This is a genomic window from Collinsella aerofaciens (assembly GCF_964283865.1).
GTDB lineage: Bacteria > Actinomycetota > Coriobacteriia > Coriobacteriales > Coriobacteriaceae > Collinsella.
In genome coordinates this window covers 1-52,425 of sequence record NZ_CAXYLS010000015.1, presented here as the reverse complement: position 1 = coordinate 52,425, position 52,425 = coordinate 1, and the positions used below count along the sequence as shown (strand labels likewise).

Annotated in this window: 43 protein-coding genes and 1 tRNA gene; 31 read left to right on the top strand and 13 right to left on the bottom strand. The window is 63.3% G+C overall.

What is annotated here, in order from left to right:
• Positions 1–473 precede the first annotated feature (473 nt).
• From ACRX4W_RS07940 to ACRX4W_RS07905, 8 genes are all read left to right on the top strand, one after another.
• Positions 474–737 carry an HPr family phosphocarrier protein gene (locus tag ACRX4W_RS07940; RefSeq protein WP_022094575.1) on the top strand — a complete coding sequence of 88 codons (264 nt, stop codon included), beginning with the start codon at positions 474–476 and terminating at the stop codon, positions 735–737.
• Positions 738–870: 133 nt separating this feature from the next.
• Positions 871–2,574, top strand: coding sequence for a phosphoenolpyruvate--protein phosphotransferase (gene ptsP, locus ACRX4W_RS07935; protein ID WP_035138206.1), 1,704 nt, complete (start codon positions 871–873; stop codon positions 2,572–2,574).
• Positions 2,575–2,648: 74 nt separating this feature from the next.
• Positions 2,649–3,581, top strand: coding sequence for a 1-phosphofructokinase family hexose kinase (locus ACRX4W_RS07930; protein ID WP_006233969.1), 933 nt, complete (start codon positions 2,649–2,651; stop codon positions 3,579–3,581).
• A gap of 189 nt (positions 3,582–3,770) precedes the next feature.
• Complete coding sequence (locus ACRX4W_RS07925; RefSeq protein ID WP_022094572.1) at positions 3,771–4,703, top strand: 1-phosphofructokinase family hexose kinase; 933 nt, start codon at positions 3,771–3,773, stop codon at positions 4,701–4,703.
• Between the two features lie 195 nt (positions 4,704–4,898).
• Positions 4,899–6,293 (top strand): CCA tRNA nucleotidyltransferase, encoded by a 1,395-nt coding sequence (locus ACRX4W_RS07920; RefSeq protein ID WP_432299962.1) that lies wholly within the window; start codon positions 4,899–4,901, stop codon positions 6,291–6,293.
• A gap of 127 nt (positions 6,294–6,420) precedes the next feature.
• Positions 6,421–6,497: transfer RNA gene (locus ACRX4W_RS07915), tRNA-Glu, on the top strand.
• Between the two features lie 150 nt (positions 6,498–6,647).
• A complete protein-coding gene (locus ACRX4W_RS07910) occupies positions 6,648–7,955 on the top strand; it encodes a lysylphosphatidylglycerol synthase transmembrane domain-containing protein (protein WP_432299960.1) in 1,308 nt (435 codons plus the stop codon).
• A gap of 116 nt (positions 7,956–8,071) precedes the next feature.
• Positions 8,072–8,683 carry a TetR/AcrR family transcriptional regulator gene (locus ACRX4W_RS07905; RefSeq protein WP_157757975.1) on the top strand — a complete coding sequence of 204 codons (612 nt, stop codon included), beginning with the start codon at positions 8,072–8,074 and terminating at the stop codon, positions 8,681–8,683.
• A 112-nt stretch (positions 8,684–8,795) separates the two neighbouring features.
• Here the strand turns inward: ACRX4W_RS07905 and ACRX4W_RS07900 are convergent, their stop codons facing one another.
• The 5 genes from ACRX4W_RS07900 to ACRX4W_RS07880 form a co-directional block, all read right to left on the bottom strand.
• Positions 8,796–10,061: an ABC transporter ATP-binding protein gene (locus tag ACRX4W_RS07900; protein ID WP_368138529.1), complete on the bottom strand. Its 1,266-nt coding sequence runs from the start codon at positions 10,059–10,061 to the stop codon at positions 8,796–8,798.
• A gap of 51 nt (positions 10,062–10,112) precedes the next feature.
• A complete protein-coding gene (locus tag ACRX4W_RS07895; RefSeq protein ID WP_432299958.1) occupies positions 10,113–11,153 on the bottom strand; it encodes a FecCD family ABC transporter permease in 1,041 nt (346 codons plus the stop codon).
• 4 nt (positions 11,154–11,157) lie between these two features.
• Entirely contained in the window at positions 11,158–12,729 is a 1,572-nt protein-coding gene (locus ACRX4W_RS07890) for an ABC transporter substrate-binding protein (protein WP_432299956.1), read from the bottom strand.
• A gap of 4 nt (positions 12,730–12,733) precedes the next feature.
• Positions 12,734–13,267: a hypothetical protein gene (locus ACRX4W_RS07885; RefSeq protein ID WP_432299955.1), complete on the bottom strand. Its 534-nt coding sequence runs from the start codon at positions 13,265–13,267 to the stop codon at positions 12,734–12,736.
• A gap of 144 nt (positions 13,268–13,411) precedes the next feature.
• The gene (locus ACRX4W_RS07880) at positions 13,412–14,338 is read right to left on the bottom strand and encodes a sirohydrochlorin cobaltochelatase (protein ID WP_271742600.1); all 927 of its coding nucleotides are present in this window, start codon (positions 14,336–14,338) and stop codon (positions 13,412–13,414) included.
• Positions 14,339–14,796: 458 nt separating this feature from the next.
• On the opposite strand from ACRX4W_RS07880, the gene cobM reads away from it, so the two are divergent.
• From cobM to cobK, 17 genes are read left to right on the top strand one after another with little or no spacing between them, the layout of a single operon-like run.
• Positions 14,797–15,588, top strand: coding sequence for a precorrin-4 C(11)-methyltransferase (gene cobM, locus ACRX4W_RS07875; protein ID WP_152068042.1), 792 nt, complete (start codon positions 14,797–14,799; stop codon positions 15,586–15,588).
• 1 nt (position 15,589) lies between these two features.
• Positions 15,590–16,774: a cobalt-precorrin-5B (C(1))-methyltransferase CbiD gene (gene cbiD, locus ACRX4W_RS07870; protein ID WP_271742760.1), complete on the top strand. Its 1,185-nt coding sequence runs from the start codon at positions 15,590–15,592 to the stop codon at positions 16,772–16,774.
• A complete protein-coding gene (cobI, locus tag ACRX4W_RS07865) occupies positions 16,767–17,456 on the top strand; it encodes a precorrin-2 C(20)-methyltransferase (protein ID WP_195404809.1) in 690 nt (229 codons plus the stop codon). The genes cbiD and cobI overlap by 8 nt, the downstream gene beginning before the upstream one ends.
• Positions 17,457–18,590, top strand: a complete 1,134-nt coding sequence (locus ACRX4W_RS07860; protein ID WP_432299952.1) for a cobalt-precorrin 5A hydrolase — start codon at positions 17,457–17,459, stop codon at positions 18,588–18,590.
• The gene (gene cobJ, locus ACRX4W_RS07855; protein ID WP_195404807.1) at positions 18,590–19,333 is read left to right on the top strand and encodes a precorrin-3B C(17)-methyltransferase; all 744 of its coding nucleotides are present in this window, start codon (positions 18,590–18,592) and stop codon (positions 19,331–19,333) included. The genes ACRX4W_RS07860 and cobJ overlap by 1 nt, the downstream gene beginning before the upstream one ends.
• On the top strand, positions 19,321–20,691 hold the full coding sequence (cbiE, locus tag ACRX4W_RS07850) for a precorrin-6y C5,15-methyltransferase (decarboxylating) subunit CbiE (RefSeq protein WP_432299950.1): 1,371 nt from the start codon (positions 19,321–19,323) through the stop codon (positions 20,689–20,691). Before cobJ ends, cbiE begins: the two co-directional genes overlap by 13 nt.
• The gene (locus ACRX4W_RS07845) at positions 20,688–22,070 is read left to right on the top strand and encodes a cobyrinic acid a,c-diamide synthase CobB (protein ID WP_338400708.1); all 1,383 of its coding nucleotides are present in this window, start codon (positions 20,688–20,690) and stop codon (positions 22,068–22,070) included. Before cbiE ends, ACRX4W_RS07845 begins: the two co-directional genes overlap by 4 nt.
• The gene (locus ACRX4W_RS07840; protein WP_432299948.1) at positions 22,063–23,205 is read left to right on the top strand and encodes a nicotinate-nucleotide--dimethylbenzimidazole phosphoribosyltransferase; all 1,143 of its coding nucleotides are present in this window, start codon (positions 22,063–22,065) and stop codon (positions 23,203–23,205) included. Before ACRX4W_RS07845 ends, ACRX4W_RS07840 begins: the two co-directional genes overlap by 8 nt.
• Complete coding sequence (locus tag ACRX4W_RS07835; protein WP_117758119.1) at positions 23,202–23,750, top strand: bifunctional adenosylcobinamide kinase/adenosylcobinamide-phosphate guanylyltransferase; 549 nt, start codon at positions 23,202–23,204, stop codon at positions 23,748–23,750. Before ACRX4W_RS07840 ends, ACRX4W_RS07835 begins: the two co-directional genes overlap by 4 nt.
• The gene (cobS, locus tag ACRX4W_RS07830; RefSeq protein ID WP_117820233.1) at positions 23,747–24,514 is read left to right on the top strand and encodes an adenosylcobinamide-GDP ribazoletransferase; all 768 of its coding nucleotides are present in this window, start codon (positions 23,747–23,749) and stop codon (positions 24,512–24,514) included. The genes ACRX4W_RS07835 and cobS overlap by 4 nt, the downstream gene beginning before the upstream one ends.
• A 41-nt stretch (positions 24,515–24,555) precedes the next feature.
• On the top strand, positions 24,556–25,512 hold the full coding sequence (locus ACRX4W_RS07825) for a histidine phosphatase family protein (protein WP_432299945.1): 957 nt from the start codon (positions 24,556–24,558) through the stop codon (positions 25,510–25,512).
• A complete protein-coding gene (gene cbiB, locus ACRX4W_RS07820) occupies positions 25,512–26,486 on the top strand; it encodes an adenosylcobinamide-phosphate synthase CbiB (RefSeq protein ID WP_161194217.1) in 975 nt (324 codons plus the stop codon). The genes ACRX4W_RS07825 and cbiB overlap by 1 nt, the downstream gene beginning before the upstream one ends.
• Positions 26,483–27,706: a pyridoxal phosphate-dependent aminotransferase gene (locus tag ACRX4W_RS07815; protein WP_432299943.1), complete on the top strand. Its 1,224-nt coding sequence runs from the start codon at positions 26,483–26,485 to the stop codon at positions 27,704–27,706. Before cbiB ends, ACRX4W_RS07815 begins: the two co-directional genes overlap by 4 nt.
• Entirely contained in the window at positions 27,699–29,198 is a 1,500-nt protein-coding gene (locus ACRX4W_RS07810; protein ID WP_432299942.1) for a cobyric acid synthase, read from the top strand. Before ACRX4W_RS07815 ends, ACRX4W_RS07810 begins: the two co-directional genes overlap by 8 nt.
• Positions 29,195–29,710, top strand: coding sequence for a cob(I)yrinic acid a,c-diamide adenosyltransferase (locus ACRX4W_RS07805; RefSeq protein WP_148331370.1), 516 nt, complete (start codon positions 29,195–29,197; stop codon positions 29,708–29,710). Before ACRX4W_RS07810 ends, ACRX4W_RS07805 begins: the two co-directional genes overlap by 4 nt.
• Complete coding sequence (locus ACRX4W_RS07800; RefSeq protein WP_432299940.1) at positions 29,711–30,352, top strand: precorrin-8X methylmutase; 642 nt, start codon at positions 29,711–29,713, stop codon at positions 30,350–30,352.
• Entirely contained in the window at positions 30,349–31,122 is a 774-nt protein-coding gene (gene cobK / locus ACRX4W_RS07795) for a precorrin-6A reductase (protein ID WP_117861863.1), read from the top strand. Before ACRX4W_RS07800 ends, cobK begins: the two co-directional genes overlap by 4 nt.
• Before the next feature lie 232 nt (positions 31,123–31,354).
• Here the strand turns inward: cobK and ACRX4W_RS07790 are convergent, their stop codons facing one another.
• The 6 genes from ACRX4W_RS07790 to metK form a co-directional block, all read right to left on the bottom strand.
• Positions 31,355–32,569 carry an ABC transporter permease gene (locus tag ACRX4W_RS07790; RefSeq protein ID WP_432299937.1) on the bottom strand — a complete coding sequence of 405 codons (1,215 nt, stop codon included), beginning with the start codon at positions 32,567–32,569 and terminating at the stop codon, positions 31,355–31,357.
• On the bottom strand, positions 32,566–33,339 hold the full coding sequence (locus ACRX4W_RS07785; RefSeq protein ID WP_118270299.1) for an ABC transporter ATP-binding protein: 774 nt from the start codon (positions 33,337–33,339) through the stop codon (positions 32,566–32,568). The genes ACRX4W_RS07790 and ACRX4W_RS07785 overlap by 4 nt, the downstream gene beginning before the upstream one ends.
• Positions 33,339–34,760 (bottom strand): efflux RND transporter periplasmic adaptor subunit, encoded by a 1,422-nt coding sequence (locus tag ACRX4W_RS07780; protein WP_432299934.1) that lies wholly within the window; start codon positions 34,758–34,760, stop codon positions 33,339–33,341. The genes ACRX4W_RS07785 and ACRX4W_RS07780 overlap by 1 nt, the downstream gene beginning before the upstream one ends.
• 132 nt (positions 34,761–34,892) lie before the next feature.
• Positions 34,893–36,608 (bottom strand): L,D-transpeptidase, encoded by a 1,716-nt coding sequence (locus ACRX4W_RS07775; RefSeq protein ID WP_432299932.1) that lies wholly within the window; start codon positions 36,606–36,608, stop codon positions 34,893–34,895.
• Between the two features lie 149 nt (positions 36,609–36,757).
• A complete protein-coding gene (gene sdaAA / locus ACRX4W_RS07770) occupies positions 36,758–38,365 on the bottom strand; it encodes an L-serine ammonia-lyase, iron-sulfur-dependent, subunit alpha (RefSeq protein WP_432299930.1) in 1,608 nt (535 codons plus the stop codon).
• A 313-nt stretch (positions 38,366–38,678) separates the two neighbouring features.
• Positions 38,679–39,959, bottom strand: coding sequence for a methionine adenosyltransferase (gene metK / locus ACRX4W_RS07765; RefSeq protein WP_432299928.1), 1,281 nt, complete (start codon positions 39,957–39,959; stop codon positions 38,679–38,681).
• 284 nt (positions 39,960–40,243) lie between these two features.
• On the opposite strand from metK, the gene gltX reads away from it, so the two are divergent.
• The 5 genes from gltX to ACRX4W_RS07740 all read left to right on the top strand — a co-directional run bounded on the left by gltX (position 40,244) and on the right by ACRX4W_RS07740 (position 47,578).
• On the top strand, positions 40,244–41,719 hold the full coding sequence (gene gltX, locus ACRX4W_RS07760) for a glutamate--tRNA ligase (protein WP_432299927.1): 1,476 nt from the start codon (positions 40,244–40,246) through the stop codon (positions 41,717–41,719).
• A 210-nt stretch (positions 41,720–41,929) separates the two neighbouring features.
• The gene (priA, locus tag ACRX4W_RS07755) at positions 41,930–44,383 is read left to right on the top strand and encodes a replication restart helicase PriA (RefSeq protein ID WP_432299925.1); all 2,454 of its coding nucleotides are present in this window, start codon (positions 41,930–41,932) and stop codon (positions 44,381–44,383) included.
• 18 nt (positions 44,384–44,401) lie between these two features.
• Positions 44,402–44,938 (top strand): peptide deformylase, encoded by a 537-nt coding sequence (gene def, locus ACRX4W_RS07750; protein ID WP_432299924.1) that lies wholly within the window; start codon positions 44,402–44,404, stop codon positions 44,936–44,938.
• Positions 44,939–45,260: 322 nt separating this feature from the next.
• Complete coding sequence (gene fmt / locus ACRX4W_RS07745) at positions 45,261–46,181, top strand: methionyl-tRNA formyltransferase (RefSeq protein WP_432299922.1); 921 nt, start codon at positions 45,261–45,263, stop codon at positions 46,179–46,181.
• Positions 46,178–47,578 (top strand): RsmB/NOP family class I SAM-dependent RNA methyltransferase, encoded by a 1,401-nt coding sequence (locus tag ACRX4W_RS07740; RefSeq protein WP_432299920.1) that lies wholly within the window; start codon positions 46,178–46,180, stop codon positions 47,576–47,578. Before fmt ends, ACRX4W_RS07740 begins: the two co-directional genes overlap by 4 nt.
• A gap of 161 nt (positions 47,579–47,739) precedes the next feature.
• On the opposite strand, the gene ACRX4W_RS07735 is transcribed toward ACRX4W_RS07740, so the two are convergent.
• Both ACRX4W_RS07735 and ACRX4W_RS07730 read right to left on the bottom strand, forming a co-directional pair.
• Entirely contained in the window at positions 47,740–47,976 is a 237-nt protein-coding gene (locus ACRX4W_RS07735) for an FmdB family zinc ribbon protein (RefSeq protein WP_117564081.1), read from the bottom strand.
• An 88-nt stretch (positions 47,977–48,064) separates the two neighbouring features.
• Positions 48,065–51,361 (bottom strand): 4-alpha-glucanotransferase, encoded by a 3,297-nt coding sequence (locus ACRX4W_RS07730; RefSeq protein ID WP_432299918.1) that lies wholly within the window; start codon positions 51,359–51,361, stop codon positions 48,065–48,067.
• Between the two features lie 268 nt (positions 51,362–51,629).
• On the opposite strand from ACRX4W_RS07730, the gene ACRX4W_RS07725 reads away from it, so the two are divergent.
• Positions 51,630–52,425, top strand: a 796-nt coding sequence (locus ACRX4W_RS07725) for a helix-turn-helix domain-containing protein (RefSeq protein ID WP_432299916.1), incomplete at its 3' end; no start/stop codon positions are given.

The following is a 52,425-nucleotide window of genomic DNA, read 5'->3' as shown; positions in this document are numbered from 1 at the left end:
CTCGACCTTCTCCCTGCTGTACATGCGAACCTCCAGTCCGGACCGCCCCGCGGTCCAACTTTCTGTCCGCACCCCCAAATCAGTCCCTATTTCACCGCAACTTCCAGAAGGGCATAGAGGGAACGCCCATTGAGTCTTTGTCGCGAACAGATCCTCAGCCAGAATTCCGTTCACACGATATTGCTCTGAGCCGACCGAGTTTCCGCAGCTTGCCTGCCGGGCGGGGCGGTTAAGTTTGTCGCGAGTTCCGCACGCAAAGGAAAGCACTTAATGTGCTTTTCGTCTTGCGCAGGACTGTAGAGCAGCAAACTTAACCGCCCCGCCCGGCAGGCAAGCGTACAGGAACGACATCTGTCCAACAATTCGTGCGAAACATAATGAAAAACCGTTTGATGTGAGTTAATATAAACAACGTCGTGAATCTGACTCCTGCCACATGCATGACAGGGGTTAAACACAAAAAGGAGTCAACTATGGTTTCTGAGAAGGCTACCCTCGTTAATCCTCAGGGTCTGCACATGCGTCCGGCTGGTCTGTTCGCCTCCACCATGGGCAAGTACGCCTGTGACGTGACGGTCGTCACCCCCGAGAAGGAGGTCAACGGCAAGTCCCCGATGGCCCTCATGGCTGCTGGTATCCCCTGCGGTACTGAGGTCGAGGTCAAGTGCGACGGCGCCGACGAGGCCGAGGCTCTGGCTGCTGCCATCGAGCTCATCAAGAGCGGTCTTGGCGAGTAGAACTCAAACGGGTCGCATGTTGAACAACTAAGTTCATATTTGGGGGCGCAGTGACCTGTTGTAAGGTAGCTGCGCTCTTTTGTCATGGATATGGCAAAACGCTTTATCACATGACACGGAGAGAGGAATGGGAATGTATCAGGGAGTCAACGCTTCCGAGGGCATCGGTATCGGCACCGTCATGGTCGCCGTCGATCCCGACTTGACGTTTGAGCCGCACGAGGTTGCTGATTCGGCAGCAGAGAAGGAGCGCTATCAGTCCGCTCTTTCGGTCTTCTGCGAGAAGACCCAGGCTCAGGCCGACCATATGAAGGAGACGGTGGGCGAGGCCGAGGCCGAGATCATGAGCGGACACATTGTCCTGGCTCAGGACCCGGGCATGACTGACGCCATCAACGCCGCCATTGACGGCGGTACCTGCGCCGAGCAGGCGCTCATGGACACCTCGACCATGTTTGAGAACATGTTCCTGTCCATGGACGACGAGATGTTCCGTCTGCGCGCGGCCGACATCGCCGACATCCGCACCGGTATTCTGGCCGAGCTGCTGGGCAAGGAGGTCGTCGACCTTTCCGTCCTGCCCGAGAACACCGTCGTTGTCGTGCACGACCTCACGCCGTCCATGACCGCCACGATCGATAAGGCCCACGTTGCCGGCATCGTCACCGAGACCGGTGGCCGCACGTCGCACTCCGCGATCATCGCGCGCGCCCTCGAGATCCCGGCTGTCCTTTCGGTTTCCAACAGCTGCACCGCGCTGCGCAACGGTATGACCGTTGTCGTCGACGGTGGCAAGGGTATCGTCGAGGCCGATCCCGACGAGGAGACGCTCGCTGCCTATACCGCCAAGGCCGAGGCCTTCGCTGCCGAGAAGGCGGCCCTCGAGGCCTTCCGTGGCAAGCCGTCCGTGACTGCCGATGGCATCAAGAAGATCATCGCCTGCAACATCGGTAACCCCGATGACGTGCCCAACGCGCTCGATCACGACGCCGAGGCCATCGGTCTGTTCCGCTCCGAGTTCCTGTTCATGGACTCTGCTGAGCTTCCTTCCGAGGAGGAGCAGTTCAACGCCTACCGTAAGGTCGCCAGCGCGCTCAAGGGTGCTCCGGTCATCATCCGCACGCTCGATGTGGGTGGCGACAAGGAGATTCCGTATCTGCATATGGTCAAGGAAGACAACCCCTTCATGGGCTTCCGCGCCGTGCGTTACTGCCTGGCCAATCCCGACCAGTACAAGGTCCAGCTCCGCGCTCTGCTGCGCGCTAGCGCCTTCGGTGACGTCAAGATCATGATCCCACTCGTCACCTGCGTCGAGGAGGTCTTGGCTGTCAAGGAGCTCGTCGAGCAGTGCAAGGCCGAGCTGACCGAAGAGGGTCGCAAGTTCAACGAGAACATCGAGGTCGGCATCATGGTCGAGACGCCCGCCGCTTCGCTGCTCGCAGACCGTCTTGCCGAGGTCGCCGACTTCTTCTCCATCGGCACCAACGACCTGATCGGCTACACCATGTGCGCCGACCGTGGTAACGACACCATCTCCAACCTGTACCAGGTTTACTATCCCGCCGTGCTCCGCTCGCTCAAGAACATCATCGAGAGCGGCGTGAAGGCCGGCATCATGGTCGGTATGTGCGGCGAGGCCGCTGCCGATCCGCTGCTCGAGCCGCTGCTGATCAGCTGGGGCCTGGAGGAGTTCTCGATGAGCGCTCCGTCGATCCTGCGCGCCCGCAAGACCATCAGCCAGTGGACCAAGGCCGAGTGCGACGAGCTCGCCGAGAAGGCACTCGCCTGCAACACCGCCGCCGAGGTCAAGGCACTGCTCGAGTCCGCAGCTCGCTAATTTGGTATCAGAGGTAACCGCGTGGTTGGAATGGGCCGGCCACGCGGCCCTCACATATACAGGGGGTACTGTAAATGTTCTACACGCTAACCGCTAACCCGGCTGTCGACATGACGGTTTCGAGCTCTCCGCTCGAGCCCGACGAGAACGTCCGCACCGGCTCGGCCAGCTACACGGCTAACGGCAAGGGCCTCGACGTGTCCTTCGCCTTTAAGAAGATGGGCGTCGACACCGTCGCGCTCGGCTTCTTCGCTGGCTTCACGGGCAAGTTCATCGTCGAGGAGGTCATGAACCTGGGTTGCCTCTGCCGCCCGGTCTGGACCGACGGTATCACGCGCATTAACACCTACGTCAACGATGGCCAGCACGAGTACGGCATCCTGAACCCTGGTGCTCCTATTACGCCGCAGCACCAGGAGGAGCTCTACAACATCCTGGACACCGCGGGCGATCTCGAGTGCCTGATCGTTTCCGGCTCCGTGCCTCCCAAAGCTACGCCCGACTTCCTGGCTCAGGTCATGGAGCACGCTCAGGCTCGTGGCGCCGACGTCGTCCTGGACCTGTCCTCCGACAAGCTCAAGGAGCTCGCTCACAAGAAGCCGCTGCTCATCAAGCCGAACCATCACGAGATGAAGGCCATCTTCGGCGTGCCGGTCGACACCGACGACGAGGTCCGCGTTGCCATGAAGATGGCTCACGACGCTGGCGTTCAGAACGTGCTGCTCACCCGTGGTAGCCGCGGCGACGCTTACTTCTCCAACGGCGAGGATATTTGGTACGCCAAGCGTGAGTTCAACATCAAGCTGGTTTCTTCTGTCTGCGCCGGCGACTGCACCCTCGCTGCGTTCCTGCACAAGTGGTACAGGGATCGCGACAACGTCGAGGAGGCCATGAAGCTCGCTATGGCCACCGGCGCCAACGTTGCCGAGTCCGTCGGCATCGGCGACTTCGGTCACGTCGACGAGTACAGCAAGCGCGTTGCTGTCCGCAAGCTCGATCGTCAGTAATCGAAACGCGACATATTCGTGCGCATGCGGCGCCCCGGTTTCGGCTGGGGCGCCTTTTTTGTTCCGTTATTGGAGAGAGATGCTCTGCCGTACTTCATCGCTTCCACACCGTTCACCGAGTTGTCCTAGCCTTTTACCGTTGGGTGGAATATACTTTCATTAACACGTTACTTCGTGAAAGGAACATTCATGATTTACACGCTCACTGCAAATCCCGCCATTGACTACAACATCGCCTGCGACGGCCTTGCTGCCAACACCGTCACGCGTACCCGTAACGCCGTCTACACGCCCAACGGCAAGGGTCTCAACGTCTCGTTCACCCTCGATCACTACGGTGTCGACACCACGATCCTGGGCTTTTTCGCCGGCTTCTCGGGCGAGTTTATCGTTAAGGGCGCCGAGGCCCTGGGCGTGCCCGTCAAGCCCGTTTGGACCGACGGCATCACGCGCGTCAACGTGTTCCTCAATGCCGGACCCGACACCGAGTACAACATGGTCAACGCCGGTGCCGCCATCAACGAGGCCAACGAGCAGGAGATGTTTGAGCTCATCGATTCGCTCGATGACATGACCTGCCTGGTCATCAGCGGCTCGCTGCCTCCCAACACTTCCGAGGGCTTCTTGGCCGAGGTCCTGCGCCGCGTCAAGGCCAAGGGGGCCGAGTTCGTCCTCGACATCTCGAGCCATCAGCTGGCAGACCTCATTGCCATGGAGCCGCTGCTGATCAAGCCCAATGACGACGAGCTGCTCGACATCTTTGGCATTAAGGTGAGCGGTGGCGACGATGAGTCCGTCAAGGGCGCTATGGCCGAGCTGCACGCTAAGGGCGCCAAGAACGTGCTGCTGACCCTCGGTGGCGCCGGTGCGTACTTCTCCAACGGCGAGCACATCTGGTTTGCCAATCGCACCTTCGACGTCAAGCTGCTGTCGACGGTGTGCGCCGGCGATTCCTCGCTCGCTGCCTTCCTGTCCGTATGGCACGACGCTCCCGAGCGCGTCGAGGATGCCCTCCGTCTGTCGATGGCCACCGGCGCCAACGTGGTCGAGTGCCCGGGCCTGGGCGACTTTGCCAAGGTGGACGAATATAAGAAGCACATCGAGGTTCGTCAGGTCTGCTAGCCGCATCGAAAAATCGCTGCCGAACACCCGCTTTGGATCTCCGAGGCGGGTGTTTTTTGCTCGCTGAACGCATATGGCGTCTGCTGTCTCGTTTTATGGAATTGACGACGCGATTGCGTGTGCGCGCTTTCTCGTTTCTTGTTAGACTTCTTGAGAACCATCGATTAACGCTCACAAGTGCAGGAGGCCATAGGCATGTGCAATGTTTCGCTCAACGGTAATCAACCGTCCGATGCGTCCCTGTGCGTCCTACGCGCGCTTGAGGCGGCTGGTCTTGAGGCTTGGTACGTGGGCGGTTGGGCGCGCGACGCCCTGATGGGGTGCCCCAGCCACGATGTTGATATGTGCTGTAGCGGCCTGTGGCAGGAGTCCAAGGCGGCGCTCGAGGCCGCCGGCATCGCGGTTGTGGAGTCTGGCATTAAATTTGGCGGAATCACGGCTATTTCCGATGGCGAGCGTATCGAGGTCACCACGTACCGTTTGGATGGCTTTTACACCGATGGTCGCCATCCCCAGAGTGTGGAGCGTGCCGCCTCGCTCGAGGACGATCTGGCGCGCCGCGACTTTACCGTCAACGCCATGGCCTGGCATCCCGAGCGCGGGCTTGTCGACCGCTACGACGGCCAGGGTGACTTGGAGCGCAAGCTGATTCGCGCTGTCGGCGATCCCAAGCGTCGCTTTAACGAGGACGCCCTGCGCATGTTGCGTGCGGTGCGCTTTGCCTGCCGCCTGGACTTTATGATTGAGCCCGAGACTAAGCGAGCGCTTGCCGAGTGCGCGCCGCTGCTCGACGCCGTGGCGCGCGAGCGTGTGGGTATTGAGCTCGAGGGCATTCTTTCGACCGGTCATGGGGGAGACGCGATGCTGCGCTACCCCGAGCTCATCTGCGCCGCCGTGCCCGAGTTGGCAGCGGGTCGCGGGTTTGATCAGCGCAGTGTCTATCATGCGTTTAACGTCTACGAGCATATCGCCCGTGTGCTTACGGTGGCGGGGGAGCTCGCGCTGTGTGACGGCGTCGCGCCCTCGTCGAGCCTTATGTGGGCGGCGTTTTTGCACGATGTGTCCAAGCCCGAGTGTTTCACGGTCGATCACGCCGGCAGCGGACACTTCTACGGTCATCCCGAGCTCGGCGCCAAGAAAGCGCGCGTCATTATGGATCGCCTGGCGCTCTCGCACGACCTGGTGCGCGACGTGTGCCTGCTCATCAAATATCACGACAAGCCGCTGCGCCCCGAGCGCTCCTGCCTGCTCAATATGATGCGCGCGCTTTCGGGCGAGGGCGTCGACACGCCGCGTTTGATGGACGAGCTCATGGATCTTAAGCGTGCCGACACGCTCGGCAAGGCCCCGTCGTGCTTCTATTACGTTGAGACGATTGAGGAGATGCGCGCGATGGCGCACGAGCTGCTGAAGGCGGGGGAGCCCTATACGCTCAAGATGCTCGCCATCAACGGCGGCGACCTGATCCGTGCCGGAGTCAAGCCCGGGCCGGAACTGGGGCAGCTACTCAACTCCGCCCTCGACGCCGTGATCGAAGACAACATCCCCAACGAGCGCGAAGCTCTTTTGGTCCATCTCAACTTGAATTAGCTACCCAGTTTACCTGTGTGTTCCATAACCTGCCGACAATTTTTCGGCAATTTGGAATTTCTTCTTGCGCTGACGTTTTTTGTCCCGTAATATATTTCCTCGCAGCACGGCAGTGCAGATGTCATGTGGCCCGTTCGTCTAGCGGTTTAGGACGCCGCCCTCTCAAGGCGGAGATCACCAGTTCGAATCTGGTACGGGCTACCACGCATCTGATACCCGGACTTCCCATGGAAGGCCGGGTTTTTTATTTTCAAACAACCGTCTGCAATTCCCGTTTGAACCAGAGCTTTGCGTTCTGCTTATGGCCCTTACGGGTACAATATCCAAGATATTTTGACTGTTAGAAGGAGTCTCATGACGGAGTCCTCTCAGCATACTTCTAAGCCCCAGGTCGAGGTTGAGGCCTCGGGCGGAGATGACAATAAGAGCGCACGCCGCGGCGCCATCTTTATCGGCGTCGTGCTGGTGGGTTATATCGTCTATCTGGTGGTAACCGGGCAGATGGGGCAGTTCTGGGCCGCAATGTCGAGCGTCCAGGCGCCTTGGCTCGCTGCTGCATGCTTTTGCATGTTCCTGTACCTGTTCTTTGGCATTGTGGCCTATGCGATCGCTGTCTGGCTCGACCCCAATTCACCCGTCGGCATTCGCGACCTCATTTCGGTCGAGGCGAGCGGCATCTTCTTTGGCAACCTCACACCTATGATGATGGGCTCGACTCCTGCTCAGATCTACCGCCTGACCAAGGCGGGCCAAAATGTCGGCGAGGCCGGAGCCACGCAATTCACGCGCTTTATCGTGTATCAGTTTGGCCTCGTTGCCTGGGGCGCTATCCTACTGCTTGCTCGCATGCCGTTTTTTGCCGAGCGCTATGGCGACATGACGCTGCTGTGCGTCTTTAGCTTTGGTGGGCACTGCTGCATCTTGCTTGGCATCTTCGCCGTCGCGCTCATGCCTAAGACCGTCACGCGCGTCGCCCACTGCATCATCAATTGGCTTGAGCGCATTGGTGTCTCGGCCACTAAGATCGAGGGATGGCGCACGTTTGTCGATGGCGAGATCTACTCCTTCTCCGAGAAGTTCAAGCTTTCAGCCGGACATTTTTCTTCCATGCTGCTCACCGTGTTTATCACCATGCTGCAGCTCGCGTTTTTCTATCTGGTTCCGTATTTCCTAATGCTTGCCTTTGGCCACCACGAGGTCGACTTTTTCTCGGTCATGGCCGCGAGCGCCTTTGTCCAGTTGCTGAGCTCTGCGGTCCCCTTGCCCGGTGGAACTGGTGGCGCTGAGGGCGGCTTTGCATTGTTCTTGGGTCATTTCTTTGGGTCGGCTTCGACCGCCGGCTATCTGCTGTGGCGTCTCATTACGTTTATTGCGCCGACCATTTTGGCTGCGCCCCTGCTGGGCCTTAAGAGCGCCCACAACGAGAGCATCCATGCGCGCTGGGATCGCGTGATGCGCAAACTCGGCCGCACGTCTCAGACGCCCTCTGCGCCCACTAAGCCGCACCCCGCGAATGCTGTTACCGTTGACCCCAAGAAGCACGCTCAGAAGGCTTCTGGGGCCGCTAAGCCGGCTCATAAAACCTATGTGCGCCAGACAGGCGACGGTATTCGCGTATCTCCGTCGGCGCTCAATAAGAAGAAGCACCCTAAGTCGCAGTAGGGCAGTCGTGCGTTCTTCATGATGCGGGGCATATTTGTGCTGCATGGGGGATAATCCTCTTACGTAGATTATCTCTCATCTGTTGATGAGTGCTCGCATATCGAAGGGACACGCCCATGGCAACCAGCAAACCGCGTCTTGACCGCCGCATCGTTCGCAGCCGCAATGCCATCCTTTCTGCTTTCGAGCGCCTGCTCATGGAAAAGCCGTTGGCAGACATTACGGTGAGTGCCATCGCGCGCGAGGCCAATGTCGACCGCAAGACCTTTTACGTTCACTTTGGTACGGTTGACGGCCTGCTCGATGCCATTGCCGTCGATGTTGTGGAGATGATTGTCGACTCGGTCGAGAAAACACTTGCTTCCATGGACGGCGACACCAACGAGCGCGCCCTTGGCGCGGCGGCGACCTTCTTTAAAACCGTTAACGAGGCGCTGTGCAACAACCTCGTGCTCAATCGTCAGCTGATCGAGAATATTCCGCTCGATGATTTTATGGCTCGTCTTCGTGCGCCGCTCGAGCACGAGATTGCCGAGCGCGATCTGTTGCCCCAAGGTCTCAAGGACGAGATGTTCGATTACTATCTGGCGTTTTTGCTGTCGGGCATTATCGGTATCTATCGCACGTGGGCACTGTCTGACGGCTCGGTTCCTATTGAGCGTGTCTCTGAGGTCGCCAACGATCTGACTCTCAATGGTCTGTCGAGTCTGGAATCTCGCTTGGATTAGGCCTAGTTGGGCTCGTCGGCGTGGAAATTCCTGTTCACGAGGTTCTCCGGCGCCTTGTAGACCTCGCCGGCGCAGGAGCTGTAGCCTGAGGATCCTTAAAAGAAAGTTCAGTTTATCCTTCCCGCTCCAAATGGGAATCCTCCGATGCGCCTTCGCACGCTTGCATGACCTCGATACCATGCGAGCGTGCGAAGGCGACGAGCTCTGCGTTGCGGGCGTTTATGGTGCCGAAGGCGGCGGGGCACACAATAAGGCGCGCACAGTGGACGAGGAGCTCTTTGGCGCGGGCTATGGTTTTATCCCCGATCGGCTCGAAGGCGCGCTCGGCCACGCATTCCGTCGCCAGGTCGCGCGCGAGCTCGCAGTCGATGTCCCCTTCGTGCAGAACGCCCGCGTAGAACGCCTTGCCCTGCCGGATGAGCTGGCGAAACACAGCCGACCCCGTACCTGCGCCGGCGATGACGAACGTGTGCGCATCACCGTGTGGGCGCCCAATTTCCACGCTGCCGAAGCGCTCGTTGAAGGTGCCATGCTGAAGGCCGTAGAGCTCGCCAATTGTCTCGCGCGTGAATATGTTCTCGGGTGCGCCGGCGCGGAAGACCCGGCCGTCCTTCACGCAAATCACCTTGTCGGCGCTTTTCTGCGCGAGCTCGAGTTCGTGGATGGACATGATGACAGCCACATTCCGCGATTTCGCAAGGTGGCGAAGTATTCGCAGCAGGTCGATCTGGTAGCGGATATCGAGATACGACGTGGGCTCGTCGAGCACGAGCACACGCGGATCCTGCGCGATGGCGCGTGCGAGCATGACGCGCTGGCGTTGCCCATCGCTTATCTGCATGAAGTCGCGCTCGGCGAGCTCTTCCACATGTGCGGTTTTCATTGCCTCGTCGACCCGACTATGGTCGTCGGGCGAGAGTGTGCCCATTCGCCCGGTGTAGGGATGTCTTCCCGCCTCTACGATATCGCGGCAGGTGAGGAGCTCGGTCCGGGGGCGATCTGTCAGCATAACGGCAAGGTTCCTTGCGAACTCCGCCGTCTTCCATCGGGAAATCTCCCGTCCGTCGAGCTCGACCGCGCCGGCAAGCGGTGCAAGATGGCGTGTGATGGTTTTCAAGATGGTCGACTTGCCCGAGCCGTTCGGCCCGATGAGCGCCACGACGTCGCCCGCGCGAACCTCCAGATCGACACCTTCGACTACGACCTTCTTGTCGTAGCCCGCCGACAGGTCGCTTATGCGGAAAAGCGGCGCTCCGTCAGCCTGCGTTTCGACCGGGGTTTCGAGGTTCGACTGCGCTCGGAGGAGGCGTTCCGCGCGCAGTTCCGCACGAGCCGAAAGTGCCTTCTGGCGCTTTCGTGCGAGCTCAGGACTGGCCAAGCATGGAATGTTCCCTCCGAGCGTTTTGGTCCGCGGCACGAATTCCCCCATCTACCTCACCCGCTTCTTCAACATGAGTGCAATAACCACCGGCGCGCCGAAGATGGCGGTGACGGCGCTGATGGAAAGCTCGACGGGGGAGAACAGCGTGCGCGCGATCAAATCGCAGCCCGCGCAGAAGATGGCGCCTCCCAAGAAGCACGCAGGAATCACGCGGATGGGCTTCGACGACTTCAACGCCGACTTCACGAGATGCGGAACCGCGATGCCTACGAACGACACCGGACCAGCGAACGCGGTCACGCAGGCAGAGAGCATGCTCGCTAGAAGGACGAGCACCACGCGGAAGCGTGCGACGTTCACGCCGACGCTTTTCGCGTAGGCTTCTCCCAGCTGGAAGGCGGAAAGGGGCTTCGATATCGCGAATACGCATGCGCTCACGGTGATCACCACGACCGCGATGACCGCGATGTCGTTCCAGCTCGAACCCGAGAAGCTACCCAAAGACCAGTTGTGCAGGTTCACGATGGACTGGTCGTCGGCGAAGGCGATGAGGAAGTTCGTCGCCGCCGAGCAGATGTATCCCACCATGACGCCCGCCACGATGAGCATGGCCATGGAACTTATGCGCCGTGCGATGAGGAGCACGAAGCCGATGGTGATAAGCGAGCCCAGAAACGCTGCGGCCACCATGGCCGGCGAGGACATGGCCTGGTTCGCGTCCAGAAGTGCGATCATCGTAAGCGCGACGACGAACTTTGCGCCCGAGGAGACGCCCAAGATGAACGGGTCGGCGATGGGGTTGTTGAAAAACGTCTGCAGTAGGAACCCGGAGAGCGAAAGTGCCCCGCCGAGAAGCACGGCTGAAAGCACGCGCGGCAGGCGAATCTCCCAGATGACCTGGCGTTCCATGGAATTGGCCGCGCCGCCCGAAAGGATGCCGGGGATGTGGTCTGCTGGCACGAGCACGCTCCCGATGCACAGGTTGGCCCCGACGAGCACGATGAGGGCAACAGCGAGCAGCGCCGTCACGACGCGACACCGCGCGGCGCGCCCCGATTCGTCGTATGTCATGGAAAGTCGGCTTTTCATGGTGCTAGCCGAGCTTCCTCAGATAATGGAAGTCGCTCGCGTCATCGCCGGTGAACGCCCCGTGCAGCTCGTCGATAATGTCGGCGGTAGAAGTCATCTGCTGGTACATGTCGGCGCTTGTGACCCAGACGTTGCCGTTCTTCACGGCTTTGAACTGCGACAATAGCGCGTTTTTGCCTACGAAGTCGTTCAAGGTGGCAACCGATTCGTCGATGGTGCCGTTGTAGACGATGATGTCGGCATCCTTCGCCGTCGCGTAGAAGCGCTCCATTTCGAGCGTTACTGACGAACCTGACGTCGACGCCGTCTGCGCGTCATCGAGCGCGTAGCTGCCGCCTGCAAGCTCGATCATCTGCGCCACGTAGTCGCCCGCCCGCCTCGTGACGGCGGCCCCGTTCGAGTTAATGTAGAAATACGCCACGGTTTTACCTGACGACGCGAGCCCCGACGTTTGCTCGACGCGGGCCTTCTGCTCGTTGAACAGGTGCGCGGCCTCGTCTTCCTTGTCGAACAGGACGCCGAAAAGCTTAATCCACTCGACGCGCCCGAGTGCTTCGGGCTCGCTCGACGACTGTTCGGTGAGCACGACGAGCCCGAGCTTCTGCAGCTTTTCCTTCACATCGGGCGTGTGGTTGATCATGGTGTTCTCGATGGCGAGCGTGCAGCCCGAGGCCGATATTCGCTCGTAGTCGGGCGCGCTGTACTTGCCGCCGTAGGCGATCGCCCCACTTTCGAGCGCGCTTTTGAAGCGCGCGACCGAGCAATCGTCGGCCTTCGTGCCCGACATTAAGATATTGTCGTTCGCATCGAGCGCGTCGACCAGGCACATCGTTGCCGACGACACGAGGTACACCTTGTCGGCGGGGCGCCTTATGACCGCGATGTCGGAGCTCAACCCATCAGGTACCTTCGCATCTTGCGGCACCACGAGGAAGCGCTCCCCGTTCGAAACGCAGATAAGCCGCAGGCCGCCTTCGTACTCGTCGACAGTGAAGTGCTTGGCGTATTCAAGCTGAAGCGCCCCCGTCGGCTCCCAGCCGCAGCCCAAATCGGCGTTGTGGAAGTCGGCCGCGGCGCTTGAAGCCGTTACCGCAGGGGAACCGCCGCTTGCATCGTCGCCCGATTTCTCCTTCATGGTGGATGAGTCGAAGTAGAGCGTGTAGTCGATGGTGTGCGGCGTCGACATGGCGACGGTCTCGGCCGACACGGCGATGTCCTCGTCGAGCGTGACGGGTATCTCGAATGTGGAGTTGCCGCCGTCGTTTACAGGCGCGTAGTCCACGCCGTCGACGGTCATTTTGTCGTAGTTCGAACTCGACCAGGTGATGGTCGCGGTGTAGGTGTCGCCATCCTTCACAATTGTGGTGGGTGAGGCGATGCTTGCGCGCCCTGACCCGCCGGAAAGCGAGACGCTCACAGTGTATTCCTGAGAGCCCGCCGTGCCACCGGTCGCGTTCGGGCTCGCACTGCACCCCGCGAAGGGAAGCGCGAGCAGGGCGACGAGAACGCAGGTGATCGCGCGCGCCGCGATGCTGCGGCGCTTCCTGCTTTCCTTCTTGGGAAGAATCGACCGCATGGCGTTACTTCAGCGCGTCGGCGCGCAGATCGACGCCGGCGGATTCGAACACGAGCGTGCGGTCGTACCACTGCCCTTTTCTAATGCTCCACGCGGCGCAGGCGGTGTCCTCGTCGAGCGCTTCAACGGGTACGTCGTAGGTGTACTTGCCTTCCGCGTTTTCCACATAGGGGATGAAGTCGGCCTCGCTCGCGGCGGCAGCCTCGTCGCCCGTGCCCATGAAGAGCTTGCCGTAGCCCGTGCCGGAAAGTGTCATCACGCAGTGCATGGAGCCGTTTTCCACGATGAGCTGGGCGTCCACAATCCTGAACATGTTCGAGCTGGAATCTACGGTGATCGGATAGGTGCCGTCGGCCACCTTGTCGGCGGTGATGGGGGCAGCGCTTGCGCCCTCGGGCGCATCGGCCGCCTGTTCGGTCTTTTCCTGGGAATCGGCATCGCTTGCCTTTGCGCTGTCGATTGTATTTCCGCCGCAGCCGGCGAGCGAGAACGCGAAAAGCGCCGCCGACAAGGCGAAGGCGAGGGTTTTCTTCAACATGGAGTGGTTCCTTTCAATCGCTTCGACCGCCCGCGCCGTGCGGTGGGCGGGCGGGATGCGAATGCAACGGGCATGCGCCGTCAGTCGGGGAAGGCGCATGCCCGTTGCACGGGGACGCGACCGGCGCCCCCGTGCGCGGCGAGTTTACAGCTTGGCGATGGCGTCGTCCACGTGCGAGACGTAGATGTCATCGACCGCGGCGTTCTGTCCCAGACCCTGGAGCAGGCACGTCACTTCGAAGCCGGCGGCCACGAACTTCGCAGCCCAGCTGTCGGGGTCGGTCTCGTCTGCCATGTCGTTGTTCGCGTGGTCGCCCGCGACCACCATGAACGGCGCGAGCACGGCCTTCTTGTACCCTGCGGCGCTCGCGGCGGCGATAACATCCTCGCAGGTCGGTTCAGCCTCGACAGTGCCGACGAAGAACTGCGTCAAGCCCTCGTTCTTGAACACTTCCTGCATCTTGGCATAGTCGGCGTTGGAATCGGCTTCGGTGCCGTGGCCCATGAGGCACAGCGCCGTCTTGCCGTCGTCGAAGGACGCCATGTTCTCCTTAATGGCTGCGGCCACCTTCTTGTAGTCGTCGTCGGAGGTGAGCAGCGGGTCGCCGAGCGAGATCTTGTCGAACTTGTCGGCGTACTTGTCGAGCTCGTCTTTCACGTCGGCGTATTCCAGGCCAGCCATGAGATGCGTCGGCTGCACGACGATTTCCTTCACGCCGTCTTCCACACAGCGGTCGAGCGCCTCGGTCATGTTGTCAATCGTGATGCCGTCGCGCTTCTTCAGCTTGTCGATGATGATCTGCGCGGTGAAGGCGCGGCGGATGTCGTAGTCCTGCCAGTACTTCTCGCGGATAGCGTCTTCGATGGCGCCGATGGTGATGTGGCGCGAGTCGTTGTAGCTCGTGCCGAAGCTCGTGACGAGGATGACCGGCTTCACGGCCTTCTCCTTTTCACTCGATTTCTCGGAACTCGCGGAGGTGTTGGAGCAGCCCGCGAGCGCGAATCCGGCGAGCGCGACGGCTCCGGTTGCTGCGGCGCCCATGAAGCCGCGGCGTGACATCTGGTCGGACATGGTTTTTCCTTTCCTCGGTTTGCCGGTCCCCCGGCGACAGTTGCTTGTCGGCACAAGCGAAAGAAAAGCGCACCCCTCGGGGTTCACAAGGAGCTAACGCCACGGCGATGCCGTGAGGAAAAGGCGAAGCAGTCTGGCTTGGGGCGCGAGGCGGTTCGCCCGCGCGTCCTATACAGTAATGTCCCTTGCCCAGGATTCCCACCTGGTTCCCTCCGCAAGCCAGCACGGGCTGTGCAGGCGCCGCGCCGGTCATTTCCTTTTATCCGATTGTCATATGCTCGTTGCCGAAACTTTTACTATGATAGTGGGCACTTGTGAACGTGTCAAAGCCAGGGCGGGCGGCATTGCGCCTCCTGCCTGCGTATTTGCGCCGATTGCCGCCGCAGGCGCCGTGTTTTGCCCGCTGCGCGAATGGCGGCGTAAACGGTTGCGATGAGAAACGGGAAGGGAAGGCTCGGATGATTCATATCGTTGGCGCAGGCTCGGGCGCCGCCGACCTTATCACGCTGCGCGGGGCGCGCCTTCTGCGCGCAGCCGACGTGGTCGTTTGGGCGGGAAGCCTTGTGAACCCCGAGCTGCTCGCTGAGTGCAAGGAATCCTGCATCGTCTACGACAGCGCGCACATGACCTTGGAGGAAGTGCTCGACGTGATGTGCGCGGCAGATGCGCGGGGCGAGGAAGTGGTGCGCCTGCACACGGGCGACCCGTGCCTGTACGGCGCCATCCAGGAGCAGATGGACGCGCTCGACGCGCGCGGCGTGGACTACGAGGTGGTGCCCGGCGTGTCGAGCTTTTGCGGTGCCGCGGCGGCGCTTCGCCAGGAATACACGCTGCCGGGAATCAGCCAGTCGGTCGTGATCACGCGGCTTTCCGGACGTACCCCCATGCCCGCGGGCGAGGGCATGCGCACCATGGCGGAAAGTGGCTCGACTATGGTCATCTTCCTGAGCTCGGGTATGCTCGCCGAGCTTTCCGCCGAGCTTTTGGCCGCGGGCCGCAGCTCCGACGAGCCGGCCGCGCTCGTGTACAAGGCGACCTGGCCTGAGGAGCGCGTGGTGCGATGCACAGTGGGCACGCTCGCCGACGCGGGCGCGCGAGAGGGCATCGACCGCACGGCGCTCGTGGTGGTGGGCCGCGTGCTCGGAGCTCGCGGCGGGCTTTCGCACAACGGCGCGCAAACGGAGTCGTACGAGCGCAGCAAGCTTTACGACCCTTCGTTTGCCACGGGGTATCGGAAGGCGAGCAGCTAGCGTGGCCTTCGAGCATTACATATATACCGGGACGACCCGCCTGCGCTGCGGCTACACCACGGGGAGCTGCGCCGCGCTCGCGGCGAAGGCAGCCTGCGAGATGCTCTTGTCACGAAAGCCTGTCGGCCTCGTGTCGATCGTCACCCCCGGCGGGCTGCCCGTCGAGGCGAACGTGATCGACGCATGCATCGGCGAGGGGTGCGCCCAGTGCGCCGTGCGAAAGGACGCAGGCGACGATGCCGATGTGACCGACGGCGTGCTTGTGTACGCGCGCGTGGAACATGCGGGGTCGGGCACGGGTGCTGCGGGCGGCAAGGACGTGCCCGCGCGCGAATCGGAAGTTTCCGTCGATGGCGGCGTGGGCGTGGGGCGCGTGACGTTGCCCGGGCTCGAGCAGCCGGTTGGGGCGGCCGCCATCAACGCGACGCCGCGCGCGATGATCACTTCGGCGGTGCGCGAGGTGTGCGCCGCGCACGGCTTTTCTGGAAATATTGCTGTGACGATTTCGGTACCCGAGGGCGTTTCCCTTGCCGAAAAGACCTTCAACCCGCACCTGGGGATAGAGGGCGGCATCTCCATCCTGGGCACGACGGGCATCGTCGAGCCGCGCAGCCTCGCTGCCTTGCGCGACAGCATCGAGCTCGAGATCCGGCAGCATGCGGCTATGGGGCGGCGCGGAGTCGTGCTCACGCCCGGCAACTACGGCGGGCAGTTCATCTCGGGGCATTTCCACCTAAACGGTGCGCCGGTGGTCTTCATCTCCAACTTTGTGGGCGATGCGATTGATTGCTGCGTTCGCGAGGGATTCACCAATGTCCTTCTTGTGGGACACATCGGCAAGCTGGTGAAGGTCGCTGGCGGCATCATGGACACCCATTCGCGTACCGCCGACTGCCGCGCGGAGATTCTGGCCGCCCACGCGGCCTTGGTCGGCGCGGGCGCGAAGACCGTGCGCGAGATCATGTCGTCGGTCACGACCACGGCGGCGCTCGAGGTAATCGAGGCCGCCGGCGTGGGGGACGCTGCGCGCGCCTCGCTCGCCGCGGCAATCGAGGACAGGTTGCGCCGCCGCGCGGCGGGCGCATGCGACATCGCCGCGGTCGTGTTCGACGCCGAGCGCCGCGAGCTTTTCCGCACGTCGGGCGCCGATGCAGTCATCGGGGAATTGGGGGCGACGTATGAGTAAAGGCGTGCTGCACGGGGTGGGTACGGGGCCTGGCGACCCCGAGCTTCTCACGATCAAGGCCGTCCGCACAATCGAATCGTGTCCGGTCATCGCCGCACCGCAGACGGCGGACGGGGCCATGGTCGCGCTCGACATCGTGCGCGGCGCCGTCGACTTTACAGGCAAGACGGTGATCCCCGTGCGATTCTCGATGACGCGCGATCTCGAGCGCCGCGCGGCCGAGCATGCCTCGCTTGTTCGCGAGCTTGTCGCGCACCTGGATGCGGCCCGCGACGTCGCGCTGCTGAACCTGGGGGACCCGAGCATCTACGCCACCTTCCAGCGCATAGCGCCCGACGTGCGCGCCCACGGGTTCGAGGCGCGCGCCATTCCCGGCGTGCCGAGCTTCTGCGCGGTCGCCGCGGCGCTCGAGCGCGACCTCACGCCCGAGATGTCGTCGCCTCTGCACATCGTGCCCGGCGGCTACGACGACGTGCGCCGCGCAATCGGCTGGCCGGGGACGAAGGTGGTCATGAAGGCGCGCCGCTCGCTTGCGGACACGAAGCGCATCCTTCGCGAGGAGGGCGCCTTCGACGGTGCCGAGCTCGTAGAGGATTGTGGGCTTCCGGGCGAGCGCGTGTACCGCTCGCTCGACGATGTGCCCGATCGGGGTAGCTACTTCTCGACGATGGTGGTGCGCTAGATGAGGGTTTCCTGCATAGCGTTCACTGAGAGGGGGTATGCGTTGGCTGAGCGCACCGCACGCGCGCTTTCCGATTGCGCGCAGACAGGTGAAGATGACCCTGGCTGGGACGTTTCCGTTTCGCGCGGATTCGGCGAGGGGAAGGCCGACCTGCGCGCATGGACGGCGCACGCGTGGGAAGCGTCGGACGCGCTTCTGTTCGTGGGCGCGGCGGGCATCGCCGTGCGGGCGATCGCGCCGCATGTCGCCTCGAAGACAAACGATCCCGCGGTTGTGGCGATCGACGAGGCGGGGCGCTTTGCCGTCCCGCTTTTGTCGGGGCATTTGGGTGGTGCGAACGAGCTTGCGCAAACTGTGGCACGCGCGGTAGGCGCCATCCCCGTCATCACCACGGCGACCGACGTCCGCGGCGTGTGGGCGGTAGATACGTGGGCGCGCCGTGCGGGGCTCGCCGTTTCGAATCCCGAGGCCATCAAGCGAGTGTCGGCGCGGCTGCTTTCGGGCGGGCGCGTGACGCTCTATTCCGACATGCCGATTTCGGGACAGCCGCCTGAGGGGGTTGACATTGCGTCCGACCGCGCTCGGGCCGATATCGTCGTTTCGCCGTTTGCTGGCGCGAATGCAGGTGCGTCCGTTCGCGCGGCGGAGACAACGGGCAAGGTTGTGCCCGCCGCTGAGACGGGGAAGCCGGCGGGCGTGCGGGGGCAGGCGCCTGCGCCCGAGCCACTTCGCCTTGTCGTGCCCTGCATCGTTGCGGGTATAGGGTGCCGTCGCGGTGCGTGCGCCGAAGCGATTGAGGAGGCGTTTTTTCTCGCGTGCGGGCAGGCGGATATCTCGCCTTCGGCCGTGCGCGAGGCGGCGACGATCGACGTGAAGGCGCACGAGGAGGGTCTGCTCGCTTTCTGCCGCGCGCGGAATATCCCGCTCGCGACGTATTCCGCAGAGGAGTTGTCGCAGGTCGAAGGCAGCGTTTCGCCATCTGATTTCGTGCGCGCGACGGTGGGGGTCGACAACGTGTGCGAGCGTGCGGCGCTCGCGGACGGGGGCAAACTTATCTTCCCGAAGCTCGCTCACGGCGGCGTGACCGTCGCGTTTTCCAAGGTAACTATCAAACTTTCGTTTAAGGAGCGGTGATGGGAAAGCTCTTCGTGGTGGGGATCGGCCCGGGCGGCCCCGACGGCATGACGATTGCGGCTCGGCGCGCGCTCGAGGCGGCCGACATCGTTGTGGGGTACACGAAATACGTGGAGCTCGCGCTCGCCGCCGTGCCCGACGCGGCGCATCTCGCGACGCCGATGATGCACGAGGTCGAACGGTGCCGCCTGGCGCTTTCGCGCGCGCAGAGCGGAGAAGCCGTGGCACTCGTGTGCAGCGGTGACGCGGGCGTGTACGGCATGGCGAGCCCCGTGCTGGAGCTTGCGGAGGACTACCCCGATGTAGACGTGGAAGTTATCGCCGGGGCCACCGCGGCTCAGAGCGGGTCGGCGGTGCTCGGCGCCCCGCTTGCCCACGACTTCGCGGTCGTGTCGCTCTCCGACTTGCTCACGCCGTGGGAGGTCATCGAGCGCAGACTCGCCGCCGTGGCGAGCGCCGACTTCTGCATCTGTTTGTACAACCCACGCAGCAGAAAGCGCGCCGACAGGCTCTCGCGCGCGGCGAAGATTATGCTCGAATGGAAGGCCCCCGACACGCTCTGCGGCTGGGTACGCAACATCGGGCGCGAGGGGCAGCAGTCGGGCATGTGCAGGCTCTCCGAGCTGGGGGAGCTCGATGCTGACATGTTCACCACCGTGTTCGTCGGCAACGCGGGCACGAAGCGCGTAGGCGGCCGTATGGTCACGCCGCGCGGGTATCGGGAGATTCCATGCGAAAGGTAACGATCATCGGGGCGGGTCCCGGAAACCCCGACTTGCTCTCGCGCGCGGCGCTCGACGCGATCGACATCGCCGACGTGGTCATCGGCGCTCATCGCGCGCTTGTCGGCATCGACGTGCCGCCCGACGTGGTGAGATGCGAGCTCGTGAAGACGGCGGACATCGTCGCCGCGCTCACCGATGCGGCGTCGTGGCAGCGCGCCGTGGTCGTGATGACGGGCGATGTGGGGCTGTTCAGCGGCGCGCGCCGCCTGGTGGAGGCGCTCTCCGGCGGCGCGCAGGTGGACGTGCGCATCATTCCCGGCATAAGCTCAGCGTCGTATCTCGCCGCGCGCCTCGCGCGTCCATGGCAGGATTGGCGCTTCGCGAGCGCTCACGGCGTGGCGTGCGACATCGTGGCCGAGGCCGAGCGCGCAGGTGAGCTCTTTCTCGTCACGTCGGGCGGGGAAGACCCCTCGCGGCTTTCGGGCGAGCTTGTGCAGGCGGGCTTCGGGGACGCGCGCGTGACGGTGGCCGAGCGCCTGTCGTACCCCGACGAGCGCATCACCTGCGCGACCGCAAGTGAAATTGCAGGTCAGACGTTCGACGACTTGAACGTGATGCTTATCGAGTTCGCAGGCGGCGCCGCGAGCTCCCGCTGGCCGTACGCTTCCTCGGGCATTCCCGACGAGCTCTTCATCCGCGGCGACGTTCCCATGACCAAGCTGGAGGTGCGCGCCGTCGCGCTCGCAAAGCTGCGCCTTACCGCAACCGACACCGTGTGGGACGTCGGCGCCGGCACGGGGAGCGTGTCGATCGAGGCGGCGCTCGTCGCGCGAGCGGGGTCGGTATGGGCGGTCGAGCGCAACGCGGCCGGCGTGCGGCTCATCCGAGAGAACGCGGATGCATTCGGGTGCGGCAACGTGCATGCTGTCCCCGGTGTCGCCCCCGAAGCGCTCGCGAAACTGCCCGTCCCCGACGCCGTGTTCGTCGGCGGGAGCGTGGGCGAGCTTCCCTCCATCGTGGAGGCGGCGCTCGAGAAGAACTCGCAGGTTCGCCTGTGCGTGCCATGCGTCACCGTTGAGACGCTCACCGAGGCGTGCGCGCTCCTCTCGGGTTCGCGCTTTAAGGGGTTCGAGGCGTGCCAGGTGTCGGCCGCCCGTGCCGAGGCTGTAGGCTCGCACCATCTTATGAAGGCGCAAAACCCCGTGTTCCTCGTCAGCGCGCGTGGTGCGGGCGCGGATGCCGAGGAGCTTGCCGAAGTCGGCGCGCTTGCTGAGTCGCCTGTCGGGGAGGACCTCTCTGTCGAGGGGAACCCATCCGTTGAGGTGGTCTCGCTTGCTAACTGCAGCGCCGCAGGTGGGGAAGGCGGCGCCCGGTGAGCACGTCCATCCCGCGCTTCATGGTCGCTGCGCCCTCGAGCGGGAGCGGCAAGACGGTCGTAACGTGCGCGCTCCTGCGCGCGCTCGCGCACCGCGGCATTGCATGCGCGGCCTTCAAATGCGGCCCCGACTACATTGACCCGCTCTTTCATCGCCGCGTCGTGGGTGCGCGCTCGGGCAATTTAGACGGCTTCTTCACCGACGCCCCGACGCTGCGCGCCCTGCTCGCACGCGGCGCCGCGGGCGCGGATGTCGCGGTGCTCGAGGGGGTTATGGGCTTCTACGACGGCATGGCGCCCGGCGTGGCCGACGCGAGCAGCTACCAGGTTGCGCGCAACACGGAAACGCCGGTCGTTTTAGTGGTGAACGGGCGCGGGGCGTCTTTATCGCTCGCCGCTGTAATCCGCGGCATCGCCGAGTTCCTGCCTTGTGCGAACGTGCGCGGCGTCGTGCTGAACAAGACGAGCGCCGCTGCCTGCGCCTACGCGGCGCCTGCGATCGAGAAGCACACGGGCGTCGCGGTTTTGGGGAATATCCCCGCCGACGAGGCGTTCTCGCTCGAAAGCCGGCATCTGGGGCTTGTGACCGCCGACGAGGTCGAGCAGCTCTCCGCGCGCATCGACAAGATGGCCGAGCTGGTGGAAAAGAGCATCGACGTCGATCGCTTGCTCGAAATAGCGGCGACGGCACCCGATATCCGCGAGGAACCTTACCGGTTGGAGCCGATCGCGGGAGCGCGGCCCATCGTCGCCGTCGCGCGTGACGAGGCGTTCTCGTTCTACTACGAGGAGAATCTGCGCGCGCTCGAGGACCTGGGTTGCGAGCTGGCCTTTTTCAGCCCCCTGTGTGATGGCGAGTTGCCCCGGGGGACAAGCGCCCTCTATCTGGGGGGCGGCTACCCGGAGCTCCATGCGCGGCAGCTCTCCGAGAACGTGTCGATGCGCGGGGCGGTGCGGCGCGCGGTGGAATCCGGCATGCCGACGGTCGCCGAATGCGGTGGGTTTCTGTACCTGCAGCGCGAAATCGCCGATAGCGAGGGGTGGCGCTGGCCTGTTGCGGGCGCCCTTGAGGGCGCAAGCGAGAACGGGGGAAGGCTGTCCCATTTCGGGTACGTGGAGCTCACTTCCCAACGCGACGGGCTCTACGGGCCGCGCGGCACACGCATCCGCGCGCACGAGTTCCACTACTGGCAGTCCACCTGCCCGGGCGGCGACTTTTGGGCGCAGAAGCCCCGGCGCGACAAGGGCTGGCCGTGCATGACGACCACCCCGTCCCTGGTGGCGGGCTTCCCGCATGTGTACTATCCTGCGAACCCCGACGTTGCGCGCGCGTTCGCGTCTGCCGCAGCGTCGTTCACAGAGAGGAGGCGGCATGGCTGAAGCAACCGAAACCGCGCTTGCCTGCATCCGCGAGGAAGTCGAGCGCGCGTTCTCGTCGGCGCCGGGCGCCGTGCTCGAAGCCGCGCTTTCCCGGATCGCGCCCGCAGACGAATGCGCCCGTGCCGCCGCGTACGCCGCGTGGGACTCCATCGCGCACCCCTTGGGGGGATTGGGCGACTTTGAAGACGCCGTCGCGTGTATCGCCGCAGCTCAGGGGAGCGCCGAGGTGGCCGAGTTTCCCCGTGCGCTCGCGGTATTCTTCTCCGACAACGGGATCGTTGCCGAAGGCGTGTCGCAAAGCGGGCAAGACGTGACGCGAGCCGTCGCGCGCAACATGTGCGAGGGGGCCACGAGCGCCTGCCGCATGGCGGCGTTCGCGGGTGCCGAGGTCGTGCCCGTCGACGTGGGTATGGCCCGGGGCATAGAAGACGCGCGCATGGTGCGCGCGAACGTGCGGCGGGGGAGCGGCAACATCGCGCACGGCCCCGCTATGTCTCGAGATGGGGCCGTGCGCGCGATCGAGGTCGGAATCGCCGTCGCGTGCGGGCTTGCCCGCGCCGGCGTGCGCCTTCTCGCCGCGGGCGAGATGGGCATCGGCAACACGACCACCTCGGCGGCGGTGGCCGCAGTGCTCATCCGGGCGGACGCGCGGAGCCTCGTCGGGCGCGGCGCGGGGCTCTCGGACGCCTCGCTCGCGCGCAAGCGCGACGTGGTCGAGCGCGCTATCGACGCGAACTCGCCCGATCCCGCCGACCCGATCGACGTGCTCTCGAAGGTGGGCGGCTTCGACATCGCGGCGATTTGCGGCTTCTACCTGGGGGCCGCGGCCTCGAAGGCGCCGGCGCTCCTCGACGGGGTCATATCCTGCACGGCGGCTCTGTGCGCGGCGCGCCTGTGCCCCAACGCCTTGGGCTACCTCGTGGGCACCCACGCATCAAGCGAACCCGCAAGCCAGGAGCTCCTTCTCGAGCTCGGCATAAAGGCACCCCTCGACGCAGGCATGCACTTGGGCGAGGGCGCGGGCGCCATGGCGTATCTGCCCCTTCTGGATTCGGCGCTGCGCGTATACCGGGATGGGAAGACGTTCACGGCGACTGGCATGGCTGCTTACGAGCATTTCGAGGCCGTGAAATGACGGTGACGCTCGTTATCGGCGCCGCCGCGAGCGGCAAGAGCGCCTACGCCGAGTCTCTGTGCCTCGGGCACGACGGCCCCCGCGTGTACCTGGCAACGATGGAGCCCTTCGGGGAAGAGGGCACCCGCCGCATCGCGCGCCATCGGGCGCTGCGCGAGGGCAAGGGGTTTTCCACCCTCGAGCGCACGCGTGACGTGGGCACCGCAGTGCCCGAGCTTCCGCGCGGCTGCACGCTTCTTTTGGAAGACGTGGGCAACCTGGTTGCGAACGAGCTTTTCGCGGAAGGCGGCTTGTCCCCGCGTGACCCTGACGCTGTGGCGCGCGAGGTGCTCGGAGGCATCGAACGGCTCGCTCAGGCCGCTGCGTATACGGTGGTGGTCACCGTCGACGTGTTCGCCGATGAGATGCGCTACGATGAGGGGACCGAGGCATGGAGGCGCGCGCTCGCGCGCGTGAACGCGGGCGTGGCGGCGCTGGCCGACCGCGCAGTCGAGGTGGTATGCGGGATTCCCGTGTGGATGAAAGGTGAAGGACCTACAAGGTGAAGATAGCAGAGGCAATCGGCGCGGCGTTCGGAACGTTCTCGCGCATCCCCGTCCCGAAATCGGCCTGGACCGATTTCGGGTCAACCCATGCGCTTGCCGCGTTTCCCCTGGTGGGCCTTGCGGAAGGGTTCCTCATGACGGCGTGGGGACACGTTGCGAACCTGCTCGGCGTGCCCGCGACCATCGTCGCGGCCGTGCTCGTGGCGCTGCCTGTGGCGGTGACGGGAGGCATCCACCTAGACGGGCTCTGCGACACCTCCGATGCGCTTGCAAGTTGGGCCCCGCGCGAGCGAAAGCTCGAGATCATGCACGATCCGCGGGCGGGCGCCTTCGGGGTCATCGGTGTTGTTGTGTACCTTATTCTGCAGTTTTCCCTGTTCACCGCGCTGCCGCTTACGGCGGGGGCGTTCCTCGCGCTTCTGTGCTCGCTCGTGTTCTCCCGCGCGCTTTCGGGACTCGCCGTTGAATGCTGGCCTGCCGCGCGGGCGGACGGCATGGCCGCGGGGCTCTCGCCTGCGAAGAAGCGCGCGGCGATCGTCGTGCCGCTTTGCGCTTTCGCTGCGGCTTCGGCTGCAGGGATGGTCGCGTGCGCTCAGGCCGTCGGCGCCTTTATGGCGGTGGCGGGGCTTTTGGTGCTCGCGTGGTACCGCCATGTTGCCCTGTCCCGCTTCGGCGGGGTGACGGGGGATTTGGCCGGATGGTTTCTGCAATGGGCCGAGCTCGCGATGCTTGCCATGCTGGTGGTGGGGGGCATGCTCCTATGATGCTCGTGGTAGGTGGCGCGCATTCGGGGAAGAGGACCTTCGTGCGCGAAAAACTCGGGTTCGCGGCGGACGATTTCGTCGATGCGGCGCAGCTTGCGGAGGGCGGCGTGCCCGCGGCTTTTGCCGGCCGCGTCGCATACCGTGCTGAGGAACTCGTACGCGCGCTCGACGCTGACCGGGCGCTCGAGCGGCTGATCGGCTTCGACGCAGTGATTCTGCCCTTGGTCGGCTCGGGGGTCGTCCCCATGAGTGCGGAAGACGCCCAATGGCGCGAGCGCGCGGGGCGCCTGGGATGCGCGCTCGCTGCGCGCGCCGACGTCGTCGTGCGCATGACGTGCGGGATTCCCCAGGTCATCAAAGGAAACCTTGCCGATGCACCTCGAGGGACGCAGGGCGCGGGTGCGCCTTTGGAAGTCGTCTTCGTGCGCCATGGTGCCACGGCGGGCACGGAAGACCATCGCTACAGCGGGGCGGGCACCGACGAGCCCCTGTCGAGTGCGGGCGAGCGCGCTTTGCGCGACCTCGCGTGCGATCGTGACGTGTTCCGTGTTATCACGAGCGGCATGGCCCGCACCGACCAGACGGCGCGCATCCTCTTCCCGAACGCGGAGCTTATGGCGTGCCCCGGTCTGCGCGAGATGGATTTCGGCGACTTCGAGGGGCGAAGCGCCGCCGAGCTTAAAGAGGATGCGCGCTATCGCGCCTGGGTAGACTCCTGGTGCGAGACGCGCTGCCCGCATGGCGAGGGCAAGAGCGATTTCACCCGCCGCGTCATCGCGGCGTTTCGGGAGGCGTGCGAATCGGAGCGCGCCCAGGGGAGTGGGCGCGCCGTCTTCGTCGTTCACGCGGGTACCGTGAAAGCGCTGCTCTCCGAGCTAGCTGTCCCGAAAATGGGATACTTCGACGTGCATACCGAGCCGGGCGGCGCATGGGCCGCCACTTGGGATGGGCGCTGCCTTCGCGACGTTCGCCCCGCTTCGGGGGGCGATGCCCGGTGATGACGATTCTTGCCGTCGCCGCCGGGTTCGCGGCCGACCTTGCCTTCGGCGACCCGCGCTGGCTTCCCCATCCCGTCGTCGCCATGGGGCGCGCGATCACGTGGGCCGAAGGCCGCCTGCGGGGCGCATTCCCGCAAACGTCCGCGGGCACGCGCGCCGCAGGGCTTGTGCTTGCCGTGGCGCTTCCGCTTGCGTGTGGGCTTTTGACCTGGGGAATCCTGCATCTTTGCGGCATGGTTCACTCCGGCTTGCGCTTCGTGGCCGAGGCATGGGCGAGCTATCAGATTCTCGCGGCATGCGAGCTGCGCCGCCAGAGCCTGGCCGTGGCCCGCGCGTTCTCGAAGGGCGGACTTGTCGAGGCGCGCGAAGCCGTCGGGCTCATCGTGGGACGCGACACGTCTGTTCTCGACGAGCAGGGCGTCGCGCGCGCCGCTGTGGAAACGGTGGCGGAGAACGCGAGCGACGGCGTCATCGCGCCGCTTTTCTACCTTATGATCGGGGGTGCGCCCTTGGGCATGGCGTACAAGGCGGTGAACACGCTCGACAGCATGGTGGGCTACAAAAACGAGTGCTACATCGACTTCGGCTGCGCCTCGGCGCGCCTCGACGATGCGCTGAACTGGATTCCCTCGCGCTTATCGGCTCTGCTCATGATCGTCGTGTGCCCGATCGTCGGGCTCGACGCGCGCGGGGCGGCGCGCATCTGGCGCCGCGACAGGCGTCGCCATGCGAGCCCGAACGCGGCGCAGACCGAGTCAGCGTGCGCGGGCGCGCTCGGGCTGCGCCTGGCGGGACCCGCGGTGTATTTCGGCAAGCTCGTTGAGAAACCGACGATAGGAGACGCGTCCCGCGAAATCGAGTGGGGCGACATCGCCCGGGCGACAAGGCTCATGCTCGCTGCGTCCGTATGCGCGCTCGTCGTCTTCGGCGCCGCGCGCGCGGCGGTCGTGCTCGCCGTGGGGGCGATGGCATGAGGGAAGACCACGCCGCGCCCCGGGCTGCCGGGGGAATCCTGCGCGCCCGTACGCATGGGGGCAGCGCGCAATCGCTCGGCATCGCTTGCGATAGGGGCGCCTCCGACCTCATTGACTTCTCGGTGAACGTGAATCCGGCAGGCCCCTCGCCGCGCGCCGTCGCCGCAGCTTGCAAGGCGCTTTCTCGAATCGACGCCTACCCCGATAGGGAAAGTCTCGCCCTCGTTCGCGCGCTAGCGCGCGACCAGGGCATTCACGAAGATACTATTGTCTGCGGCGCGGGCGCGTCCGACATCATCTGGCGGCTCGCCGCGGCGGTGCGCCCGAAACGCATCGTCGTGTGCGCGCCGACGTTCTCTGAATATGCGGAGGCGGCATCGTACTACGGCGCATGCGTGCAGGAGTTCCCGCTCTCCGAAGCGGACGACTTCGACGTGCCCGCCTCCTTCGCCCGCGCGATCGAGGGGCCGGGAGACGTGGCGTACCTCTGCAATCCGAACAACCCGACGGGGCGCCTCGTCGACCCCAGCGTGATCGAGGCCGCGGCTTGCCGCTGCGAGCAGGTGGGCGCGCTGCTCGTCGTGGACGAGTGCTTCCTCGGATTTGCGCCCGACGCCCGCGAAAGGAGCGTGGCCGCACGCGCCGCGTGTTCGCGCCATGTGGCCGTGCTCTCCGCGTTCACCAAGCTCTACGGAATGGCGGGGTTGCGGTTGGGATATCTGATCAGCGGAAACGCCCAACTCATCGAGGGGATTCGCCGGGCGGGGCAGGCGTGGCCCGTCTCTTCGGTCGCCGAGGCCGCGGGTATCGCCGCCCTGGAAGACATTGAATACGTCTCGCGCACGCGCGATGTATTGGCGGGCGAGCGAGCGTGGCTTTCCCACGAGCTCTCCTCGCTCGGGCTTTCCGTCGTGCCGTCGGATGCGAACTTCCTTTTAGTCCGCACGCCGGCGAAAGACATCCCCGAGCGCCTGTATAAACAGGGGGTTTTGGTCCGCACGTGCGACTCGTTTTCGGTACTGTCCCGTTTCTGGTGCCGCGTCGCGGTGCGCACGCGCAAGGAGAATGCCCGGCTTGCGATGGCGTTCAGCCGCGTGCTTCGGGCGGAAGGTGCATCGGGCGAAGGCGAACCCGACGAACGGGGCGGCGCTTCTTTCAGCGGCGCTATGGCGGGCGCGGATGGCCGAGGCTCGGCGAAGGAGGTCGATACCCGTGGGTAGGGCGAAGCCCATCATGATCCAGGGCACCATGTCGAACGCGGGGAAGAGCCTGCTTGCGGCGGGGCTGTGCCGCGTGCTTTCGCAGGACGGCCTGCGCGTGACTCCCTTCAAGAGCCAGAACATGGCACTCAACAGCGGTGTCACGGCCGACGGGCTCGAGATGGGGCGCGCCCAGATCATGCAGGCCGAGGCGTGCGGCATCGCGCCCGACGTGCGCATGAACCCCATCCTGCTCAAGCCCGAAAGCGGCCACCGAAGCCAGCTCATCGTGGCCGGCAAGGCGCAGGGAGCCTTCGCTGCGAGGGACTACTTCGCGCGAAAGAAGGCGCTCATGCCGCAGATTTTAGAGGCGTTCGATTCGCTCGCGGAGGAAAACGACGTCATCGTCATCGAGGGCGCCGGCAGCCCCGCCGAAATCAACCTTGCCGAAAACGACATCGTCAACATGGGGCTCGCGCGCGCCGTGTCCTCCCCCGTGCTGCTTGCGGGCGACATCGACCCAGGCGGGGTATTTGCCCAGCTCTACGGCACGGTCGCGCTCCTTGCGCCCGATGACCGCGCGTTTTTGCGGGGGCTTGTGGTGAACAAGTTCCGCGGCGATGTGGAAATCCTGCGCCCGGGTTTGGCCCCGCTCGAGAAGATGTGCGGAGTTCCCGTCGTGGGTGTCGTGCCGTATCTTACGCTCGACCTGGACGACGAGGACTCGCTCGCGCCGCGCCTATCTGCCCGCGAGGCGCGCGGCGTCATCGACGTCGCCGTCGTGCGTCTTCCGCATCTGTCGAACTTCACCGACTTCGACCCGCTTTCGCGCGTGCCCGGCGTGGGCGTGCGCTACGTTTCCTCGACGACCGATCTGGGCCGACCCGACCTGGTGGTGCTTCCCGGCTCGAAGACTACGCTCGACGACGCGCGTTGGCTTGCGGCTAGCGGCATCGGAGCCTGTGTACGCGCGCTTTCGGGCGCGGGCACGCCGGTGCTCGGCATATGCGGAGGCTACCAGCTTTTGGGAGACGAGCTTTCCGACCCGCACGGCAGGGAAGGCGCTGGTACCGCGCGCGGGCTCGGGCTCATCCCTGCAAGTACGGTTTTCAAGGAGAAAAAGCGCCTCGCCCAGTCGGAGCTGCGCATCACGGGCGCCCAAGGCGCGTTCTCGGTGTGGAACGGCATGATGGCGCGCGGGTACGAGATTCACGACGGCGAAACGACCGTCTCCTGCGCCCCTGCGGGCACGATTGGCGGCAAACCGGAAGGCGCGGCCTGCGGTAACGTGTTCGGAACCTATCTCCACGGCCTGTTCGACGAACCGGGGGTGGCGCTCGCCCTCGCGCGCTCGCTCGCGCGCATGCGCGGCCTGCCCGAGAGCGTCGTGGGTGACGCGGGCGCGGCGTCCGCGGCCGATCACCGTGCGCGTGAGTTCGACCGCCTGGCCGACGTCGTGCGCGGGGCGCTCGACATGGAGTATGTCTACCGCATTATCGAGGAGGGCGTATGATCCACGTGTATCATGGCGACGGCAAAGGCAAGACCACGGCGGCGATGGGCCTCGCCCTTCGCATGCTCGCTGCAGGCCGCCGCGTCGTCGTCGTACAGTTCCTGAAAGACGGCGAAAGCGGGGAGGTGCGCCTGCTCGCTGAGCATTTCGGCGTGCCCGTGTTCGCGGGGAAGGCGTCGGACAAGTTTACCTGGTCGATGACGTCGGAAGAACTTGCCGCGACGTGCGAGCTGCACGATGGGAACCTCGCTTCCGCGCTCGTCGAGCTCGAGTGCGCGCAAGAGGGACTGCTCGTGCTCGACGAGGCGCTCGACGCGCTTTCGAAGGGGCTTGTCGACGAGGCGCTCGTGGACCGCGCACTCGATATGTCCGCGCTCGGCGTCGAAGTAGTGCTCACCGGGCGCGCGCCTTCCCGCAAGATCGTGGAGAAGGCCGACTACATAACCGAGATGCGGTGCGAGAAACACCCCTACGAGCAGGGGATATGTGCAAGGGAAGGAGTGGAGTACTAGATGGATTCCAAGGAGATGGCGCCCGACGACATCGAGCGGCGCAGCTTCGAGATCATCACCGAAGAGCTCGGCGGCCGCACGTTCCCGCCGCTCGAAGAGCCCGTCGTGAAGCGCGTCATCCACACCACTGCCGACTTCTCGTACGCCGATTCCCTCGTGTTCACCCATGACGCCGCGCACTGTGCGCTCGACGCACTGCGCGCAGGGGCCACGGTGCTCACCGACACGAACATGGCGCTCGCAGGCATAAGCAAGCCCGCGCTCGCGAAGCTCGGCTGCAAGGCCGTGTGCTTCATGGCCGACCCTGATGTCGCCGCGGCTGCGCGCGCCGCGGACACGACTCGCGCCGTTGCGAGCATGGACAAAGCTTGCGGCATCGAGGGTCCGCTCATCGTGGCCGTCGGCAACGCTCCCACAGCACTTCTGCGCCTCGCCGAGCTCATGGACGCGGGGAAGATCGCGCCCGCGCTCGTCGTTGGGGTGCCGGTCGGGTTTGTGAACGTGGTCGAGGCGAAAGAGGAGCTACTCGCACGACGCGTTCCGGCCATCGTCGCGAGGGGTCGCAAGGGCGGTTCGACCGTGGCGGCCGCCATTATGAACGCGCTGCTCTACCAGATCACGCGCACAGGCGGCCCGAAGTGACGGCCCCCGCATCCGCGCTGGCGCTGCGCATCTTCGCCGGCACCACCGAGGGCCGCCTTCTGTGCGAATGGGCGAGCAGGGCGGGCATCCCCGCCCGTGCCTACGCGGCAACCGAGTACGGAGGCGAGCTTTTGGGCGAGCTTCCGGGCATCGAGGTGCATGCGGGCAGGCTCGACGATGCCGACATGGAGCGCGAGCTTTCCGGCGCGTACATCGTTGTCGACGCCACGCACCCCTTCGCTACGCTCGCAAGCGGCAACATCCGGGCCGCTTCGCTCGCCGTGGGTGCACGATGCCTGCGCCTTGCGCGCCCGGTCGAGGCGCTGCCCAAAGGCGTCGTGCCGGTCGCGTCGATCGCCTGCGCGGCGCGCTTTCTCTCCGAGAACCCGGGTCGCGCGCTTCTCACGACGGGGAGCAAGGAGCTTGCTCCCTACACGCGCGTCGCCGATTTCGCGGAGCGCTTCTTCGTGCGTGTGCTCCCGCTGCCCGGTGCTATAACGAAGTGCATCGACGCGGGGTTTTCGCCGTCGCACGTCATCGGCATGCAGGGGCCCTTCACCCGCGAGCTCAACGAGGCGATGCTTCGGCAGGTGGGCGCCCAGTGGCTTGTGACTAAGGACTCGGGAACCGTAGGCGGCACGGCCGAGAAGCTCGCCGCCGCGCGCGACGTGGGAGCGCGCTGCATCGTGGTCACCCGTCCCGCCGAGGGAAGCGGGGCCCTTTCGCTTCGGGAAGTGGAAGACGCGCTCTTACGGGAGTTCGCGCGCTAGGCGCTTGCCGCGCCTGCGCGCCCTCCCGCCCGCGAGGAGGAGCGTCCCGAGCAAGCTCGACCCGTACAAGCCCGTCATCCATCAATAGCTCGAGGACGACGCCCAGAACTGGCGCAAACAGTCCTTCAATAAGTTGCGGTGAAATAGTGTCTGTTTTTGCTGCTAGATAGCATATTCGGTTCCTAATTCACCGCAACTTGTTGGTGGTGGCTTACTGGTAGCTGGTGGTGGCTTACTGGTAGCGTAGGCACTCCACCGGGTTGAGTTTTGCCGCGCGGCGAGCGGGGTAGAAGCCAAAGATTACGCCGATGCCGACGGAGACGCCGAAGGCCAGCAGCACCGTGGCGATTGAAAAGCTCGGTGTGATCTCCCCACTGGCACCGAGCTCGTTGAGAACCCCTGATCCTGCGGCAAACATCGCGAGGCCCCAGGCCAGCAGATAGCCAATCAGGACACCCAGCAGGCCACCGGTGACGCACAGCGCCGAGGACTCGGCCAAAAACTGCGCGGTGATATCGCGGCGACTGGCGCCCAAGGCACGGCGAATACCGATCTCGCGGATGCGCTCAGTCACGTTGGTAAGCATCATATTCATAATGCCGATTCCGCCGACAAGCAGTGAGATACTGGCGACAGCGCCCATGATGAGCGAGAAGGCGCCCATAAACGAGTTGAGTGCATCGATGGCGCTTTTCATGGAGGTCGCCGATACGCTGTCGTACTCATCATCCTCCGAGATGCCCTTCATCGCGCGCACCTTAGACTCGATGGTCTTGCAGAGCTCGTCCATGTCTGTGCCCTCGGCGGCAAGTGCCGTCACGCTGGGAAATGAAGGATTCTCGTCGCCAAACAGGTCGGAGATGGTTTCGCGTGGCATATACAGCGTGAGCGAGCCCATGGAGTCGCTGCCGCCATCAATCACGCCTACAATCTGCACCTCGCCGTTGGACACCTTGATGGTTTTTCCCAGCGCATCCTGTTCGTTGCCGTAAAGCTGATCGGCGCCGCCGCGGCTGATGAGCGCCACGCGCGAGCCTGATTGAGACTCTGCCTGTGAATAGACACGTCCCGCAACGAGCTTGCTGGCGCCCACGGCATCGAGCATGTCGCTATCGACGCCGTGTGCCATGACGGTATAGCTTTTATCCCCGACCTTGTACTCGGAATAGGCGCTATCGACGATGCCGATCTGCTCAATCTGCGGCACCAGTTTTTTAAGCTTCTGGACGTCAGAATCAGAGAGTTCTTGGGACGAATAGATCTGAACCATGCGAGCTGCGTTGAGGCCCAGGCTGTTGACCAAGCTGTTTTGGATGCCGCCGATGAGCGAAGTCATGGCAATGACCGAGGCGATGCCGATGACGATGCCCAGGATGGTGAGCAGGCTGCGCCCCTTGTTGGCCTCGAGCGAGTGAAGGGCTTCCTGGATAAGATCGCGGGCGCTCATGCCATCACTCCTTTCGGCGGGTTGGCGGAGGCGGAAATCATGGGCAGGTTATCTACGGCGCTGCGTAGGGTCCGCGGTGCATGCGGAATATACGCGCCGTCGTGAATGCGACCGTCGCGGATGGTCACGGCACGGTCGGCCTCGGCGGCGATGCCGGGGTCGTGTGTGATAAGCACGATGGTTTTGCCGCGCTCCTGGAGCTTGTGGAAGGTTTCCATGACGAGCGCTCCCGTGGCGGAGTCCAGGTTGCCCGTCGGCTCGTCGGCCAAAATGATGGGTGGATCGTTGACAAGGGCGCGCGCGATGGCGACGCGCTGCATCTGGCCGCCCGAGAGCTCGGATATGCGGTGGTCCCAGTGGTCGACGGGCAGCGTGACGGCCTGCAGCGCGTGTACGGCGCGCATCTCGCGCTGGCTGCGCGGCACATTGGTGTAGGACAGCGGCAGCATGACGTTTTCGATCACCGTCAGACGCGGCAGCAGATTAAAGCTCTGAAAGACAAAGCCGATGCTCAGCGCTCGCACCTCGGTGAGCTCATCATCGTCGAGCTCGGCGACGTTGAGCCCTTGCAGGAAATAATCACCCGCCGTCGGCTTGTCCAGGCAGCCCAGGATGTTCATGAGCGTCGACTTGCCCGAGCCCGAGGGGCCGGTGATGGCGACGAACTCACCGGGGTTCACCGCCAGGCTCACGTTGTGCAGGATGTGGGCGCAACCGGCCTCGCTCTCAAAGATGCGGTGCACGTTGCGGATGTCGATGACGGGACGCATTACTTGCCCTCGTCGGCAGACATATTGTCGCCGCCGTCTGCCGTCATGCCTGTGCCGGTATCCGTCACGATGGTGTCGCCGTCGCGTAACTTGGTAACCGGGACGTCTGGGTTGATCTCGTTGCCCTGGTCGTCGCGCTTGACCTGCGTCTTACCGACTACAGCCTCGTTGTCGTTTTGCGTCACGACGGTCACCTTCACGCGGCGCGTCTTCTTGCCTTCCGAATCGGTGGCCAGATTGACGTAATAGTGCTCGCCGTCTTCGGTCATCAGCGCCATGGTCGGCACCATAACCACGTCGTCGAGCTTCTCGGTCACTACCGAGACCTCGGCAGTCATACCCGGCTTAAGGCGACTGTCAGGTGCTTCGATGAGGATGTCGACGTTAAAGGTCACACTGCCGCCGCTCCCGGAGGAGGAGTCGGAGTTTGCCACCGAGGCGATAGCCGTGACGGTGCCCTGGCTCACGATGTCGGGAAACGCGGGATAGGTCACGTTGGCGCTTTGGCCCACGGCAATTTTGGCGATATCCTTTTCGCCCACCTGAACCGTCACCTTCATCTTGGACAGGTCGGCGATCTGCATGCACTGCTTGCCGCCGCTCGTATCGCTTTCGCCCATGATCATGCCGCCTGTTACCGTGGCGCCCACCTTGGCGTTGAGCTCAACGATGCTGCCCGAGCTCGGGGCCGTGACCGTACGGCTGGCGGCCTTGGCGTTCGCCTGATCGAGGTTTGCCTGGGCCGATGTGAGGCTGCGCTGCGCGGCCGATACGGCGTTCGTGTCCGCTGATGCGGCGGAGATGCCAGCCGCTGCGGAAGCTCCGTCGACGTCCGTCGTTGGGTTGGCCTGCGCGGCAGCTGCGGCTTTCTGCGCGTTGGCGAGGTCTTCTTGAGCGGCTGCAACTGCACGCTGCGCCTCGGCAACGTTGCGATCGAGCTCGTCGTTTTTAATGGTCATAAGCACGTCGCCCTCGTTTACGGATTGGCCTGCCTGCACGTTGATCGAATCGACCGTGCCGTCGACAGAAGGGGAGACCACTGAGGACGAAATGGGTTTGAGCTGGCCTTTCGCTTCGACCGTTGTGCTAAACGTGCCCTCGGTCACCATGTCGGTCGCAGGCCCGCTATCGCCCTGTGGCTGCGCATTGATAACCAGGGTTGCGACAATGGCAATGAGTGCGATGGCACCCACGACGCCGGCGGCAATACCGCGTCGAATCAGCTTTTTGCGTCGACGTTCGGCACGTTTTGCCCTGAGCTTGGCATATGCCTCTTCATCGGTTATCTCGGCCGCATCGTTCGTGCGTCCGCTCTCCTTGTCGGCATGTACGTCTGTGATCAGAGGAAGCGTTTCGGTGGCACCTTCGGGCGTGTGCTCGGTATCATCCGGGCCCGGGGTGATGTTGGGGACATTCGGCATAGCGTCTCCTTTATAGAAAGAACCTTGATAAGTATATGCGCCCGCCGGTTGGGGCAGGCGCATAGGACGGTATCTTTCGGAATTGTTAGATTGGTCGCAGCAGTTGCATGTTGTATGATTGCGCGCGTTGCACTACGAGTGGACAACCACGCACAGGCCGACTTTGATGCAATCGTGCAGCGCCTTGGCATCGGCCAGGCGAAGGTTGATGCATCCGTGGCTGCCGCACCACTTGTAGGAGTTGGGATCGTCGAAACTCTTGTCGTTTTGCCACGTTGCATCGTGGAAGCCGACCATGTTTCCCTCAAACGGCATCCAATAGCTGACCGGGCTCTCGTATTTGGGCTTGCCGGTCTCGGGGTCCTTGGCACCGATAAGCTTGCTGGCGCCATTGTTGCTGTTGATCTGCCATACGCCCTCGGGGGTGGCGTCTTCGCCCGGTTTGCCAGAAATAAAGTTGGCCTCCCACACGATGTTGCCGCTCTCGTCGTAGTAGCGCGCATGCTGCTCGGACAGGTCGACGTCGATATAGGCCTTCCAGTCGGGCTCGCCCTTGGCGGTAAATGTGTCGGCCTTCTGGGAGTACTTGATCTCGATTTCGCCGGTCTGCTTGTTGTTGATGGCGTCCTCGACCTGCTTGGCGAGCGAGCTGCTGTCGATGGACCAACCAAAGTCGCCGCCTTCGACGGCGCACTGCTTGCCATCGGCGCGCGTCCACCAGCGAGTGGAGCCCACGGTATTAAAGCCGTTGGCGAGCTCGGCTGCCCAGCTGCTGATCTGCGACGTATCGAGCGTGGGGTTGGCCGGATCGGCAAAGCTGATCCACTGCAACACGGAGCTACCATCAACCTTGCCGGCATCCTCGCCGTTGAGCTTGAGGGTCACGTTGACGCCCAAGAAGTTGTTGGCGGCATCGCATGCAGACTGAATCTGATCATCGGTCAGCGTTCCATTGAGCGGCTCATAGGCATCGTTGCCGAGCTTGGAAAGATCTACGGTCTCGGCCAGCGAGGCAAGCTCGAGCTCGGCATACTTAATGACATGCTCGCGGTTGAGTTTTTCGTTGGAGCGCGCCTTCTCGACGGTAAACTTGCCGGCCTGCTCGTCATAGGAGCTATTGGCCTCGAACGCGCCCGAACGCCCCTCGTTAAACTCGTCGATGGCGGCGCCCAGATCCTTCTCAAACTGCTTTTGGTCAAAGGTGTCGGAGAGCATGGACAGGTCGACGTCTTGATCAAGATCGACTTCGTTGGAGCTAGCGGTTGTTTTGGTCTTGCCGCTTAAGGATTCTACAAGGCGAACCGGCCATACAAAGGCTTCGTTGCGGCTGATAATCTCTTTTGCGGCAGCTTCGCCGTCGACAATGGGCTCATCGGACTCGGGCTGATAGGTCCAGCTAAAGTCATCGCCTGTCACGGTGAGCTTATAGTGCTTCCAAGCCGAGTTGACCTTGGTGGCGGCAGACGAAGCGTTGGAGAACGAGACATCGACGCCGGCGATAGTGGTGTTGGGGTAGGCTACCTGCGAAAACGCTACGAGGCCTACGATATAGACAATGACGATAAGACCCAGGACGACAAAGAGCGTCGTCTTTTTGCCCGACTTATTGTTCTCGGCGGGTTTGCGTGCGGGGCCGCGATCGCCTCGAGCGTGCGTGGGGGGCTGCTTGGGCGCATTGCCATTTGCCTGGCGCTGCTGATGCTGCTTGTTCGGACGTTGGGAAACGTTTGCCGCACCTCGCTGCTGACCGCGGCTCGGCGCGATAGGACGCGGCGACTGAACGCCGCCTGTGTGCCTGCTCGGCTGCTGCGGATCGGGAATCAGTTGAGTTCGATCGTTTTGCGACATCGTATGCATATCCTTCGAATTTCGCCTTGCGGCTCATCGTGTTTTTACTGGGCTTGCATTATAGCGATTACCTAGTTGTTTGTGGTATGGAAACGGTGGCATTCAAAAGAGGTGGGACATTTGTCCCACCTTCGAGTCTTTCTTTGTCGCTATCCGCACACACCGCATTTTGCACAGGCCGAAAGTGCGGCCGGAGCCTGCGCGATGCCACCCTTTGCCGTCTCGCGCAGCGTGGCCGGCAACGCGTGGCCCACCGAGAGCATGACGTGCGCCATCTGGTCAAACGGCACCAGGCTCTTGATACCGGCAAGTGCAAGCTGCGCCGAGCTAAAGGCGGCTGCCACGCCGATGGCGTTGCGGTTTTGGCAGGGTACCTCCACGAGGCCACCGACGGGGTCACAAACGAGGCCCAGCAAGTTACTCAGCGCGATGGAACTGGCGTCGAGCGCCTGCCCGGGCGTGCCGCCGAGCATCTGCACCAGCGCGGCGGCTGCCATGGCGGCCGCACTTCCTACCTCAGCCTGGCAGCCGCCCTCGGCACCGGCGACGCAGGCGCTCGTGGTGAGGTTGAGGCCGATGGCGGCTGCGCAGTAGAGCGCGTCCATGACCTGCTCGTCGTCGAGCTGAAGGTGATCGGCGAGCGCCAGCACGCAGCCGGGCACGACACCCGCGGAGCCTGCCGTGGGAGCGGCGACGATCACTCCCATCGTGGCGGAGCGCTCGAGCACGGCCATCGCGCGGGCCACGGCGTCGGTTTGAACGGTGCCCATCAGGCTCGTGCTCAAATCGTTGCGGCCGGTGGCATCGACGAGTTTAGCCTCGCCGCCGATAAGCCCGCCGAGCGATCGTTGCGGATTGACGATAGGGGTCGTGGTCTCCTCGCGCATGACGTCGAGCACGCGGCGCATGGCGGCGACGGCGTGGGTCTCGCCGGTCAAACGCGCCTCGCGCACGGCCATAACGGCGCCGATATTCAGGCCGAGCTCGGCGCATGCATCGAGCAGCTGCTCGCCGTCGTCGAAGATCTCCTTTGCCGAGACACCGGGGGAGAGCGACGAGGCGGAACCGGGGAGCTCGATAAAGGTCGCGTAATCGACATTGTCGAGTTTGCGTAGCATGGGGATAACGGTGTCGTCGGGCGCGCCGTCGGTCTCAAAGACGGAGTAGGCTTGGCCGCCCACTTCGGTGCGGTAGGTGCGGCAGAAGGCGATGTTCACGTGTGCGTAGGCGAGCAGGTTCGTGAGCGCGGCGAGCACGCCGGGGACGTCCTGGTGTGCCACAAACAGCGTGGAATACATGCCCGAGATGTCGACGCCGACGCCGTTAATGCGGCTGATGCGCATCTTGCCGCCGCCCAGGCTCTCACCGCGGACCTGTGCCGTGGCGCCCGTGTCGTCGACCATGTCAATGTCGACGGTGTTGGGGTGGATGGAGGCGTCGTCGCCCTTGATGTCAAAGTGATATTCGAGGCCCTGCTCGCGTGCGAGGTCGAAGGCCTGCTTGATGTTCTCGTCATCGGTGTCGAGGCCCAGGATGCCCGCGACGAGCGCACGGTCGGTACCGTGGCCGCGGTAGGTGTGGGCGAAGGAGTTCCACAGGCCAAAGGTGACTTTGGTGATGCGGCCTTCCAGCAGGCTGGCGGCAACTTGTGCGCAGCGCAGGGCGCCGGCGGTGTGCGATGAGCTGGGGCCGACCATGACGGGGCCCAAGATCTCGAATGCCGAGGTCGTAGCTAGTGTTTGCGGCTTGCCTGCCATGGCTGCTCCTTTGCCTTGTCTCGTCGTCCCGAGGGGCGGGGCATAAGGTCGCCTGCTCGGGCAGTCCTGCTCGCACGGAGAGCACATTAAGTGCTCTCCGGCTCGTGCGGAACTCGCGATCAACCTTATGCCCCGCCCCTCGGGACTAAGGATACATGGTAGAAGTGCGCATGCTGCAAAATTCATTAGCTGGTGACGCAGCGTGGGCTCATATCGATATATCTTCACCACCGGATTAATAAAAAAGAAGTACCGGTTGGAGCCGGTACTTCTATTGGTGCGTTTCTATTTGGCTGTGGCTTTTCTCGTTAGCTTACAGGCCGCAGGCTGCTTTGAGTTCATCGACTCGGTCGGTTTTCTCCCAGGTGAAGTCGGCGTCTTCGCGGCCGAAGTGACCGTAGGCTGCCGTCTTTTCGTAGATGGGGCGACGCAGGTCTAGGTCGCGGATGATAGCGCCCGGGCGCAGGTCGAAGGTCTTCTCGACGGCCTCGACGATCTTGTCCTCGGCAACATGCGCGGTACCGAAGGTGTCGACCATGATTGAGAGGGGCTTGGAAACGCCGATGGCGTAGGCGAGCTCGACTTCACAGCGGTCGGCCATACCGGCGGCGACCACGTTCTTAGCGACCCAGCGCGCGGCATAGGCGGCGGAACGGTCGACCTTGGTGCAGTCCTTGCCGCTAAAGGCGCCGCCGCCGTGACGGCCGTAGCCGCCGTAGGTGTCGACGATGATCTTGCGGCCGGTGAGGCCCGTGTCGCCCATGGGGCCGCCCACGACAAAGCGACCGGTGGGGTTCACGTAGATGTCCGCGTTGTCCCACGGCATGTTCTCGGCGGCCATGACCGGGGTGATGACGTGCTCGATGAGGTCGGCCTTGATCTTGCCCATGTCCTCGATCTCGGCGGCGTGCTGCGTGGAGATGACGATGGTCGTGACCTCGACGGGCTTGCCTTCCTCGTAGCGCACGGTGACCTGGGTCTTGCCGTCGGGACGCAGATAGGCGAGGGTGCCGTCGTGACGCACGGCGGCCAGGCGCTCGGCCAGGCGGCTTGCCAGGTAGTGCGGCATGGGCATGAGGGTCTTGGTCTCGTTGGAGGCATAACCGAACATCATGCCCTGGTCGCCGGCGCCGATCAGGTCGATCGGGTCGGTGGTAGCGCCGGTCTGGGTCTCGAAGGACTCGTCGACGCCCTGGGCGATATCGGGCGACTGCTCGTGGATGAGGCTCATAACGCCGCAGGTGTCGCAGTCAAAACCGAACTTGGCGCGGTTGTAGCCAATGCGGCGGATGACGCCGCGGGCGATTTCCTGTACGTCGACGTAGGCCTGGGTGCGAATCTCGCCGGCGACGATGACCGTGCCGGTGGTCACGAGGGTCTCGCAGGCGCAGCGGACGTTCTCTACGTTGGCGGGCACACCGTTGGGCGCAATATAGCCCTGCTCCTGAAGCTCTATTTCTTTGGCGAGGATTGCGTCGAGGACGGCGTCGCTGATCTGGTCAGCGATCTTATCGGGATGACCTTCGGTCACCGACTCTGACGTAAAAACAAAGGACCCGTGTTGGGGCGGGATGGAACGAAGTTCTTCTGACATGATTGTCCTTTCAAAAACGTGTCCCGGCGACCGTTACCATTCCGCCGGGCTCTCTATGCAAGGGCACATCATAGCGCGTAAATCAAACATTCACACCCTTTCCGCACCTACTCATTGGGGACAGACTTAAATGACCAGCCTTGCCTAAGTGCCGACAGGTTGCCCAAAGACTGGTCATTTAAGTCTGTCCCCAATGAGTGGGTCGGTGCCCTTTGTGCGGAGGTGGGCATTGTTGCTTTATACTGATGCGGTTAGACATCCATCCTGCAATCGAGGAGATTTCCATGGCATCAGACGTTCGCGTCCGCTTTGCACCCTCACCGACGGGCAAGCTGCACATCGGCGGCGCCCGCACCGCTATCTATAACTGGGCTTTCGCCCGTGCAAACGGCGGCACGTTCATCCTGCGCATCGACGACACCGACCCCACCCGCTCTACCGACGAGAACACGCAGATTATCCTGCGCGCCATGCGTTGGCTGGGCCTGGACTGGGACGAGGGTCCCGAGGTTGGCGGCGACTTTGGCCCCTACGCCCAGACCGAGCGCCTGGACCTGTACAAGCAGGCCGCCCAGAAGCTCTGGGACGAGGGCAAGGCCTATCCCTGCTTCTGCACCAAGGAGCAGCTCGACGCCGACCGTAAGGCCGCGCAGGAGCGCAAGGACCCCTTCCAGGGCTATCAGCGCCGTTGCCGCGATCTTGATCCTGAGGAGGCCCGCCGCCGCATCGAGGCCGGCGAGTCTTACGTCCTGCGCATCAAGGTGCCCGAGGACCGCGGCGACGTCGTTATCCACGACGCCGTCCACGGCGAGGTGACCTTCGACGCCAAGGAGCTCGACGACTTCGTCATCTTCCGCTCCGATGGCACGCCCACGTACAACTTCGCGACCGTCGTCGACGACGCCATGATGAAGATCACCCATGTCATCCGCGGCGACGACCACCTGTCCAACACCCCGCGCCAGGTCATGGTCTACGAGGCCCTCGGCGCGCCCGTGCCCACGTTCGCCCACATCTCCATGATCCTGGGCGCCGACGGCAAGAAGCTCTCCAAGCGCCACGGCGCCACCTCGGTGGAGGAGTACCGCGACGCCGGCTACCTGTCCGACGCCTTCGTCAACTACCTAGCGCTGCTCGGCTGGTCGCTCGATGGCGAGACCACGATCATCCCGCGCGACGTCCTGGCCAGCAAGTTCTCGCTCGACCGCATCTCCAAGAACCCGGCGACCTTTGACCCCAAGAAGCTCGATTGGGTCAACGCCGAGTACATCAATGGAATGTCCGATGCTCAGTTTGCCGACGAGATCATGGTCCCCGAGCTGCACGAGGCGGGTCTCATCGAGGGTAATGTCGAGTACGGCGAGGATTGGATCGACGCGCTTGCCGCCATCGTCAAGCCGCGCACCAAGATGCCGTCCGATGCCGTGACCGTCGCCGCTCCCATCTTCGCTACGGCCGAGACGCTCGAGTATGACGAGAAATCTGTCAACAAGGGACTGGCCAAGGAGGGCATGGGTGCCATTCTGGACGCCGCCAAGGCCGCGCTCGAGGGCGTGGACAAGTGGACTGCCGAGGCCATCGACGCCGCGCTTGAGCCGCTGCCCGAGCAGATGGACCTTAAGAAGCGCGTGGTGTTCCAGGCCGTGCGCGTCGCCGTCTGCGGCAATATGGTGAGCCCTCCGTTGGGTGAGACCATGGCGCTCGTCGGCCGCGACGACTGCTTGGCGCGCATCGACCGCGCCCGCACGATGGTGCTGTAGCAGCTGCGCAAACGTATGTATCCGAGCCCCGTTCACCCGAGCGGGGCTCTTGTTTCTGTACCGATGAGTGGGTTGCTGGGACAAAATAATCAGTAGTGTTTGTCCCATGTTCGAGTGACGCAACGAGCTCGACACTCGTATCGGCCATGGGACAAACTCTACTGATTATTTTGTCCCACCCCTTTCAGGTCCGTTCGTTAGAGGTGGTGTATGGCTCAACAACTGTCGCTGTTTGGTTCGCCGGAACCGGAGGAAGCTCCGGTGAAGCCCAAGCCTGCCGCTGCCTCGGCTCAGTCTAAGCCTGCGCCCGAGCCCCCTGCCGCCTACGCGAGCGTGGTCCTCGACATCCCCACCCGTGCGCTGTCGGAACCGTTTGCTTACGGCATCCCCGAGTCCCTTGCCAACGAGGTCCAGATCGGGTCCACGGTCCTGGTCCACTTTGGTAACCGTGCCGCCGCGGGCTATGTCGTCGACATTGCGCCTGATCTGGGCGATCTGCCGGGCAACAACGCCCTCGACCCCGTGCGCATCAAGCCCATCGAGGCCATCCTCAGCAAACCGCTCTTTACCGCCGAAGCCGCCCGCATCGCACGTTGGATGAGCCGCGAGTATGTCGCGACGCTTTCCGAGTGCCTGCGCCTGTTCTTGCCTCCGGGTGGCAGCCCGCGTGTGGTCAAGGGCGACGACGGCGTGTGGACGGTTGAACGTCCAGCCGTCAAACCCATCCAAAACCGCTGGGTGATGCTTACGCCCGAAGGCTTTGACTACACGCCACGCAAGACCGCGGTCCGCCAGCGCCAACTCATCGAGGCGCTCCAGTGTGGTCCTGTCACGACGCGCGACCTCAACCTTCTCTATAACAGTATGTCGGCGACCATCAAGGCGCTCGAAAAACGCGGCGTCGTGGTGGTGGAGGAGCGCCGTGCCTGGCGCGGTTGCAGCGAGCAGACTACGCTGTCCTCTGCAAGCGGCAAACCGCCGGTCGCGCTTACGAACGGTCAGCAGCAAGCGCTCGCGCAGATTGAGCGCGCCCGTCTGGACGCTCATGGCGACGTGGTGCTGGTCGACGGCGTCACCGGCTCCGGCAAAACCGAGGTTTACCTCTCCGCCATCGAGCGCGTGCTCGCGGCTGGCCGCTCTGCCTGCGTGCTGGTACCCGAGATTTCGCTGACAGCCCAGACCGTCGGCCGCTTCCGCTCCCGCTTTGGCGAGACGGTCGCGGTTTTCCACTCGCGTCTTTCTGCTGGCGAGCGTCTCGACCAGTGGGATATGGTCGCTAGCGGTGCGGCCCGCGTGGTCGTCGGCGCTCGCTCGGCGCTCTTTTGCCCGCTTAGCGACTTGGGCCTCATCATCATCGACGAGGAGCACGAGACCAGCTACAAGCAGGGCTCCAGTCCGCGCTACCATGCGCGCGAGGTTGCTGCCGAGATGGCGCGCCGCTATCGCTGCCCGCTCGTGCTGGGGTCGGCCACGCCTTCTGCCGAGGCCCTCGACCACTGCCGCCATGGAACGTATAACGGCACCACTTGGACGCGCGTCGAGATGCCCGAGCGCCCGGGACACGCCGTGCTGCCCGAGGTCCGCATTGCCGACCTGCGCCGCGAGTTTTCGCACGGTAGCCGCTCCATGTTCTCAAAACCCTTGATGGAGGGATTGGAACGTGTGGCCGAGCGCCGCGAGAAGGCCGTGTTGCTGCATAACCGCCGTGGCTTTGCGCCGTTCCTGATGTGTCGCGAGTGCGGCTGCGTTCCCACCTGCAACCACTGCTCCACAGCGCTTACGTATCACGAGCGCACGCACACGCTGCAATGTCACACCTGCGGTTCGTCTTGGCGCGTGCAGCCGTATCCCGCGCCCACGAGTCGTTGCCCCAAATGTGGCAGTCGCTACCTGGCAAAAATGGGGCTGGGCACGCAGCAGATCGAGGACGCACTGCACCAGATGCTGCCCGAGGACGTCGCCATCATCCGCATGGATGCCGATTCCACGCGCGGCAAGGATGCGCACAAAAAGCTGCTCGAGCAGTTCGATGCGGCCGATTGCGCGGTGCTGTTGGGTACCCAGATGATCGCCAAGGGCCTCGACTTTCCCGAAGTCACGCTCGTGGGCGTGGTCAATGCCGACTTTGCCCTCAAGATGCCCGATTTTAGAGCAGGGGAGCGCGCCTACGATCTGCTGGAGCAGGTCGCGGGCCGTGCCGGTCGCGGCGATCGTCCCGGCGAGGTCATCATCCAGACCTACCTGCCCGAGGATCCGGTCATTCGCGCCGTCGCTGAGCACGACCGTTCGATCTTTACCGACTATGACCTGGACCAGCGCCGCGACGCGCTGTACCCGCCGTTTGTTCGCCTGGTCAACATCTTGGTGTGGTCGGCGAACCGAGACGACGCGCAGGACTACGTCGGGCGTATCGCAAAGCTTCTTAAGCGCCGCTGGCATGCCGCCGCGTCCGACTTTTTGCGGGCGGGGAGTTCCGTGCCGCAGGTTCTGGGCCCGGCTTCGTGTGTAATCGAGAGAGCCAAGGACCGTTACCGCTTCCATCTGCTTGTGAAGTCGCCCGTGGGGTACCATGTCTCTGATGATATCGACGCCTGCCTCAAAGAGGTGGGCTCTGTGCGCGGCGTGAGCGTGAGCGTTGACGTCGATGCCTATGATTTGATGTAACAACCCGAAAGGATGGCCATGGAAGCCAACGGAATCGTACTGTCGCCCGACCCTCGTCTGCGCCAGGAGTGCGCCGTCATTGAGGAGATCACCCCGGCGATTGAGGCACTTGCCGAGAAGATGAAGAAGATGATGTTCGAGAACGGCGGTTGCGGCCTGGCTGCTCCGCAGATCGGCGAGCTTATTCAGCTCGTCACCATCGACTGCGACTACAGCGACAAGAACGACTACGACCCGTACGTGCTCATCAACCCTGTCATTGTTGGGCAGAGCGACCATCTGGTGCCGTTTAGCGAGGGCTGCCTGTCCATCCCTGGCATTAGCTGCGAGATCGAGCGTCCCGACCATGTCGTCGTCGAGGCGTACGACTTGGATGCCAACCTGATTCGCTATGAGGCCTCGGGCGACCTGTTCTGCGTGTGCCTGCAGCACGAGATCGATCACTTGCACGGCAACACCATGTTCGAGCGACTCAAGCCGATGCAGCGTATCAAGGCAGTCAAGGAGTACCAGGATGCCCTTGCCCGCGGCGCTCGACCGGGCGAGACGGAGTAGGTTTGTCCGTCCCCGGGGCGCCCGCCTATATCATCCCGTGCTCAATCATTCTCGCTGCGCTGCGAAACTGCGCGCGGGACGATATAGGCGGGCGCCCCGGGGACTACGTTGACGCTGCTTGTCTCGCCCGGGTACCGTCGGGCCAGGGAGGGGCGTCTTCGCTGATAATTGCTTTGTTGGGAGGGCTGCTTTTATGCGGCTCTTTCTTTGTTTTTGGGTATATTTGTTCTTGTTGAATTGTTCTTGCGGCTGGGCGCGCATGCGGCCTGGAACGCTTCTTTTGTAGCCGTCTCGGCTCGTTATTGAGAGGAGACAAACTTATATGCGTATTGTGTTTATGGGTACGCCTGATTTTGCTGTGCCTTCTTTGGCTTCGCTTGTTGAGGCTGGGAATGAGATTGCGCTTGTTGTTACTCGTCCTGATGCTGTTCGTGGGCGTGGTAAGAAGCTAGAGCCGTCTCCTGTTAAGGCTAAGGCACTCGAGCTTGGTTTGCCTGTTGTTGAGGCTAATCGTATGACGCCTGAGGTTGTTGAGGCGCTCCAGACTGCCCAGGCTGATATTTTCTGTGTGGCTGCCTATGGTTGCATTTTGCCCGATGAGGTGCTGCATATGGCGCCGCTTGGTATTGTGAATGTTCATGCTTCGCTGCTGCCTCGTTGGCGTGGGGCTGCTCCTATTCAGCGTGCCATTCTTGCTGGTGATGAGATTGCTGGCGTTTCTATTATGCGCATTGGGCATGGCGTGGATACCGGCGCCTATTGTGCGCAGGCCTCAACCTCGGTTGCCGGTAAGCATGCCGAGGCGCTGACCATGGAGCTCGCTGAGTTCGGCGGCAAACTGCTTGCCGATACGCTTCCTTCTCTTGCCGATGGCACCGCCGTGTGGATCGAACAGGACGAGGCGCTCGTTACCCATGCTGCCAAGATTTCTAAGCAGGAGATGCGCTTGGATCCGCACATGGCGGCGCTTGATTGCGTGCGTCATGTGCTTGCCTCGTCCGATACCGCGCCTGCTCGTTGCGTGATTGCCGGCAAGACCGTGCGTGTGCTCGATGCTGCGGCGGCTGATGTGTCGCTTGGCGAGGGTCAGGTTCTCGTTCAGGCTAAGCGTGTTTACCTTGGCCTTTCCGATGGCTCGGTTGAGTTGCTCGAGGTTAAGCCTGATGGCAAGCGTGCTATGGCCGCTTCTGCTTGGGCTGCTGGCCTGCAGGGTGCCGATCTTTCGTGGGGTGTTTTGTCATGAGCAAGCTGTCTCCCGCGCGCAAGCTTGCGCTCGATGTACTGATGGAGGCCGATCGCCGCGGCATGTATGCGCGCGACGTGCTGTCCTCTCGCGCTTCGGCCAAGGCTATTGACCAGCGCGATTCCGCTTTTGCCGCCCGCTTGGCGCTGGGCGTGGCCGCCACGCAGGGTATTTTGGACGAGCTGCTCGATCAGTTTCTCGATAAACCCAAAAAGGTTGCGCCGCGCGTTCGCATGGCGCTTCGTATCTCGGCCTTCGAGATGCTCTACCTGCATACGCCGGGCCGCGTTGCCGTGAGCCAGGGTGTTGAGCTGGTGCGCAGTGGTGCTAAGTCTGCTGCGGGCCTGGCAAACGCGGTGCTGCACAAGGTTGCGGACAACGTTGAGGACTTTGCCACGGCATCCGACGTGGATGAGTCCGAGCGACGCTTGGTTCGTCTGTCGCGCCTGATGGGTCTTCCGCGCTGGCTATGCGCTCGCATTATGGCGTCGTTTGACACTCCAGAGGGTGCGCTCGGCTTCGCCGGCAATCTGGCGCCCGCGCCGCTCGCTTTGCACGAGAACGCCTTTGCAACCAAACCTGATCCGTACCTATCGCAGCTTGTGGCACCCGTGTTCCCGGGCTGCCATGCCCCGGTTGATGCCCAGGTTACCGTTGCTTCGGGTGTGTTTGAGCGTGCTGCCGCGGTGGCATCCGATCTCAACGCGCAGCTTATCGCCACAGCTGCCACTCGCCCTGGTAGCTGCCTTGAGATTGGTGCCGGCCGTGGCACCAAGACCTATGTGATGATGTGCCAGGCCAAGCGTGCGGGCTATGAGCGTCAGCATACGGCGCTCGATCTGCATGATCGCAAGTGCGATCTGAATCTCGCTCGTCTGCATAAGGCCGGTATTCAGGGCGTTCGCACGGTTTCGGGTGATGCTTGCGAGCTTGATGAGGTGCTCACATCGTTTGATGCCATGCTTGGCGAGCCGGTTAAGTTCGACACGGTCTTTATCGATGCGCCGTGCTCGGGCACCGGTACCATGCGCCGTCATCCCGAGATCCCGTGGCGCCTGACCGAAAAAGATGTGACGGTTGAGCTGCCCAAGCTGCAGTTGACGATGCTCAAAGAGGCTGCTGAGCGCGTGACTGCCGGCGGCGAGCTCATCTATGCGACATGCTCGGTCTTCGACGAGGAGAACACGCAGGTGGTGGACGCTTTCCTGAGCTCTCCCGAGGGTGCCGGCTTTAACGTGGCACCGCTTTCCGAGGCGCAGATTCTGCAACTCCCCGAGTTCGATCAGGCCAAGAAGCTCGTTTCCGTACGCCAAAACTCTCGAGGCCTTTTCCAAAGCGTGCCGGTAAACGCCGACTCCTACGACGGTCACTTCTGCGCCAGATTGGTTCGCAAATAATTACTAAGTTGCGGTGAAATAGGGATTGAATATCGGCTTCTAACCGCCAAACAGTCCTTATTTCACCGCAACTCATAAGGAAACCTGGCAGATAATTAGCTACCCATAGCGCAAAGAAATAGCCCCGCGATCGGTGTGTCGGTCGCGGGGCGGCTTAGTTTCTAGTGGTTGTGCGGGCAATTGGCGCAGCAGCCGCTGGTGGCGCTGGTGCTGGAGCCGCCGCTTCGCTGGTCGGTGTTGTAGAAGCCGCTGCCCTCAAATTTAATACCGCTGGCCGAGAACGTCTTGGCGGCCGGAGCCCCGCAGTTGGGGCACACGACCTCGGGGGTCTCGGACATGGGATGCTCAACCTCAAACACGTTGCCGCAGCTCGAGCACTTGTAATCGTAGCGCGCCATAATACTTCCTTTTCAGCACAAAGCGGGCAGATTACTCTGCCCGCAAAAATTCAAACGTCTGTAACTGTACCCTATATCGGGGGTTTTATCACGCTTCGCCCCAGAATCTATGCGTGTTGCGCAGGAGCTGTGCGGTTTTGCCCTCAGCGGCCGCAACGTCGGCCTCGTCAGCCTGCCAGGTCCAGTTGCCCGTGGCCACGCCCGGTACGTTCATGCGCGTGTCGTCGCCAAGCCCCAGCACGTCCTGCAGCGGCATCATCACCAGGGGAGCGTCGCTTGTCAGCGCGTCGCTCATCAGCTTGGCTGCCACCTCAACACCGCTCGGCTCGTCGCCGCCCGCAAAGGAGCGCGTGCACCAACCGGCGAGCGTCGACGTGTCGTGAGTCGATGTGTACAGGATCTTGCCGGGCGTAGGGTGCACGCCGCAACGAACGTCGTAATCGCTAAACTCCAGTACGTCCATACCGGGGAAGCCGCAAGTCGAAGCCATGGCGCGAACGCCGGGCGTCAGATAGCCCAGGTCCTCCGCGATAAAGTTGAGCGGCCCCAGCTCGTCATAGGCGGTCTGGAACAGGTTCTTGCCCGGTCCCGCCAGCCAACGCCCGTCGGCGCAGGCCTTACCCGCGGGAATGCTAAAGTAGCTGTGGAAGCCCAGGAAGTGATCCAGGCGCACGCGGTCGTAGAGCGAAAACGCACGACGTAGGCGATCCATCCACCAGCTATAGCCGTTCTGCTTCATGTGGTCCCAGCGGAACGTTGGGTTGCCCCACACCTGGCCCTCGGGCGCAAAGTTATCAGGCGGCGCACCGGAGATCTCGATTGCCTTACCGGTATCGGACAGCCAGAAGTTCTCGGGTTCGCTCCACGCATCTGCCGAATCGTCGGACACGTACATCGGAATATCGCCGATGACCTCGATGCCCTTCTTGTGCGCATAGTTCATAAGCTCGCACCAGGCTAGGTCAAAGCGGTACTGCATGTACGCCTGCAGCTCTGCCTCGTCGTGGAAACGCTTGTCGTCAATCAGGTGCTCGTTGTAGCGCGCGACATCCGCCGGCCAATCGTGGCGCGACTCGCCCTCAAAGTACTTCTTAACGGCCATGTAGACGCAGTATTTCTCGAGCCAATCGGCGTTGCGATGTTTAAACGCGGTGTAGAGCGGATCGGCATCTTCGCCGCCACGGGCCTTCCAAGTCTCAAAGTCGGCCGCCAGCTCCTCTTGGCTCTCGGGCAGCAGGTCAATATTGCCCGCAAAGGCCGAAGGCCCGGCGTAAGGGGAGCGGAAGAAGTCCGTTGGGTTGACAGGCAGGACCTGCCAGTAGCGCATGCCCATAGCCGACAGATGGTCGATAAAGCGACGCGTGGGTGCGCCGATCGTGCCGGGCTTGCCGTCATCGGTCGGTACCGAGGTGATATGGCACACAACGCCCGCGCCGTGATCGAGCGGCTCCTGCAAGCGCTGCTCGGCATGGTGATAGATGATCGACGAGCCCAGCGGATACAAATCGAGCGTGACCGTGCCGTTGTGGATCTCGCACTCGTGACCGCTGATCACGTCACTCGCGCATTCGTCGAGCGCCGGAATCGTCACGCGGTGCGAATTGCGCAGACTACGGTTGATGATAACCGTCGCGGACTCGCCATCCTTGCCCGTGCGGTTGTATGCCAGCACCTCGTCGTTGAGCGCGAAGGCCTTGATCTCGCCGTCGATCATAAACGGCAGTGCGCGGCGTACGGCGGAGGCGTTTTTGACAATAGCCAGTGTGTCGAAGTCGTGCAGTTGGTCCTTGGTCGGCAGGGTGCGGCGGTTGCCCGGATCGGTTAGACCCTCCAGGCCGTATTCGTCGCCGTAGTAGATCGAAGGCACGCCGGGGAAAGTCATCTGCATGAGCGTGGCGAGCCAAAAACGGCTCTTGGCCAGGCCCATCGAGTTCTCGTCCAAGCGCCATTTGCTGCGTTCACACTCGGGCAGCTGCGACTCGTCGGGGCCGCCGCCGAGCACCGAGATGATACGCGGGCGGTCGTGGCTCGACAGCAGGTTGAGCGCGCAGGACAATGCCTCGCTCGGATAGTTCTCGCGCAGGGTCTCGATATCCTCGGCTGCCTGGTAGGCGTTCTTGTAGCCCATCAAAAAGCCGATGACCATGTCGCGGAAGGGGTAATCCATAGCAGAGTCCAGCTCGGAGCCTTGCAGATAGCGGCGCAGATGGCCGTAGCTGATCTTGTTGGAGGCGTCTTCCCAGACTTCGCCGAGCAACAGTGCATCAGGCTTCTCGGCGAGCACGGCCTTTTTGATCTCGGCCAGGAAGTCATCGGAAAGCTCGTCGGCCACGTCTAGGCGCCAGCCATGAGCGCCGGCACGTAGCCATTTACGGATCACGCCGTCCTTGCCCAGGAGCCGCTCGCGTACCAGCTCAGAGCTCTCATTGATGGCGGGCATATTGCCCACGCCCCACCAGCAGTCGTATGAGCCGTCCTCGTGGAAATAAAACGCATCGCGCCATGGCGAATCCTCGCTCTGCCACGCGCCCACGCCGGGGTAGTTGCCGTAGCGGTTGAAATAGATCGAGTCGTCACCCGTATGGTTAAAGACGCCGTCCAGAATGATGGAGATGCCCAGCTTCTCGGCCGCCTGGCACAGCTCGGTAAAGTCCTGCTCGGTGCCCAGGATCGGGTCGATCTTGGTGTAGTCGGCCGTGTCGTAGCGGTGGTTGCTCGCGGCTTCAAAAATGGGGTTGAGGTAGATGGCTGTAAAGCCCAGCTCGGCGATGCGAGGCAGGTCTTCCTGGATGCCCTTGAGCGACCCGCCGTAGAAGTCCCAGGTTTTGATGGAGCCGTCTTCGGCGCGCTCGTACACGGGCGGCTCGTTCCAGTCCTCGACCATGCGGCGCTGGATTCCGTTGCGTGGGTTTTCGACCTCGGCCAGCGTGCGCTCGCGCCAGTTTTCATCTCGGGCGTAGCGATCGGGGAAGATCTGGTAGACCATGCCACGCTCGTACCACTCGGGACGCACTTCGCGGTGCTTATAGACGGTAATCTGGAAGGACGGCACCTCGGCGTAGTCGTAAGTTACGCCCTCGCCACCGGTGCGACCCTGCGGTGCGCCCAAGCGGACCTCGGGCTGGCCCTCGATATTGCAGATAAAGCTGTACCAGATAAGACAGGACTCGGTACACTCAAGCTCTACGGTATAAATGCCGTCGCCCTCGTGCGTCATGGGATACCGAGACTCACCGATCTCATCGACCCAGGTGCGCAGCGTAAGCGTTGCCTGGTTGGGGTCGGCATCCTCCAGAATCACGGAGAGCGAAAGGGTAGTTCCAGTGGTCACAGCGCCAAACGGAGTGCGAAACTGCGGAAGACGGCTGTTGTGTATCAATCTCATAATACGGTCCAGTTCAATAGAATCACGGCCTGCGGGCCATGGCTTTACGCACAAGTTGTAAGTATATCTGTTGTACACAGGCTGTATAAACAACATCCGTTTACCATCGGCGAACGGTTGTCCTAGAAAATCGTTCCTTGATTCTCATTTTCATTGCAACAGCCTCAGGACTCAGCGCAACGCGTTGCGCTGAGTCCTGAGGCGCGAATCCGGGTAGGCAACCCCAGAGGGGCCGGAATCCCCCGGCCCGCGATGGAGGGAGGCCGGCATGTCCAGACCCAAGCCGTCCGGAAGGTCGTACGGGAGGCTCACGAGGCACGAGAGGAACACGGTCGAGAGGATGCTCGACCGCAACCGCAGCGCCCGCGAGATCGCCGCGGAGCTCGGCAGGTCGCCCTCGACCGTGACCAGGGAGGTCGCGGCGCACCGCTACGTCACCGCGCCGCGCTCGCGCTACGGCGAGCCCGCGCCCGCGGACCTCTCGGGGGCCTGCCCCAGGCTCTCCGCGTGGCCGAGGTGCTGCAACGGCTGCCCGCACAGGAGGGGCTACGGCTGCTCGAGGAGGCCCAGGGTGTTCTACAGCGCCAGGAGGGCGCAGGAGGCGGCCGACGCCGAGCTCTCGGCGAGCAGGTCCGGGATCGACGAGACCGAGGAGGGCGCCGCCGCCAAGCTCGCGGCCATCAGGGACGGGCTCGCGCGCGGGCTCTCCCCGCAGCAGATAGCGGCGACGACCCCCGGGCTCAGCGCCTCCACCGTCTACAGGTGGGTGGACGCCGGCTACGACGGCATGACGAACATGGAGCTCAGGCGCAAGGTCGGCTACAGGCCGAGGTCGCGCCGGGCCCCGAAGAGGGCGACGTCCCACTCGTCGCGCAGGTCGCACGCGTCGTTCCTCGCGCTCGGCGAGGACGCCTGCGCCGCGGCCTGGGAGATGGACACCGTCGAGGGCTCCAGGGGCGACTCCGCCAGGCTCCTCACGCTCCTGCATGTTAGCGTCAATATATTTTTCACCATTTTCACCAACGTATTTTCGCCAATCGCGCCAACGCGGATGCGCCGGATTC

Bases quoted from the DNA above. Each gene is read 5' to 3' on its own strand.
- ACRX4W_RS07940 (WP_022094575.1), top strand. From the start codon at position 474: ATGGTTTCTGAGAAGGCTACCCTCGTTAATCCTCAGGGTCTGCACATG.
- ptsP (WP_035138206.1), top strand. From the start codon at position 871: ATGTATCAGGGAGTCAACGCTTCCGAGGGCATCGGTATCGGCACCGTC.
- ACRX4W_RS07930 (WP_006233969.1), top strand. From the start codon at position 2,649: ATGTTCTACACGCTAACCGCTAACCCGGCTGTCGACATGACGGTTTCG.
- ACRX4W_RS07925 (WP_022094572.1), top strand. From the start codon at position 3,771: ATGATTTACACGCTCACTGCAAATCCCGCCATTGACTACAACATCGCC.
- ACRX4W_RS07920 (WP_432299962.1), top strand. From the start codon at position 4,899: ATGTGCAATGTTTCGCTCAACGGTAATCAACCGTCCGATGCGTCCCTG.
- ACRX4W_RS07910 (WP_432299960.1), top strand. From the start codon at position 6,648: ATGACGGAGTCCTCTCAGCATACTTCTAAGCCCCAGGTCGAGGTTGAG.
- ACRX4W_RS07905 (WP_157757975.1), top strand. From the start codon at position 8,072: ATGGCAACCAGCAAACCGCGTCTTGACCGCCGCATCGTTCGCAGCCGC.
- ACRX4W_RS07895 (WP_432299958.1), bottom strand. From the start codon at position 11,153: ATGAAAAGCCGACTTTCCATGACATACGACGAATCGGGGCGCGCCGCG.
- ACRX4W_RS07890 (WP_432299956.1), bottom strand. From the start codon at position 12,729: ATGCGGTCGATTCTTCCCAAGAAGGAAAGCAGGAAGCGCCGCAGCATC.
- ACRX4W_RS07885 (WP_432299955.1), bottom strand. From the start codon at position 13,267: ATGTTGAAGAAAACCCTCGCCTTCGCCTTGTCGGCGGCGCTTTTCGCG.
- ACRX4W_RS07880 (WP_271742600.1), bottom strand. From the start codon at position 14,338: ATGTCCGACCAGATGTCACGCCGCGGCTTCATGGGCGCCGCAGCAACC.
- cobM (WP_152068042.1), top strand. From the start codon at position 14,797: ATGATTCATATCGTTGGCGCAGGCTCGGGCGCCGCCGACCTTATCACG.
- cobI (WP_195404809.1), top strand. From the start codon at position 16,767: ATGAGTAAAGGCGTGCTGCACGGGGTGGGTACGGGGCCTGGCGACCCC.
- ACRX4W_RS07860 (WP_432299952.1), top strand. From the start codon at position 17,457: ATGAGGGTTTCCTGCATAGCGTTCACTGAGAGGGGGTATGCGTTGGCT.
- cobJ (WP_195404807.1), top strand. From the start codon at position 18,590: ATGGGAAAGCTCTTCGTGGTGGGGATCGGCCCGGGCGGCCCCGACGGC.
- cbiE (WP_432299950.1), top strand. From the start codon at position 19,321: ATGCGAAAGGTAACGATCATCGGGGCGGGTCCCGGAAACCCCGACTTG.
- ACRX4W_RS07840 (WP_432299948.1), top strand. From the start codon at position 22,063: ATGGCTGAAGCAACCGAAACCGCGCTTGCCTGCATCCGCGAGGAAGTC.
- ACRX4W_RS07835 (WP_117758119.1), top strand. From the start codon at position 23,202: ATGACGGTGACGCTCGTTATCGGCGCCGCCGCGAGCGGCAAGAGCGCC.
- cbiB (WP_161194217.1), top strand. From the start codon at position 25,512: ATGACGATTCTTGCCGTCGCCGCCGGGTTCGCGGCCGACCTTGCCTTC.
- ACRX4W_RS07815 (WP_432299943.1), top strand. From the start codon at position 26,483: ATGAGGGAAGACCACGCCGCGCCCCGGGCTGCCGGGGGAATCCTGCGC.
- ACRX4W_RS07805 (WP_148331370.1), top strand. From the start codon at position 29,195: ATGATCCACGTGTATCATGGCGACGGCAAAGGCAAGACCACGGCGGCG.
- ACRX4W_RS07800 (WP_432299940.1), top strand. From the start codon at position 29,711: ATGGATTCCAAGGAGATGGCGCCCGACGACATCGAGCGGCGCAGCTTC.
- ACRX4W_RS07790 (WP_432299937.1), bottom strand. From the start codon at position 32,569: ATGAGCGCCCGCGATCTTATCCAGGAAGCCCTTCACTCGCTCGAGGCC.
- ACRX4W_RS07785 (WP_118270299.1), bottom strand. From the start codon at position 33,339: ATGCGTCCCGTCATCGACATCCGCAACGTGCACCGCATCTTTGAGAGC.
- ACRX4W_RS07780 (WP_432299934.1), bottom strand. From the start codon at position 34,760: ATGCCGAATGTCCCCAACATCACCCCGGGCCCGGATGATACCGAGCAC.
- ACRX4W_RS07775 (WP_432299932.1), bottom strand. From the start codon at position 36,608: ATGTCGCAAAACGATCGAACTCAACTGATTCCCGATCCGCAGCAGCCG.
- sdaAA (WP_432299930.1), bottom strand. From the start codon at position 38,365: ATGGCAGGCAAGCCGCAAACACTAGCTACGACCTCGGCATTCGAGATC.
- metK (WP_432299928.1), bottom strand. From the start codon at position 39,959: ATGTCAGAAGAACTTCGTTCCATCCCGCCCCAACACGGGTCCTTTGTT.
- gltX (WP_432299927.1), top strand. From the start codon at position 40,244: ATGGCATCAGACGTTCGCGTCCGCTTTGCACCCTCACCGACGGGCAAG.
- priA (WP_432299925.1), top strand. From the start codon at position 41,930: ATGGCTCAACAACTGTCGCTGTTTGGTTCGCCGGAACCGGAGGAAGCT.
- def (WP_432299924.1), top strand. From the start codon at position 44,402: ATGGAAGCCAACGGAATCGTACTGTCGCCCGACCCTCGTCTGCGCCAG.
- fmt (WP_432299922.1), top strand. From the start codon at position 45,261: ATGCGTATTGTGTTTATGGGTACGCCTGATTTTGCTGTGCCTTCTTTG.
- ACRX4W_RS07740 (WP_432299920.1), top strand. From the start codon at position 46,178: ATGAGCAAGCTGTCTCCCGCGCGCAAGCTTGCGCTCGATGTACTGATG.
- ACRX4W_RS07735 (WP_117564081.1), bottom strand. From the start codon at position 47,976: ATGGCGCGCTACGATTACAAGTGCTCGAGCTGCGGCAACGTGTTTGAG.
- ACRX4W_RS07730 (WP_432299918.1), bottom strand. From the start codon at position 51,361: ATGAGATTGATACACAACAGCCGTCTTCCGCAGTTTCGCACTCCGTTT.